Genomic DNA, 57671 nt, shown 5'->3' with positions numbered 1-57671 from the left:
GACAGCAAATACATCGCGCAGATCCGGCGTTTCATCCACCGCATCCTCAATAGACAGCGAACCTTCGATCGCATCCAGGTGCCGGTGCATGAAGGCCGCTGCGCCGTCACTGTCCCGCGCCTCCAGCAGATCCACCAGGTGATTGTGATCATTGCAGTCACAACCCAGGTCGCCCGAGTGCCCATACACCGCCAGAATCAATGACGAGCGCGAACAGAGCTGCGCAACAAACGGTGCCAGCGTCTGATTACCCGCCAATTCCGCCAGGCGCGCATGAAAGGCCGCAGACGCCCTGATCGCCGCACTCTGCTCATGCCCACGCAGCGCCTGTTGTTCACGCTGGGCAACTGCACGCACTTCTTCGATCTCGGCTGCGGTAATGCGCGTAGCCAAGCGAGCCATCAAGGCACACTCGATCATCCGCCTGGCATCAAAGATCTCCCGCGCCTCCTCCGCCGTCGGCCGCGCCACCGCCGCGCCCTTGCCGGGCGTCAGGGTTATCAACTGCTCCAGGGCCAGGCGCTGCAACACCTTGCGGATACCGGTGCGGCTGATGCCGAACACCTCAGCCAGCGCATCCTCGCGCAAGCGCGCGCCCGGCTTGAGCCGGTGCTCGATCACCGCATCGCTGATGGCGCGGTAGATTCGCTCGTGGTGGCTGGTGCCTCTGGTTTCGGCTTTTTGCTGGCCAGACGCAGCAGGATCAGGGTCAGCCAAAGTGGCGGCAGACAGTGACCGGGGTTCTTTCATGGGTGAGTGTCTCTCTGTACGGAGCAAGTTCAGTTTATGGCAACGGCCATTGTATACAAGCGCAGGCGCGACAACGATGTTGAATTGCACCGGTTTGGTGCTGAATGCTGCGCTGGCCAGTCACGGCTCTGCGTAAAGCGCATGAAGCTGCGGACAGGTGTAGAATCAACGCGACTCTCCTGACGGCAAAGCGCGGTCTCCACCACTAGACTGCAAGCCCCCTCTCGCGAGCCTTCCTTATACTGCGGTGATCTGAATGACGCGTGAAGATGTAAAGAACCGGCATGCCCGAGGGATCGTTTTCGATACCCACGTGATGGCAAACCCCGCCAATACCAAAGAATGGATCGTGTTTTTCAAAAAGGGCGCGGGCAAGAGCTTTTTTCTGGTCAACGACATGGAGTCAGTCGAGTCGTTCGTGCGCCTGGACGATGTAGTTGATGAGCTGAAGGAGCTGGGTATAAAACGAGTAGAGGTGCACTGCTAGATTCTCCCCTGCCTTCCATATCCCCATTGGCCCAGCCACCCCTCCCGCTAGCCCCATGTAATGAGTAAGTGCAGATGCCAATCAATCTTGCCAGAAGGCTAGCCGGCCGAAAGCGCAGCACTGACGCCAACCGGCATCTGGGTTTCGTGCTGGCCTTTGTCGCCGGCGCTACCAACGCCGGTGGCTTTATGGCGGTTCAGCAACACACCTCACATATGACCGGCATCGTCGCCTCCATGGCGGACAACATTGCGCTGGGCGGGTATGGGCTGGTTTTGAGCGGCATTGGCGGTTTGCTGTGTTTTCTTCTGGGCGCCGCCTGCACGGCGGTGATGGTCAACTACTCACGCCGGCAAAAAATGCATGGCGTGTTTGCATTGCCGCTGCTGCTTGAGGCGGCTCTGCTGCTGTGCTTTGGTTTGCTCGGGGCAAAGCTGTCGACAATTAGCGGGCTGTTCGTGCCGGTGACCGTCATGCTGCTATGTTTCATCATGGGCTTGCAGAATGCCCTGATCACCAAACTGTCGAATGCGGAAATCAGAACCACGCACGTTACCGGCATCGTCACGGACATCGGCATTGAGCTTGGCAAACTGGTCTATTGGAATGCGGATAAGTCACTAACGTTGCCCAAGGTCTCGGCCAACCGATCCAGGCTCACAGTCCTGAGCTTGCTGCTGATGTCCTTCTTCCTCGGAGGGGTCATCGGTGCACTGGGGTTCAAGCACATCGGCTATATCGCGACGGTTCCGCTGGCACTGGCCCTGGTGGTACTCGCCATTGTGCCGGCAGTGGACGATCTGTTGTTCCTGAGGCGACGATCCATGCGCAGGCGAAGGAGATAAGCTGAAGCGCGCCAGCCGCTGGCCACAGCCTTCGCTCGTCAGATCCGCCGCTATACTCCATTCCAGTTATAACCATAGGCCGATAAAGATTTTTACCGCATGAAGCCGTGCAGGTAGACTAGCCGGCTTTCGCGCCCGGGATGCCGGGCCGTGCTTTACAGATGGAAGGTAAATGCGTGATTGATTTCAAGCAGGTGCACAAAGCCTATCGCGTAGGAGGCCGGTCAGTGCCTGCGCTGCAGCCGACCGATCTGCAGATCGACCGGGGCGAGGTGTTTGGTATTGTCGGCCACTCCGGCGCCGGCAAGAGCACCCTGCTACGCCTGATAAACCGCCTGGAGGAACCCTCCGGCGGCAGTATCGTTATCGACGGTGAAGACGTCACCCAGCTGGACCCCAAGGGCCTGCGCGCCTTCCGCCGCCAGGTCGGCATGATCTTCCAGCACTTCAATCTGCTGTCGTCCAAGACCGTGGCTGACAACGTCGCCCTGCCCCTGAAGCTGGCTGGCGAACTGAGCCGCGCCGAAATCAATACCCGCGTAGCCGAACTGCTGGTGCGCGTCGGCCTGACCGAGCACGCCAACAAGTACCCGGCGCAATTGTCCGGCGGCCAGAAGCAGCGCGTCGGCATTGCCCGTGCGCTATCGACCAACCCCAAGGTGCTGCTCTGCGATGAAGCCACCAGCGCGCTGGACCCGCAAACCACCGCTTCGGTATTGCAGCTGCTGGCCCAGATCAACCGCGAGCTGAACCTGACCATCGTGCTGATCACCCATGAAATGGATGTGGTACGCCGCGTCTGTGATCGCGTTGCGGTGATGGATGCCGGGGTGATTGTCGAGCTGGGCGCGGTGACCGAGGTGTTCCTGCACCCCCAGCACCCGACCACCCGGCGCTTCGTGATGGAAGACGAGCAGATCGACGAGGGTATACAGCGTGACGATTACGCCCACGTGGAAGGCCGCATACTGCGGCTGACCTTCACCGGCGACGCCACCTACGCGCCGCTGCTCGGCAGTGTCGCGCGGGAAACCGGCGTGGATTACAGCATCCTCGCCGGCCGTATCGACCGCATCAAGGACACGCCCTACGGCCAGCTGACCTTGGCCCTGACCGGCGGCGACATAGACGCCGCGCTGGCCTGCTTTACCCGCGCCGACGTGCATATGGAGGTACTACGCTAATGGAGGCCCTGTTCCCCAACGTCATATGGCCGGAAATCTGGCAGGCCACGCTGGACACCCTGAGCATGCTCGGCGGCTCGATCTTCTTTACCATCGTGCTCGGCTTGCCGCTGGGCGTGCTGCTGTTTCTGACCGGCCCCCGGCAGATGTTCGAGCAGAAATGGTTCTACCAGGCGATGTCGCTGGTGGTAAATATTCTGCGCTCGGTGCCCTTCGTGATCCTGTTGATCGTGATGATTCCCTTCACGGTAGTGATTGCCGGTACCTCCCTGGGCGTCGCCGGCGCCATTCCACCGCTGGTGATTGGCGCCACCCCGTTCTTCGCAAGGCTGGTGGAAACCGCCCTGCGTGAAGTGGACCGCGGCATTATCGAGGCCACGCAGGCCGCCGGCGCCACGCCGCGGCAGATCGTTACCAGCGCCCTGCTGCCCGAAGCAATGCCGGGCATCATCGCCGCCGTGACCGTCACCGCGATTACCCTTGTGTCCTATACTGCCATGTCCGGCCTGATCGGCGGCGGCGGGCTCGGCGACCTGGCCGTACGCTATGGCTACCAGCGTTACCAGCCGGATGTCATGGTCGTTACCGTTGTGTTGTTGTTGATACTGGTCCAGGTGCTGCAAAGCATCGGCGACCGGTTGGTTGTGCATTTTTCACGCAAGTGAAGACATTTATCCCAAGAAAGAAGGCAGGCCACCGGCTATCCGCCGCAAGCCTGCGTGTTATCCCACAAGGAGCTTGAAATGAAGAAATTACTTACTGCCCTGGCCGCTGCTGCGGCGCTGACCACCCTGCCAGCCCTGGCTGCCGAGAAGATCTCCGTCGCGGCCACCGCCGTACCCCACGCCGAAATTCTCGAATTCGTCAAACCGGCCCTGGCCGAAGATGGCGTAGAGCTGGACATCCGCGTCTTCACCGATTACGTACAGCCCAACGTACAGGTCGCGGAAAAGCGCCTGGACGCCAACTTCTTCCAGCACCTGCCCTACCTGGAAGAGTTCAACAGCAGCCGTGGCACTGACCTGGTCAGCGTCGCCAGCGTGCATGTCGAGCCGTTCGGCGCCTACTCAAGCAAGATCGAGAGCCTGGATGATCTGCCCGAAGGCGCCAACGTGGTCATCCCCAACGATGCCACCAATGGCGGCCGTGCCCTGCTGCTGCTGCAGAAAGCTGGCGTGATCACCCTGAAGGATCAGGGCAACATCCTCTCCACCCCTCGTGATATCGCCGAAAACCCGAAAGACATCCGCATCCGCGAACTGGAAGCTGCCACCCTGCCGCGCGTACTCAACCAGGTAGACCTGGCACTGATCAACACCAACTACGCCCTGGAAGCCGGCCTGAACCCGACTGAAGATGCCCTGGTTATCGAAGGTGCCGAGTCGCCCTACGTCAACATTCTGGTCGCCCGTTCGGATAACGCTGAAAGCGACGCCATCCAGAAGCTGGCCAAGGCGCTGAACAGCCCGGAAGTGAAAGCCTTTATCGAAGAGAAGTATGAAGGTCAGGTACTGCCCACGTTCGAGTGATTCCCGCGCCACCACGTGCATCCATGCACCCACTGGCGGCAGCAACCCTGCTGCCGCCAGCCTTCCTCAAAAGTCGTAACGCGCGGCCATACCTAAAGTCATCGGCGCACCGACGTCTAGCAATTCGTCGCCCTGGTTGTTGGTGATATAGCGCTCATCAAACAGATTGCGCACGTACCCACTGAGCGTGACATCGCCCAAGGGGTATTCCGCATTCAGGTTTACCAACGCCACACTGTCGTTATAGCGGGTGCCGATGACAGTGGTAGCGCTGGTGTCGAAGTTGGAAATGCTCCGGCCCTGGTAAACCACATCGCCGCCCAGCATCAAACCATTGCCGAAGGTGTAGTTGGCACCGATGTTGGCCATCTCTTTCGGCGCATGTACAAACTCATAGCCACTTAGGTCAATACCGTCACGCACGAACGAGTTGTACTTGGTATCGTTATAGGCCAGCCCGGCATTCAGCAGCAGTTGCGCTGTGACCATGTACTCGGCCGACAGCTCAAGGCCAGCCATACGGCTGTCCGCCGCATTAGCCACCTTGACCGTGTCGTCACTCACATCCAGGAAAGACACCTGCTGATCTTTCCAGGTGGTGTGATATAGGTTGGCATTGGTGCGCAGGCGCTTGTTCAGCCAGTTACCACGCCAAGCCAGCTCGTAAGTGCTGGTGAACTCGGGGTCATATGACTCGTGCGTGGCGCGGGTTCTGACGTTGACGCCGCCACTGCGATAACCGCGCTGCCAGGTCAGGCCGAGCAACTGGTTTTCAGCCAGCGCATAGCTCAGGCCAAGCTTCGGCAGCAGCACGCTGGAGCTGATTTCTTCATCTGCGTCCGGGTCGGCGGCAATACCCAGCACGTCCGTGGGGTAGTTGATGCGGGTTCGGTTCTTTTCATGATCCCAGCGCAAGCCAGTAATCAGTTGCCAGCGGTCGACGAACTCCCAGTTCAACTCGCCGAACAGAGCCTGACTATCGATTCGGGTTTTGCCCTGCTGGTCCAGCAGCACGGTGCCGGCGTTGACCAGCTGATCGTCTATTTCGCCTTCGAACCGGCCCAGATATACGCCAACCAGCCCCTCAACGTGCTCCGCCGAATAGCCCAGACGCAGTTCCTGGCTACCCAACGTCTGTTCATGATGGCGAGGAGCAGTCTGGGTCACCGTTGGCAGACGGTCGAAATCGAGAACCGAGCGATGCTCGGACCAGGTACCGGAGGTCACACTGGTCAGGGTCCAGAGATCATCCAGCCGATAGTCCAGCTTGGCCGTAGCCGTGTTCTGCTCCAGAGTGTTATACGTCTCGGTGTTCTCATACAGATTGAAATAGTCCGGCTTGCCGTCATTCGCAGCTACCGCGTTGATACCGCTGCGCTGCTCTGTGCGGGCAAAGGTCAGCAGCAGATCCGCGTCATTTGAAGGAAGAATGAGCAACTTGCCACGGATGTTGGACGAGCGCAGCAGGTTGGCATCCTTGTTCAGCGACTGGTTCTCGATATAGCCGTCGGCTGTCTGATAATCGATCGCCAGCCTGCCGGCTACTACGCCATCCACCAGCGTGCCGTTGGCGACAGCCGAGGCGCCGCGCTCACCGTACTTGCCCACATTGCCCTGCACGGCAAATTCCGGGTTGAACGTGGGATTACGGGTTCTCATCACAATGGCGCCAGCCAGCGAGTTACGCCCCTGGGTAGTGGATTGGGCTCCGCGGTAAATCTCCACCTGCTCCATATCCCAGAGCGGTAGCGGGTTGAGCGTAAGCAGGCGGTTGACCTGCAGGGCATCATCAACATAGACCGATACCGCTCCGTTCATGGCCGCAGGGCCCTGATCATCAAAGCCGGAGACCGGAATGCCGCGAATACCCCAGTTCTCGTTACCCGACTGGGCGTACACCCCTGGCGTGCGGTGCAACACGGCCTGCAGATCCTGATCACCGTGGCTACGGATATCTTCACCGGTTATCACCGCTACGCTGGACAGAGTGCTGTCCTGGGTGCGCTGAAACTTCTCGCCTGTTACCACTACATCCTTCAACTGCAGTGCACCACCGGCTTTTTCCGCCTCATCCGCCCAGGCGAAATTCGTCGCCATCAGGCCAGCGGCCACTGCCAGTACCAGCGTTTTTCTTTTGAAGTGGTTCATTCGGATCTCACCCTACCCCTAGTTACCTCGCCTGAAGCGACCTGGATAAATCGCCCCTCCCCACGCAGCCCGGCGCAAAAGCCTGGCGCGCCCAAACGCGAAATATTATCGATCGCAGCAAAGTAATTCAATGCTTTTGATAACTATTATCATTTGAAACAGGCTAAGGATTCAGCCGGTACCGGCAAAGAGTGCGGCGAACTAGTGGTCGCCGAGATAAATCGAGCGCAGGTAGCTGGCCTGCTCTGCCTGCGGCAAGCGGAGTAATTTCGGACAGGACTCGCACAGCACCTGGGGCTTGCCCGGTACTGGTGCATGCAACTGGTAATGCAGGCAGCAATGTCGCCGTAGCGGAATACGCGCACAGACCTCAGGTGCGGGGGAATCCGCCATCCATTGCAGTGCCCGCGGTCTTATGCGGCCTGCCGCCACACTGGCCTGCTCAAGCCAGCGATGTGCCTCGGCAAAGCCTTCTAGGCTCAAGTCAGGATCCAGGCGAGCAAATGCGCCATCCCAGACGGCCGCCAAATTGCCCCACAACACCTTGGGTGCCAATCCACCCCAGGCGGCGATAGTGCCCATCAGCGGTTCAAGATGCTCTAGCAGCAGGCGCGTCCAGTACTCGGAACGCTGATCCGGCGTCAGCTCGTTCAATTGATCGGGAATCTTCAGGGCTGCGGGTTGGCCCACCTCATGCAGCAGCGCGACCTCGTCATCCCAGAACGCGATCTCCCGCTTGCCCGCCAGCACTGCTGCCAGGGTAGCGGGCAAGAGCACGCTGAGATAATTCATCGACCACTGGGAAGCCACCGGAGGGCGCTTCAACCCCGGGTATAACTCAGAGAACTGATCCAGTAGCGGCAATAGTACAGCCGGCTCAGCAAGGCGGCTCAATGGCACAGCCTGTCGACCATTGCTTTCGTGCTGAATAACACGCTGGATGGGCGGCCATGCCTGGCACAGCCAGTCGGGTAGTTTGATAGCCTGCTCCCCACTTCCGCTAAAAACCAATGAGAACGATTAGCGTTGATGGTATAGCCCTGTGCCTATAAACTCCAAGCGTTTTACGTAGGGTAACTTGGGGCGACATGCAGACATTACGTGATTTCTGGTTACTCGCCCGGCCCTTCTGGACCTCCACGGAAAAACGTGCAGCCTGGCTATTGTTGCTCGGAACCGTGCTCATGAACCTGTGCCTGGTGGGGGTCAACATCCTCACCAACTTCTGGAATCTGCATTTCTACAACGCCCTGCAGGCGCTGGACTACGACGCCTTTCTGATCGGCGGCGCCCAGTTCATCCTGCTGCAACTGGCGCTGGCCACCTTCACCGTTGCCGCGTTCCATTTTCAGCAGAAACTGACTCTGCGCTGGCGTCGCTGGTCCACCCGGAACACTCTGCAGCAGTGGCTGCAACGCCATCGTTACCTCAAGTTGCAGCTGAATGCCCCGGAAACCGACAACCCGGATCAACGGATAGCCGAAGATATCTATCTGTTTATCAGCATGTCGCTGAAGCTCAGCCTGGGGCTGATGACCTCACTGGTGTCGCTGTTCTCCTTCCTGCACATTCTCTGGCAGGCCTCGAGCCTGGTCATGCTGCCAATCGGCGGGGAGGAGATCATCATCCCCGGCCTGCTGGTCTGGGCCGCGATGTTATATTCGATTCTCGGCACGGGTGGGGCCTTCTGGCTAGGGCGCGCCCTCCCGCGGCTGAACTTCATTCAGCAGAAAAGAGAGGCGGACTTCCGGTTCTCGCTGATGCGCCTGCGTGAAAACGCCGAAGCCGTGGCGCAATACCGTGGGGAGGCAGAGGAAGATGCCCGCTTCAACCGGCGTCTGAGCGCCGCGCTGGAAAACTTCTGGGCCCTGGTGAAACAGCAGAAAGTGGTGCTCGGCTACTCGACCTTCTACATGCGCACCGCCACCGTGATTCCGATGTTTATCATGGCACCGCAATTCTTCGCTGGCGCCTTTCCCTTGGGCCGTCTCACGCAGATCAGCGCCGCCTTTGGCGAAGTCCACGAAGCCATGGCCTATCTGGTGCGTGCCTTTCTGGAGATTGCCGAATGGAAGGCCGTAGTCGACCGCCTTATGGGCTTTCAAAAACGTCTGGACAGCGTGAAGGGCGAGCCTGGCGTTCAGCTGGAACACCAGCCAGGGCGCCTCGAAATCGAAAATCTTTCGCTCTGGCTGCCCGATGGCAAACCCTTGCTAAACGGCCTGAATCTGGCCCTGCAGTCCGGCGACAGATTACTGGTGCAAGCCCCTTCCGGCTTTGGCAAATCCACCCTGATCCGCGCCCTGACCGGTATCTGGAGCGACGCCTCAGGCAAGGCTACCTATGATCTGGGCAGCGTACTGACGCTGGCGCAAAAGCCCTATCTGCCGCTCGGCAGCCTGCGCGACATGCTCTGGTACCCTGCCCCAACCCGCCCCGAGCAGGACGCCACCCTGAGTCACATACTGCAGCAATGTCAGCTTGAACATCTGACAGAGCATCTTGACAAGGAAATCGACTGGTCTCAGACCTTGAGCCTCGGCGAGCAGCAACGCTGCGCCTTTGTACGAACGCTGCTGATCCGCCCTAACGTACTGTTTCTGGATGAAAGCAGCTCGGCGCTGGACAGTGCCATGGAGGCTCACTGCTACGGATTGCTGACCCAGACCCTGCCCGACGCGATCATCATCAGCGTTGGACATCGCGCCTCACTTGAGCAGTTGCATACCGAAACGCTGTATCTGGAAGAGTACGCGCCGCAAACTGCACCCTGACCACCTGCCAGGCCGTTCCGCGCTGCGCTGTTGTGTCATGCGTTGAGGTGATGCTCATGATCCCCTGAGTTCTGGTATTCACCACCTGAATATGGCTCGCTACAGATCCCACGATTCTGTGCGGCGCCCTACCCACTATGTCACTATACTGGCCGAGCTTGGCTTGCCGCAAAGGACTCTCGACGGTTCTCAAGGCCAGCCAGGCACCGCCTGGAGCGAGTGATCACCACGTGTGATTACAGCCCGCGGATACCTATAACAACGTACTTTGAAGGGGTTATCCATGAGTGCCATCAATGCAGATGGGGGGACCCAAGGCCACTTGGTCGGCTATGGTTCCAAGGCGTACCGCAATTATGTGCTCTTCGCGCTGACACTTATTTACATCTTGAATTTCGTCGACCGCGCCCTGCTGGCGGTCGTCGGTCCCGATCTGGTGCCAGACCTCGGGATTACCGACACCCAGTTCGGGCTTCTCACCGGCTTCGGTTTCGCCCTGCTCTATACAGCTGTAGGTATCCCGCTCGCGCGCTTTGCCGATGTAGCCAATCGTGTATGGATCATGACCGTCTGCGTGGCGCTGTGGTCGCTGATGACCGCGCTCTGCGGCCTTGCGACAGAAATTACCATCGGCTCGGTGACCATCGGCGCGTTCTGGATTCTGCTGATGTGCCGCGTCGGTGTGGGTATCGGCGAAGCGGGCTGTACGCCGCCGGCCAACTCCCTGATCGCGGACTATTTCATCCCGCGTGAACGCTCTCAGGCGCTGGGCTTCTACGCCATGGGCGTCACACTCGGCACCATGTTCGCCAACCTGATCGGCGGCTGGGTTACCGACATGTTCGACTGGCGCACCGCCTTTTTCGTCGTCGGTTTGCCGGGCTTGCTGGTCGCCATCGTGTTCAAACTGACGGTCAAGGAGCCGCCGCGCGGCTACACCGATCCGCAGCAAGCTGAGAAAAAAGAGCGTGCCAGCCTGGGTGAGGCTATCCACGAGCTGATGGGCAAGCCTGCTTTCTGGTTGATGACCGCTGGCGCGACCATTGCCGCATTCTGCGGTTACGGTATCTCCTCGTTCCAGTCGCTCTTTCTGGTCCGCACCTACGAGATCACCGCCGGTCAGGCAGCGATCTGGATCAACACGCCGGTAGCCCTGTCTGCGGCCATCGGCACCTTCGCCACCGGCTGGCTAGCGACCAGGATTTACAAGAAGCACCCGGGCGCCATCGCCTGGATACCGGCGATGGGCCTGGCAATCTCGGTTCCGTTTTATATCTTCGCCTTCACCACCGACAATCTGCTCTACGCTGCCATCGGCCTGGTCATCGCCGGTTTCGTGAAGTACGGCTATCTGGCCGCTCAGTACACGATCGGCCAGGGTGTGGTCAGCATGCGTGTGCGCGCCATGGCCACGGCAGTGATGCTGCTTCTGGTCAACCTGATTGGCTACGGTTTCGGCCCGCTGTTCATTGGCGCAGTCTCCGATATCTTCTTCAGGTCCGGCGTTGCCGAGTTTGGGGTCGCGGCTGGCGAACTGGCGCGCAATCAGTGTCACCCCGCCGTACTCGGCCAGCTAAATCAGAACCTGCAGGAAGTCTGTGGCCAGGTCTACGCGCAAAGCCTGCAAACCGCCATGATCATTATGGCTTGCTTGTACCTCGGCAGCTCTCTGTGCTTCCTGTTGACCTGGGGCCGGATGGGCAAGGATATGGTAGACAGACAGGTTGTAAACCCGGTCAAGCCATAAACTTCATAAGTGGCTAATCAGAGGGCGCATTGCGCCCTCTTTTTTTGCCTGAAACAACACATCAGTAGGAGCCTCAGTCCTGCTTCACCGCACACACGCCATTGGCACGATGCTGACCGGTGTAGGACACATCAGGCGAACCATCCGGATTGATCATCAACGAAATTGTCACCGCGCTGCCCTTGGCCTCGTAGTAGGTATCGCTGAACTTGGTCAACGCCCCTTCCTTGCCATTGATATAAATCGGCCCGCCCTGATCGGCATGCACCTCGATCTCGCCCGGACAGGTCGCATTGAACAGCGGAATGCCTGCACTCGCCATACCGCAAAAGCTCATCGCCACGATCAGCACACAATATGTCTTCATCGCACTTCTCCGCACTCAACCAATGCCAAAGGCCAACCCGCCTGACCGCCAAACAGGGCGTTCCAGTAGATTAGATCATTGGTAGCGTGCTGCCACGCCATGCGCAGCCTTTCAGCAATCGTCAAGATCAATCAGGTCCATTGGTCCAATAAGCAGCAAACCGCTTGTGCCCATTAGCTGCGGGTGATATCAGAATGACTCCAGCCTCAATGTAATGGAGTACCTATGAGAGCTTTCGCCGTACTTACCATCCTCGCCCTCCTCTTCTCACTGCCTGTCAGCGCCAGCGTGTCTTCCCGGGTAGGCATGACCCAGAGCGCAGAAGCGATTATGCATGGAGGTGGATGCCGGAAGAGCTCACCGCCCGGGCAGTGTTGCCATATGGAAACCAGCACGGGGACGGTGCATTGTCATTGAGGTGGGGAACGCGCTGGCGGTGCCTTAATTACTCTGCTTGACTGATTGCCAACGCTCATGGAATCAACTGAGCCCGGTCCCAAGCCGACTCTCACAAAAACAAGGAAGCTCCCAAGGAGGGAGAAATGGAATTCGAAGAACGCCTGGCCAGCTTGGCCGCAAAGATCCGTCAGCAGAAAAGTGCCATTCAGACTGAGGAAGCGACCAAGAACGCTTTCGTGATGCCATTCATCCAATCTGTGCTTGGGTAATCCCCCCAAAAAACAGCGGTGATTAGAAGTAGAATTTTCCGTAAGCTATTTGGAGGGAGATTCTGCATGAAGACATCACGTTTTACCGACAGCCAGATCATGGCGATTCTGAAACAAGCCGAGAGCGGCATACCGGTGCCGGAGCTCTGCCGCGAACACGGTATGAGCAGTGCCAGTTTTTACAAGTGGCGAGCGAAATTCGGCGGCATGGATACGTCCATGATCAAGCGCATGAAAGAGCTAGAAGATGAGAACCGGCGGCTGAAAAAAATGTACGCCGAAGAGCGCCTCAAATCCGAGTTACGCAAGGAGGCTCTTGAGGGAAAGTGGTAAAGCCATCTCTTCGCCGCGAGATGGCGCAAAAAACTGTTGCAGCTGGTCGCTGTAGTATTCGCCTGGCCTGTGTAGCCTTCAGTGTCAGTGAGTCCTGCTATCGCTACCAGGCCAGGCTCAACAGTGAGAATTCCGAGATCGCGGACCTTCTGGTTCGGTTGACCCATAACCAGCGCAACTGGGGTTTTGGATTGTGTTTTCTGTATCTGCGCAACGTAAAGGGATACCTCTGGAACCATAAACGTGTTTATCGAATTTATCGGGAACTGGAACTGAACCTGCGCATCAAGCCCCGTAAACGCTTGGTACGCGAGAAACCCGAGCCACTCGCGGTGCCCACGGTAATCAATGCCAGCTGGTCTATGGACTTCATGCACGACCAGTTAGAAGATGGTCGCAGCTACCGGCTGTTCAATGTGATTGACGATTACAACCGGGAAGGTCTTGGCATTGAAGTAGACCTGTCGCTGCCTTCTGAGCGCGTCATACGGGCTCTGGATCAGATCATTGAATGGCGAGGAAAGCCCGTCCAGATCCGCTGTGACAATGGACCGGAATACATCAGTGCTACGCTGGCTGCCTGGGCTGAGAAGCAGGGCATTGCACTGGCCTTTATCCAGCCCGGCAACCCGCAGCAGAATGCGTACATCGAGCGCTACAATCGCACCGTGCGCTACGACTGGCTGGCCCAATACCTGTTCGACTCCATTGAGGAGGTTCAGGAATATGCAACTCGGTGGCTATGGACCTACAATAATGAACGGCCAAACATGGCCTTGGGTGGTATCACGCCCCGACAGAAGTTGGCCATGGTGGCCTGACTCTACTTCTGAGCTCCGCTAATAATGGGGGGATTACCGGGCGACCCAAGCATTCCGCCACTGTCATCGTGAATCTCTCTGATACGCGACAGCAGACGGTCGTTCGCTCTTGCCCTGCTGGACTGCGGACGAGATGCCCAAGCGTAATAGCCGCTGGCCGATACCTTCAGGCAACGACACATAAGACGTATCGGGAAAAGACTGCGACAGTGTTGAATCGTCTGATACCTCAGGACGACTCCTTTGCAAAGAACACTGCCGCTTCGCGCAAAAAATCACGTTCCTTTTTTACCCGTGCCAGTTCCCGCTTCAAGTGGGCAAGCTCTTCGTCACGCGGCGTTCCCGAGCCCTTGAAGGCCTTGCTTGGCAATTCTTCGGCTTCACGCGCCCACCGGGACAACAGGTTGGGATTAATTCCAATCTCTAAGGCCACCTGGCGGCAATTGGCACCTGGCTGGCGAGATAGCGCGATGGCTTCGCGCTTGAATTCGGGGCTGTATCTTCTGCGTTTGGACATGAACACTCCTTTGGCACATTGTGCCTTTTTTCAAAAGTGTCCGCAGTAACGGGGTAGAACCCCATCTTATGACGCAGCCTGTATTCAATATCTTCGACGCGCTGTCTGATTGGGGGAGAACACTTTCTCCCTGGCAGGGCTTTTTGTTAAGCCGGTTGGTGGCATCGGCGGAGCTCAGCGATGAATCACTGGATGCGGTATTTACCGAATACCTAATCGACCAAGGGCTTAGTGCACCAGGGGCACCTCGTGCCACCTGGGACATGACTCTACCCCAATTCGAGATCGAATCATCAGGAGCTGTTTGCACCTTAACCTCCATAGACTCGGTTGAAGGCGTCAATGCACTAGCTGCTGACGAAACACTAAGCTTCGGGCCAAAACTCACGGTTATCTATGGTCCCAATGGCGCCGGGAAGTCTGGTTATGCTCGCGTATTGAAGTCTGCATGCTTCACTCGATCCAAAGACATAGGGATCCTAGGCGATGTAAGGCTCGCGAAGGGCACACATCCGAAACCTACGGCCACTTTCCATTTTGATGATGGTTCAAACGTCAATTTCGTGCACAAAGAGGCATGTCCGCGATTGCGTGATGGTTTTTCCGTTTTCGACTCGTCCTGTGTCCGGGTCCATCTTGATGACCGTAACGTCTTTCAAGTCATGCCATACCTATTCGATGTTTTCCCCAGAATGGTGACGGCGTTTGGCAAATTACAAACGAAGCTTCGTGAGGAGATCACCAACCGGACCCCGGTGGTGGATAAGTTTGCGATCCCAAACAGTACGTCTGTTGTAGCGAATACCTTGGCGACGCTTAGCGCTCAAACGGATCTAGCTCAGCTCAAAGCATTAGCGATGTTTGGCGATGTCGAGTCCGCACGGTTACTGGCCATCGAGACACAATTAACCGAACTTAGGACAACGGACCCTAAGGAAATCGTCAAAAATAATGAGCAGCGTATTGTTGACCTGGACACTGTCAAAGCTAGCATTGCTGCGTTGCCTATCGGCGTAAAAACGAGCACGATGACCAAAATTGGCGAAACGGCTAAGCAGATTAGTGATCTCATCGAAACAGGCGTTGCATTGTCCGCGGCACAATTCGGCGAGGAGCCTGTACAGCCCATAGGAACTGCGGCATGGCGAGGCCTTTTATCCGCTGCGATCGTATACAACGCCGAAGCCTACCCAGACAAAGCTTTCCCTCCCGAATCGGACGAGCCGCGCTGCGTATTATGTCAGCAGGTGCTCGATGTGGAGAGCGCGGATCGTATGGGCCGGTTCTTTAAGATGGTCACAAGCGATGTAGAAATGAAGCTGACCAACGCCCGAGACCAAATGAGAGGCTATGGCTCGGACATAAGCGCAGTTAGTATCGCATTTTTTGCCAAGGACAGTGCTGCTCGGCGTGCGTTGCTGGAGCTAGACAGCGTGCTGGAAGCAGATATCGCGGCACACGTGGAAGGCTACAGACAAGTCATTGAAACTATGGACCTTGCCGTAACAAACACCTGCAACCCGATGTGTTCCCTATTGGCGTATGACGCTGTTTCAGAGCGCATCAGCGCTTTGGTCGAACGCTTGAAGCGGGACAATGAAAAATTACGCGAAAGTGATCCCAAAGCTTTGATTGATGCTCTTTTGTTGGAGCAACAACTTCTGAATGATCGTCATCGACTTTCTGGCCAATATAATGAGATTGCTTCAGCGGTTGAGAGTCTCCAATGGATGAGTCAGGCAACCCCATGCATTCGGGGCTTCTCAACTATTCAGCGTGATGTGACAAGTAAACAAAAAACCCTTGCTACGACGTTGGTGGCGCAAGGCTTTATCGCGCGCTTTGTGGAAAACTGCGATGCGCTAAAGCTGGAATTGCCCGTGCAGTTCCGTTTCGCTGGAGATGCAGGCACTACAGATCGAAAGATCGAGATCAGTAACGCAGGTACCACCGGTATTGACCCCTCCCGTGTGCTGAGTGAAGGAGAGCAGACCGCCGCGGCATTGGCTGACTTTCTGACGGAAATCGAACTCAATGGTACATGTGCCGGCGTCATCTTCGACGATCCGGTGACGTCCATGGACCATGTACGAAAGGAGGTCATCGCCCAACGCCTAGTGGATGAAGCCACACGCCGTCAGGTCATTGTGTTCACTCATGACATTCTATTTACGAATTACCTCGCAACTGCCGCAGAAGATAAAGGTGTGTCTTTTGCCGGACGCACAGTGTGGCGTGATGACAACGATGCACCAGGCGCGATAGATCGATTGGCTTTTCCACATGAATATTATGAAGGAGCCGCGTATGACCGCGCGAAAAAACACTACAATGTAGCGCGCTCACTGACTGGCGATCTTCAGCACGATGCTTTGGAGAAAGCATGTGGCAGTCTGAGAACCGGCTATGAGGATTTTATCCAGAAGAAGCTGTTTAATAACGTTGTACGTCGGTGGCGAGAGAATATTACGTTCACGCTGAACCAAGTTTTCTTTGATGAGGCGATTGCACTCCGTGTGCACGATCGAATGGTCGCACTGTCCCGATATATCGATGCACATTCACATTCTGAAGATTTCCATGAGGTGCCACTCACTGTTGAGGTTGTGGCCGGTGAATTTTCCCTGTTCGACAGCATTAAGTCGGACTACAGCAAGGCTCGCAAAGAGTGGGAAAAGATCAAGCCGAAGGCTGTGTTCATTTAAGCGATAAAAAATAAAAAGGAAGCCGCCATGTGGGTTTTTGGGTACGGATCGCTGATGACAGACGGATGGGAAAAAGGCTTTGACTGTACCCAGCGAGTTACAGCAGAACTAAAGGGTTATCGGCGCGCATTCAATAAAGCTTCTGTCACTAACTGGGGGACACGTGATTGTCCGTGTCCTACCCTCAATCTGGTGCCTGAAGCAAGTGCAAACTCTCTTGGGATTGCATTCGAATTTACCGAGGTGCGGAGAGGCGAAGTAGAAGCTTATCTTGCCAAACGTGAAGGAAAAAACTTCAAGCTCTCCAATCTGGAAGTTATTGCAGATGGCTCAGGAGCGGTACAAGCGTTGGTCCCGTTGTACGCGGGTAAAAATATAATCCAATCTCACGATATGCGAACGGCTATCGAGTTGGCCTGCCATGCCAAGGGCTCAAGCGGTAAGTGCTCAGATTATATATTGAATATTTCTGAACAGTTGAAGATGCTCGGTATCAACGATCCGGCTGTAACTGAGATGCGGGAGATATTATGTAAGGCCCCTTCGGGTTAAGAACGAAGCTCATGGAATAGACGTCACGGAAGGGAGCATGTAAAAAAAATTAAAAAGTGTTGGTGCTTCGGTGCCGCACTTTTTTGCGTCCACTCCAGCCTTCCGAATGACCGCTTCTGGCCCAGAGTGTGTAAAAACACTTAGCCAAAACTGAAGGGCACGCGTCTACGTGAAATCTGAAGTGGATCGCCAGGTCAGCAGATGTAGATTTTGCGTAGAAGCACGCTTTTCAGTCGAATCTGGGTATTAGCAGCACCGACAAACGTTTTTACACAGCGTCGGCCGAAGGCAGCCATCCCATCCAACCGCTCCATCCTAAACGCTCGACCTGAATTAATTCGATAAGCCGGACAACCCAACTTATCGATCCGGTTCAACCAACGGCGAATCACTCGATCCGTGTCAGCGTTACATCAATGTTCCCGCGGGTGGCATTGGAGTAAGGGCAGACAATGTGGGCACGTTCAATCAGGGTCTGGGCCTGTTCATCGTCCAGGTTTGGCAGGCTGATACGCAGTTCAACCTCGATGCCAAAGCCGGTGGGGATGGCGCCAATACCCACTACACCCTCAATCGATGCGTCTGCTGGCATGCTGAGCTTGTCGCGCCCGGCGACGAACTTCATTGCACCCAGGAAACAGGCCGAGTAGCCCGCAGCGAACAACTGCTCGGGGTTGGTGCCTTCACCACCTGCGCCACCCAATTCTCGCGGGGTAGTAAGCGCCACATCCAGCACGCCGTCGGAAGAAATGGCACGGCCATCACGGCCGCCGGTGGCTTCTGTATAGGCACGGTAAGCAACGTTTTGAATAGACATTGAGTAATCCTCTTTAAGTGTTGGGGTTGGCCGAAGGGCGTGAACCACATCGGCCATGGAGCTATTGCGTTACTGCTGAATAAAGTTCAGCAAATCCTGGTTCAGCTGTTCCTTGTTGGTATCCGCCAGACCATGGGGCGCACCTTCGTAGACAATCAGCTTGGCATCCTTGACCAGCGCGGCCGAGGCTTTGCCGGAGATGTCGAGGGGTACAATCTGGTCGTCACTGCCGTGAATCACCAGCGTGGGTATGTCGAACTTGGCCAGGTCACCACGGAAGTCCGTCGCAGAGAAGGCGGCGATGGAATCGTAGGTATTCTTGGCGCCAGCCAGCATGCCCTGCCTCCAGAACGACTGGATCATGCCTTGCGAGGGCTTGGCGCCTTCGCGGTTGAAACCGAAGAAGGGGCCACTGGCGATATCCAGATAAAGCTGCGACCGGTCAACGTTCGACGCTTCACGCAGACCATCGAATACCGAGAGCGGCAAGCCGTGGGGGTTGCTGTCGGTCTTCAGCATCATCGGCGGTACGGCGCTGATCAGGGCGGCCTTTTTCACCAACTCTGTGCCGTGGCGGCCAATATAGCGGGCTACTTCACCGCCACCGGTGGAGAAGCCGACCAGGGTAACGTCCTTGACCTGCAGCGCCTTGATCACGGTTGAAAGGTCATCGGCGTAGTGGTCCATATCGTTACCTTCCCAGGGTTGGCTGGAGCGGCCGTGGCCACGGCGGTCGTGGGCGATAACGCGGTAGCCCTTGTCCGCCAGGAACTGCATTTGCGCTTCCCAGCTATCCGAGTTGAGCGGCCAGCCGTGGCTGAACATGACGACTTCACCGTTCTTTGGACCCCAGTCCTTGTAGTACAGCTCGACGCCGTCCTGGGTGGTGATAGTGCTGGCAGTGCGAGCAAATTCTGCGGCGTGAGCGGCCATTGAGATGACTGGCAGTGCAGCGGCGGCGAATGCAGCGATGGCGGTACGGGTAAATGTATTCATGGCTTGATTCCTTTTCTGTGAAGTGAAAGTGGTATTGCCTGTTGACGAAAAGGATTCTCGGGCATTTAATCGTACGAATTAGCACAATTAGTCTTAATTTTTTGACGGATCGTATTTATGGTTGATCGACTCGCTGCTTTGCTGGGGCACTTTTCTGTCAGTGCGCGCACCTTCCAATCCGGCCCGCTGTGCGGCATCAACACGCTGGATGGCGCGGAGCCCTTTGGTCAGTTGCATTTGCTGCGCCGCGGCAAGGCTGAGGTTTGGCAGGACGCCAGCAAGGCATTCAGCCTGGACGGCCCGACCCTGCTGTTCTATCCGCGCCCCACGGCGCATCGCTTTGTGACCGACAGCGACAAGGGCGCAGACTTTGTGTGCGCGCACATTGCCTTTGAGGGCGGCCCGGCAAATCCGCTGGCCAGCGCCCTGCCCGCTTGCGTTTGCATACCGCTGGACCAGTTACCGGACAGCGTGCCGGTGCTGACGCTGCTGTTTGCCGAGGCCGAGGCCAACAACTGCGGCCGCCAGGTCATGCTTGATCGGCTGTTTGAGGTGCTGCTGGTGCAGTTGCTGCGCCAGTTGATGGAGAACGGCAGCACTCAGGTGGGCCTGCTGGCGGGGTTTGCGCACCAGCAACTACGCCGGGCGATTGTCGCCATGCACCAGGCGCCGGAGCGGGACTGGTCGGTTGAATCCCTGGCAGCCGTGGCGGGCATGTCGCGCAGTGTATTTGCCAATCAGTTCCGCGAAGCGGTGGGCGAAACGCCGGCGAGCTACCTGCAGCGCTGGCGAGTGGGGCTGGTGCAAAAGTGGCTGAAGAATGGCCAACCGCTCCGGCTGATCGCCGAAGAGGCTGGCTACAGCAGCGAGTCTGCGCTGTCGCGTGCATTCAAGTCGCAGTGCGGCCTATCGCCCATGGCGTGGTTGAAGCAGGAGCGGTTGGAGAGATAAACCTCACTCAAACCACGGCTGATTAGCCATGTAATTCACAAACGCCGCCACATCCATGGAGCCCAGTCCGGTCGAACCTTCCTCAACCTGTCACACAGCCTTGCCATCATTTGCCGCTTACAACTCAACCTGGGTTCAGCAAAAAGGAGCAAGCGCATGGCTTTCACTCGAAGGGAATTTTTGCGTGTATCGGCATTGGCACTCGGTAGCGTGGTCGTTTCCACTGGCTTGCAGGGCTGCTTCAGCAGCAGCTCGTCATCTTCAGACCCAGAAGTGGAGCGTAGCCTTGCTTTCGATCATGGCGTGGCCAGCGGCGATCCGTTAGCTGATCGCATCATGGTCTGGACTCGGGTAAGCCCGAAGGATGGCTCTACCGCCGATATCGAAGTCAGCTGGGAGGTCGCCAGCGACGCGGCTTTCACCGACCTTCTGCATAGCGGCAGTGCGAGTACCGGCGAGGCGCGCGACTTCACGTTGAAGGTGGATGTGCAAAACCTGACACCCGGCCAGAGCTATTACTACCGCTTCAAAGCCGGCAGTGCGGTATCGCCCGCTGGCAAGATGAAGACCCTGCCCTCCTCCGGCGTAGCGCAAGTGCGTTTTGCCGTGCTGTCGTGCTCCAACTTCCCGGCGGGTTATTTTCATGTCTATGCACAGGCAGCGCAGGAATCAGAACTGGACGCCGTGTTGCACCTGGGCGATTACATCTACGAATACGGCACGGGTGGCTATGCGACAGAGGATGCCGCGGCACTGGGTCGTAGCCTGCCTGCAGACAATGCCGGTGAGTTGTTAAGCCTCAACGATTATCGCAAGCGCTACGCCTTGTACCGCACTGACGCCGATCTGCAAGCGCTGCACGCAGCCGCGCCCTTCATCGCCGTGTGGGATGACCATGAGGTTACCAACGACACTTGGATGAACGGTGCAGAAAACCACAATGAGGGTGAAGGCGATTTCAACGAGCGCAAGCTTGCCGCCTTGCAAGCCTACTTTGAGTGGCTACCGGTACGCCCTGCCAGCGAAGACGACGAACTGACGATTTACCGCAGTTTTGATTTCGGCGATCTGGTTAGCCTGCATATGCTGGATACCCGGATCATCGGCCGTGATGAACAGCTCAATTATGCGGACTATTACACTGCCAACGGTTTTGACGCTGCGCGCTTCACTGCCGATGTCAGTGCCACTGACCGCAGCCTGCTCGGCCAAACCCAAATGGACTGGCTGCAGAGCCAGATCGCAGTATCCAGCGCCACCTGGCAGGTACTGGGTCAACAGGTGCTGATGGGCCGTATGCTGCTGCCCGCCGAGATGCTCACTGCACTATCTAACCCGGCCGGTGCAGATCTGGGTTCTACGCTTACCGAGTTGGTAACCCTCAAGCTACGCGTACAAGCGGGCGACCCCTCGTTAACCACGGAAGACATAGCCCGAATCCAGACGGTTATTCCCTACAACCTCGATGCTTGGGATGGTTACGCCTATGAGCGCGAAGTGATCTTTGGTCTCGCCCGCAGCCTGGACAAGAATCTGGTAGTGCTCGCTGGTGACACCCACAATGCCTGGGCCAATAACCTCAAGACCCTGGCAGGCGATTCGGTAGGTGTGGAATTCGCCACCGCTGGTGTTACCTCCCCTGGGCTGGAAAGCTATCTCGGTCTTCCCGCAGAAGCGATGACCCAGGCCGAGCAAGCCATCACGCTGCTGGTCGACGAGTTGCAATATCTCAACGCCAATCAACGGGGCTACATGCTGGTAACCTTTACACCTGACGAGGCGCGCGCCGACTGGCGCTATGTGAGCACGGTCAAGGCCAGGGACTATGTAATGGACAGTGCCCGCGGCAGGTCGATGACCACCCTGCCCGGCAGCACCAACCGTATGCTCGCCCCTGCTGCTTAACGCTGGACCAAGGGCTAGCTCTTCAAGAGCGAGCCCTTGGTGGGCACGGTCGACCGCAAGCGGCCGGTATCCTCGCGAAGTGAAACTAATACCAGCGCGAGCATCCACCTTAACGCCCGCGTGCTTTAGGGTACGGTGCTTTGCGGGCCTTTCGGAACTTCCTGATATTGTCTGAGCCGTCCTTGGTTATGCTGTGGTCTACCGCCTTATCTACATAAATGGCCGGTTGAGAAACCAAGTTCTTTCTATGGACACTTCTTTCGCCATGCAACGCCTTAAGACGTTCGGCCCCACCTTCAGCGTTGGCTGCCAGAGGAAAGCCTATTAACACAGCAGCAAAACTACCTATCACCAGACTTGAACTGAGATATTTGAATACTTTCATTTTTCACCTTCCTTAAAAATCAATATTTGAATTCAGGGTGCTTGCCGAAAAATCATGTTCTCCGGTAGTAAAAGCGGCCCCTTCAATGTGATAAACCGTCGGTTCTTCGGAAAAATATTCTTCTAAACCCAGCATGAAGATCCGATGGTCTTCACTCGCCTCGAAGCCCGGCGTGTGATCTTCGAGCGATCGCCACCGCACTATCAGATTGAATTGCTCAGGGGTTTCGATACCTTGCGCGAGCATATGGCCGCCGTAACCCTCTGCGCGGCGGAGCAAAGGTTCAACGTTGGCAAAAGCACTTTGGAACTGTTCAATCTGTTCTTTGTGCACGGGCAGCACAGCAATTTCATAAATCATGGAGGTACTCCTTTAGTGTGATTTCAACGATCAAGCATTCGCGCTGACGAGATGAGCCTGGGGCTCGACTGCAATCGCGACCTTTCCGCGCAGGCCATTGTTGGGGCTCTCCAACAGGGCGTGGGCGGCGCCTATATCAGCCAGCGAATAGACCGCGCCAACATGTGGCCGCAGCTGACCGCGCGCTATCAGCGTGCTCAGTTCATCCAGCTTGCCGCGGTTCTGCCTCGTGAAAACGAAGTGATAACTGGCGTTTTTGCCCCAGGCTTCAATGAGGTTTTGTGGTTGGGCAATGTCCACAATCGAGACCACGCGGCCCAGTTGTGCCAGCGCGTCGGCGCTGCGCGCCAATGTGTTGCCGCCGATGGTGTCGAACACCACATCGACGCCGTGGCCATTGGTTTCCCGCAGGATCGCCTCGACGTAATCCTCTTTCTCGTAGTCGATGACCACGTCAGCACCCAAGCTCCGTGCGAACTCGAAATTGGCTTCGCGCACGGTGGTGAACACCCTGGCGCCCATGGCTTTGGCCACCTGGATTGCCACATGGCCGACGCCGCCCGCACCGCCGTGCACCAGGATGCTCTCTCCCACCCTGAGTCCCACGCGGACAACCAATGCTTCCCACACCGTGCCACCAACCAGGGTCAAACTTGCAGCTTCCAGATGGCTAAGCTCCGGCGGCTTCTTGCCTATGATGCTTTCAGCTGCCACGTGGTATTCGGCGTAACTGCCTGGGCCGTCAAAAATTTGCGGGGTGTACCAGACTTCGTCACCTGGCACGAAGCTCGTCACACCTGGGCCAACAGCTTCGACAACACCGGATACGTCATGCCCGGTAATGGCAGGCAGTGGCACCAGGTCGGCATAATCGCCACGGCGCACCTGGTAATCCAACGGATTGATGGAGGTTGCGTGTACCCGCACCAACACCTGACCGGCTTGGGGTACTGGCTTGGGCACCTCGGCCAGCTCGAACGATTCCGGGCCGCCAAATGCGTTAAGTATCATTGCTTTCATGGTAAATCCTCGCTTCGGTAAAAAGGGATATCGGGAATTATCGATATCAATTGGTGGTAATTTAAACGGTTCCTCTCCCATCTCAGCTCAGAGTAAGCCTTCGCTTCGATAAAGAGGGATATCGCAATTTATCGATATAATCTGATAAATATTTACAGCTCTTTCTCTATGAGCTGGGCAAGAGCTCTGATGGTTTCTTCATTGCGCTTGTAATACGTCCACTGCCCGATACGTCTGACGCTGATCAAGCCCGCTCGTTGCAGAGTGGCAAGGTAGTCGGACACTGTTGACTGCGACAGTCCAACGCCCTCTTGAATGCTACTCACACAAACACCGACGGTATGCACGTCTCCCTCATCCTGAGGAGGAAAGTTATTCACCGGATCCTTCAGCCCCTTGAGAATGTCAAGGCGAGTACGGTTTGAGAGTGCTTTGAATACGTCGATCAGTTCCATGGGTCTTATAATATCGAGATTTACCGATATGTCAATGCTTGAATCGAAAGTTTTTTTCAAAGGCAGCCTGCGCCAGCGTTGACATGTCTGTGGCAGCGCATCAATCGTTGATCTTTCGCTGATCCTTCGTGAACGCCGGTAACGAGCATGCCATGGGACATTCTGACCGGCGGGCCTGAGCAAGCTCCTATTTTAATAACCTGTTGGCACCACCGCATCAGGTTGCGGTCAATCAGTTAGACCCGACTGATTGCTGCCAAGGAAATCGCCCCATGCCTGACTCCGCGTTGCCTGCCGACCTGCCTCGCGACCTGCATTACGTGGATGACACCCAGCCGGGCATCCGCCGTAAAAAATCGCGGGGCAAGTTCCAGTATGTTGATGCCAAGGGCGAGCGCATTACCGATGCCGATGAAATCAAGCGACTCAACTCGTTGGCAGTGCCACCCGCCTATACCGACGTGTGGATTTGCGCCGACCCGAGCGGGCATCTGCAGGCCACCGGGCGCGATGCGCGTGGACGCAAGCAGTACCGCTATCACCCGCGCTGGCGCGAAGTGCGCGACGCCGACAAATACTCGCGCCTGCAAGAGTTCGGCGCCGCTCTGCCCAAGCTGCGCAAGCAGCTGGAAGCGCAGATCGCCGAACCCGGCTTTACCCGCGAGAAGGTGTTGGCCACAGTAGTCATGTTGCTGGATGCCACGCTGATTCGGGTCGGCAACACTCAGTACGCGCGGGACAACAAGTCCTACGGGCTGACCACCCTGCGCGACCGCCATGTGGATATCAAGGGCAGCGAGATCCAGTTTCAGTTTCGCGGCAAGAGCGGCGTAGAACATCAGGTCAGCGTGAAGGACAAGCGCCTGGCCAAGGTGGTCAAGCGCTGCCAGGACCTGCCTGGGCAGAATCTGTTTCAGTATCTGGATGAAGACGGTAACCGCCATACGGTCAGCTCTGCTGACGTCAACGCCTACCTGCACGATCTGACCGGGGCTGACTTCACCGCCAAGGATTACCGCACCTGGGCCGGTACTGCGATGGCACTGGCGGTACTGCGGGAGCTGGAATGGCAGCCGGAATCGGACGCCAAACGCCACGTGGTAGCGATGGTCAAGGACGTTGCCAAGCAACTGGGCAACACCCCTGCGGTGTGCCGCAAATGCTATATCCACCCCGCCGTGCTCGATCACTTCAGCCTGGGGGAATTATCCAAGCTACCCAAGCCGCGGGTGCGCAAGGGCCTGAAAGCCGAGGAAGTGGCGTTGGCGATGTTTCTTGAACAGTTGGCGGAGGAGCTACCGGAGAAGGCCAAGGCAAGCTAGTTCCAGCCTATAAAGCTCCCATTGGGATGGCGTTGCCGTTGCGGAGGCAAGCTATTGGGTGGCCAAATGGCACTGATCATGCTTGTCTAATAACACCAGCCCGCAAACGAAAAAGTCGTCATGGACAGTTCCATAGCCTGCCAACCAACAGAACACCGCTTTATCAGCCTGCAAAGTACTTGCCTTATATCCCAGTGCTTCGCGGAGCAGGGTCTGGCCGTTGAGCCTTTGCTGGAGGGCACGGGATTATGCATTGATGACATGACTCACCCCGTGCGGCTGATTACCCCCCAACAGGAACAGAGAGTGTTTGCCAATGCCGCGCAGCTCTCCGACTCGCCTCTGACGGCGTTGCAGCTTGGCCAGCGCATGCGTATTTCGGCCTACGGTCAGTTGGGTTATGCCATGCTTTCCAGCTCGACGCTGGGGCAGGCAATCGAAGTTATGCTTAGCCATCCGAACATGCTGGGCAGCTACTTTCGGCTGGCCATCGAGCTTGATAACGATGCTTCAGCTGCACTCACAGCCAGCAGTTATCATGAAAACCCCGACCTGCATGCATTCAATCTGGAGCTGTGCTTCTCATCGATCAAGGCCATGCTCGATGATGTATTGGGCCAGCCTTTGCCGTTGGACGCTCTACACTTGAGCACAGCTTTACCGTCCCATTCCGGCCATTTCGCTGACTTCTTTGGCCTGTGCCCCATTGTTGCGGGCCAGCCGAACAGCAAGCTGATTTTTCCACATGCCTGGCTGAGTACTCCACTACCCCTTGCCGACCCGGTTACACATCAGGATGCCTTGGCACAATGCCGTTTGATTGAAGCGCGTTTTACCCCGCCAGGTTCGGCACTGGCCGCACAGATCATCTCCCGGCTTCACCAAAGCTTGGCATCGCCGCCATCGCTTGAGCAACTGGCTGAGCGATTCCACTGCACACCGAGAACCCTTCGAAGGCACCTTAATCAAGCAGGTCAGGGTTACCAGCAGATTCTGGATGAGCTGCGCAGCCAACGGGCCAGAGCCCTGCTGGCGGACAGCAGCCTGCCGGTGTCCCGCATCGCCGAACAACTCGGCTTCAGCGAAACGGCGAGTTTTCGGCATGCCTTTGTGCGTTGGACGGGGATGTCCCCACGCTCCTGGCGGCAAGCGCAACACCCAGCCAACACCGTTGCGGGATAGCGTGTCCGTTTCGATCCCCTTTTTGTCCCCTTGCATCATTTCGTAGTGCGTCTGCCAGGCAGAAGATAAATCCACGCAAATAATCATCTTCACCAGGCGAGCCATTCCATGCGCACTTTCTACAGCGAAGCCCACCGACTTCACCACTGCAATGCGGAGCTCAACGAGGGGCAGCTGATGCCCTGTTTCGAGATGCCCTCACGGGCCGATATGGTGCTGGATCGGGTCAAGCACACCAATCTGGGGCAGATATTGGAGCCTACGGATTTCGGTTTTGCACCGTTAACGCGGGTGCACTCCGAACGCTACGTAGAATTCCTCGCCCAAGCTTGGGAACGCTGGGCAGCCCTGGGACGCGAGCACGATATGCTGCCACTTGCCTGGCCGCCCAGGCGCACTCTGGCTCGCTGCCCGGAGGATATCGACGGGCAGTTGGGCTTTTACAGCTTTGACGCGGGCGCGCCAATGAATGCCGGCACCTGGGAGGCGGCCTATCAGGGTGCCCAGGTCGCACTTTCTGCGTTGGCCTGCATCAACAGGGAGGAGAGCGCCGCCTTTGCGCTGTGTCGCCCGCCGGGGCACCACGCCGGCATCGATTACATGGGCGGCTATTGCTACTTGAATAACGCCGCGATCGCCGCCCAGGCCGCCTTGGATTCCGGCGCCAGCCGCGTCGCGGTGCTGGATGTTGATTTCCATCACGGTAACGGCACGCAGGACATCTTCTACCAGCGCCCCGACGTGCTCTTCACATCACTGCATGGCGACCCGCGCCGTGAGTACCCTTGTTTTACTGGCTATGCCGATGAGCGCGGCGAAGGTGCGGGGCTGGGTTTCAACTTCAACTATCCCCTGGCCCCCGGCAGCGACTGGACGGCCTGGTCCCAGGCATTGAGCGATGCCATGCGCGTGATTGCTGGCTATCAGCCGGACGCGCTGATCGTTTCCCTGGGAGTGGACACCTTCAAGGATGATCCTATCTCAAGCTTCAAGCTCGACAGCGATGATTATCTGCGCCTCGGCGAGCAACTCGCCCTGCTGGGGCTCCCTACCCTGTTTGTGATGGAAGGCGGTTACGCCGTAGAAGAGATCGGCATCAACGCAGTCAACGTACTCACCGCCTTTGACGCGCTACGTTAACGATGAAAATGGAGATTCCAGCATGAAGCTCAAGCCACTCGTAATCGCCCTTGGATGGGTTGGTTCGTTGTCTCTGATGCACACCCACGCTCTGGCCGATGAGGTCAGAATATATAACTGGTTCGATTACACGCCCCAAGCCACACTTGATAGCTTCAAGGAAGCAACGGGCATCACGCCATCGCTGGATACCTTCGATTCAAACGAGGCGCTGGAAGCCCGCTTGATGTCGGGCCGCTCAGGCTACGACGTCGTCGTACCCAGCGACAGCTTCCTGGCCAAACAAACCCAGGCCGGGGCCTTTCAGAAACTGGACAAGAGCCAGTTGCCCAACCTCTCCAACCTGAACAGCGACCTGATGCGCGCCCTGGAAAGTGCCGACCCGGGTAATGAGTATGCAGTGCCCTACATGTGGGGTACCAATGGCATTGGATTCAACGTCGACAAGGTGCAAGAGGTGCTGGGGCCGGATGCGCCAGTCGACTCCTGGTCGCTCGTGTTTGAACCGGAGAACATGGAAAAACTCGCTCAGTGCGGCGTCGCCTTTCTGGATTCACCCAGCGAAGTACTGCCAGGCGCCCTGCACTACCTTGGACTGGACCCGAACAGTACCAACCCAGAGGATTACGCAGCTGCAGAGGAGCTGATGCTCAAGATCCAGCCCCATGTGCGCTACTTTCACTCCTCACGCTTCCTGAATGACCTGGCCAATGGCGAGATCTGCGTCGCAGTAGCCTGGTCCGGCAGCATCCTGCAAGCCGCCTCCCGCGCCGACGAAGCAGGCAACGGCGTGAATATCGAGTACCGCATTCCCAAGGAAGGTGCCCAGGTGTGGTTCGATCTGATGGCCATCCCTGCGGACGCACCCCATGTGGAGCAGGCGCACGCCTTCATCAATTACATCCTGGAGCCGGAAGTAGTGGCCGCGATCAGTAATGAAGTCGGCTACGCCAACCCCAACGAAGCTGCCACACCACTGGTGGACGAGAAACTGCGTAACAATCCTGGCGCCTATCCTTCAAAGGAAGTGCAGGCGCAGCTGTTCACGTTGGAGCCATTACCGATGGCAGCGGAGCGGGTCAGGACGCGCACCTGGACGCGAATCAAGACGGGTAGTTGAGGGCGCGAGCTCTGCGCTTTTGGATACGAAAGAATCAGCTCAGCACCCGTTCCCCCGGGGCTGGGCTGCAGAGTGAAGCTCGAGGATTTCCTTATAAGTACCGCTTTGGCAACATCATGTGCACGCCTTTGTTACCGTCAACCAACTGGCTGATACGCAGGTCGCCCGCGACGGAGCAGAGCATGTAGGCCTCTTCCCGGCTCAACGCGGTATGCCGCTGCACATGCATGATCATCTCGCGCACAGCCTGCCGCGCGGCCTCATCCAGATCCTCGTTCAGACCAATCGATATAAGATGTGTGGCCGACTCGGCAAAGGGCTGGGTCAGGGTCATGTTGCGCCTGATCGTGAGCCGGAAGCGACCGGTTATACCCATCTCAAGAGCAGTAAGACAAACCTCACCATCACCTTGAACGCCATGCCCGTCACCCGCAAAGAACTGCGCGCCCTCGTTGAACACCGGCAGAAACAAGGTAGTACTCGGCTTGAGCTCCTTGTTGTCCATGTTGCCGCCAAAGGCCATCGGCACCGAGGAGCTACAGCTCCCCCACTCTGCCGGGGGTGCCACGGCCATGATGCCGAAGAATGGATCCAGGTCGATCTCCATACCCCAGGGCAAGCGAGTAATACCCCGCTCGATATCAATATCAGGCTGCACCATCCGCTCTTCAACAAAATCATCCGGCAATGAGCCCAGAGGGGGCTGAATAGCCATGTAGCCCCAATCCATAGTTGGCCGCGCATCAAGAATGTCCACCTGCAGCACATCACCCGGCATCGCACCATCAACATAGACAGGCCCGGTGACAAAGTGCGGACCAGAGCCCTGCTCCAGCGCTTCTAAAGCTTCCAGATATTCCTTCGGCACCCGGCTGCGATCCGCAGGCAGACACTCGTAACCCCCAGCAGGGAACGAACTCAGCTCGACGGTATCGCCGGACTGGATGCGTAAAACCGACGGCACTCCCGCTTCCAGATAGCCCCAAAGCATGTTCTGGTAACGAGTGGGTATTACGTGATGGCGGCTCATGATTACCCCTTTACTGCGCCCATGGTCAGGCCTCGGACAATGTGCTTTTGCAACAGGAATACGGCGAGCATGACCGGCACCAGAGACAATGTGCCGACAATAGCCATCGGCCCCCAGCGCACGCCTTGGGTGGTGATCAGCTCGGGCACTGCTACCGGCAAGGTCTTGACCTGTTGGCCACCGAGCATGAAAGCGAACATGAACTCGTTCCAGGCGAAGATGAAGCACAGCATGCCGGTCGCGACGATAGCCGAGCGCAGCAGCGGCAGCACCACCCGCAGGAACACCGCAAAGCGATTGTGCCCTTCGAGAATCGCCACCTCTTCCAGCGCTACGGGCAGATCCTTGCAGAAGCTGCTCATGACCCAGATATAGAACGACAGATTGAAAGTCAGGTAGGCCAGTGTCAGCCCGAAATAAGTGTCGATCAGGCCGATATTGGAAAAGATCATGTAAAACGGAATCACCATGCAAATGGGCGGTGCCATCCGCGTGGCGAGCACGAACAGAAACAGGTCATCGCGAAAGCGCAGGTTGAAACGGGCAAAGGCATAGGCTGCCGGCGTGCCCAGCACGACCACTAGCAGCGTGCTGATGGACGCCAGGGCAAAGGAGGTGCCCAGGTAGCCAATGAAGCCGTTGTCGATCACATAGCGAAAGTGCACCAGTGTCGGTTCGAACAGCCACTCGGTCGGCCGCGCGAACATGGCCGAATCCGGACGAAACATGAAACTGCCAACCCAGAGCACCGGGAACAGCACGATAAACGCAATCACTATCAGCAGCAGCGTCCAGAATACCGACACCTTCTCCTGCCGGGATATGCGCTTGATCGGGCCTTTCTTTATCGACCCATTGGCGGTCACGGGCGCATGGCTTGCGGGTTGATTCATCTGGACTGCTCCTAGAAGGCGTTCAGTTTTTTCTTGGCGACGTGGTAGAACAGCGAGCACAAGACGAAGAAACCGATCCAGACCAGCACCGCAAAGGCCGCGGACTCGCCTATACGCCACTGCTCGAAGCTCATTCGATACGCCAGCAGGCTCGGTACCTCAGTCGATGTACCCGGGCCACCAGCCGTCAGCGTATAGATGGTGTCGAAGACCTTGAACGCATCGATAAAGCGCAGCATGCCTATCACCACCATCAAGGGCGCCATCAGCGGCAGGGTCAGGCGGAAAAACATCTGCATGGGTGTTGCGCCATCCACAGCAGCGGCCCGGTAGGGGCTGACCGGTAGAGCCTGCAATCCGGCAAAGAAAGCCAGCATCATGAACGGCGTCCACTGCCAAACATCCACCAGTGCGAGCGCCAGTAGGGCATAGTCCGGCGAGGAAAACACCGAGGTACCCTCCAGGAAGCCAAAGCGCTCGACAATGTTGTACGACAGCAGTCCCCAGGAACCTGCGAACATCACCTTCCATACCAGGCCAACGACAATCGGCGCCATCATGGTCGGAATGAACAACAGCGGCAGAATGACGCTGCGGCCCCAGACCCGCTTGTTCAGCAGCAAGGCGCCGCCGAGCCCGAGAATAAACTGCAGCGGGAAGGCAATCAGGATGAACTTCGTCGCCACCCACAGGCTGTTCCAGGTGCGCTCGTTATCCATCAGCCGGCTGTAGTTGCTCCAGCCGGCAAAATCACCCACGCGCCCGAAGTTAATCTGATGAAAACTCAGATACATGGCGAACAAAAACGGTACCAGGCTGACTACTACCAGCACCAGAAATGCCGGTGCCAGTAGTGCGTAGGGGTACCATCGGCTTTCCAATGGTCTCATGGTTGCCCCGTCACTCAGCCAGCAGGCAGTCGCTGCAGATGGATAGCACTTTGCGCTGACCGTCCTTGAGCGCTTCGGCGGCGGTCAGTTGGCCAATGCCAACCTGCTGCACCAGCGGCCCCATGGTGTTGTCGATTTCAAAGAAGCTAGGCGTTTTTGGCTTGGCCTTAACATATTGCAAAGAGGCGGCCATGGCCTTGTAAAGCGATTGCCGACCCGCTTCACGCATTACGTCCAGATCGAACGAGGAACGACGAATCGGCACCCCGCCACCGCCAGCCTCCATCAACTTGGCCTGGGTATCCTCGTCAACCATCCACTGCATGAACAGATAAGTGGCTTCCTGGTTCTCGCTGTGACTGCTGAGAGCCATGAGTGACGGCTCACCCCCGGCACTACGCGCGTCAGGGTTCTCGGCATTGACCGGAATACCGCCATAGACGAACTTGCCGGCGTAGGCGCCGCCACCAGGACGATCCACACCCAGCACAAAGTCGCTGAAGGCAATGGATTGCGCGGCTATGCCGTTACCCATGACGGTAGGCACGTCAATCAGCGAATACTCAGCCTGGCCAGGCGGTGCAAACTTCCACAGGTCGGCCCAGAACTGCAACGCTGCAATGTTTTCCGGGGTATCCAGGTTGGGTTTACCGTCGGCATCAAACACTCCGCCGCCCCAGTTGTTCATGAATACTTCCCACACCGTAGTGAAGGTAGTCCCGCCGGGGATGCCTTCCAGCACGATCCCGTAAAAATCATTGCTCAGCGTCTCACCGGCTAAAGTTTCACCTGATTTGCGGGTAAAGAATTCGGCAATATCGCGCATCTGCTGCATGGTTTCAGCCGGCGCCAGCGGGTAACCGTAGCGCGTTTCGAAGGCGGCCTGTTCATCGGGATGATTCAACAGATCGGCACGCGCCCAGTAGATCTGGTTGTAGTTCCAGGTCAGAAAACCGTACTGAGCACCGGAATGATTGACCAGTGACTCATTGGCCGGCTCAATCAGGTCATCCAGCCCCAGATCCGGGTTGGTCAGCGCCTGGTCCTTCTTCAGCTCGTCGATTGGCTGCAATACCTTGGCCGCCAGCAGCGGCCCCAGTTGCAGACCATGCAACATGATCGCATCGTAATTGCCGCGCCCGGAGAACAGATCGGCCTGGCCCCGGTTGATCACGTCGCCGTGACTGAGCAACTCATACTCGACCTTGATGCCGGTTTCTTCAGTGAATTCAGGCACCAGCTTGCGCATGGTTTCCTGCAACGGCGTAATCTCGTCCAGCACGCGAATGGTGGTACCGGCATAGGGCTTGGCAGCCTCAGCATAGCTCCAGTCCTGGGCGTGCAAAGGGGCTCCGTAACAAATGGCAGCCGCGCTGGCAATCAGCCCGGCCAATATCGATTTGCTCTTGGCTTTGTGCATAGTCATTTTTTTCTCATGCCTCGCTGTGAAGGGGATTGGGCGCGGTTGTTTTCTTGTTATGTAATGCGGCTGCAGCTTCATCAATCAGCACGCCGCTTTCATGGTCGAACAGCAGCACATGCTCGGTCGGAATCCCGACCAGTACACTGCTACCTACCGTGATCTGGAACCCCGCTGGCAGCTTGGCTTTCACGTACGCGCCATTGACCTCAACGGTCACCAGCGTGTACTTGCCAAAGGGTTCTACCGTATAAATATCGCCGCGCAGGCCGGCCAAAGCGGTGGGATCGTCCAGACGGCTATGCAGCGGCGGAAAGCCCAGAGTCAGGCGTAACTGACCTGTGGCCTTGAGCCGGGCAAGAAAAGATTCGGCAACCTGCAGACGTACGCCATTGCAGAGGACTTTCAGGCCGTCCGCTTCCTGCTTGAGCCAGATATCGATCAGGTTCATCGCCGGGTCGCCCAGCAAGCGAGCGATACTGGTGCTGGCAGGTGCGGCATAGACTTCACGCGGGCTACCAATTTGCTGCACCTTGCCGTCAATCAGCATGACAACCCTATCCGCCACCGCCATACCTTCCAGGGTATCGGGGGTCAGCCACAGGGTGACCTGATCCAGCGCCCGCTGGCGGCGATTGATTTCCCCACGCAGGCGGTGGCGCAGCTTGGCGTCCAGATGGCCAATCGGCTCGTCGAGAATAAACAGGCTGGGGCTCTGGACCAGCGTGCGACATAGCGCAACACGCTGGCGCTGCCCGCCGGATAGCTCCGAGGGGCGCCGCTTGCTCAGCTGCGCAATATCCATCATGACCAGTATGGCTTCCACCTGGGCAGCGATCTCGGCGGCATTGAAAAGGCCCCGGTGAGAAGGTGCACGCAAAGGTGAGGCAACATTGCTGAATACATCCAGCGTGGGATAGAGCGCCAGGGATTCAAACATGTGCGCCACCCGGCGCTGCTGCGCAGCCATATCCGAGAGCACCAGGCCGCCCAGATGAACGCTGCCGCTATCGGGCATATCCAGGCCGCTGATCATTCGGCCCAGGGTCGACTTGCCGGCCCCCGAGGGTCCGCACAGGGCGATGACTTCCCCCGGTTCCGCACTGAATGAAACCTCCGACAGCGCCTGAACCTCGCCGAACCGCTTGCTGACGGATTCCAGATGCAGAGGCTCGCCACGCGGCGCGGACAGCATGGATAGAGCATTGGCTTTCATATTGCCTCCAGCAGCAGGTTGCGACCCGTCTCTTTGCAGAAGTAATGAAAATGGCTGGGTTCAAGGCCCAGCTGAACGCTGTCACCGGCGGCCAACATCAAAGGCGCTGGGGCCTCGGCGACGAGGCGCCCTATACCGGTGTCCACGGTCACCACGTCAGAGTCCCCGCCGGGCTCATGGGCATAAACGCGCCCATCGAGCAGCAGCATGCCCGTGTTCACTCCCGCCTGTGATGGGTTGACCAGCACGTGCTCAGGGCGAATACCGATGACTAGCGCAGCGCCCTCAGTGCGCTGAGCGAGCAGGGGCATAACCTGCTCGCCCGCAGCAAACTCGCACTGCACGGCCAAGCGGATGCGCAGCGGATTCTGGCAACTGGTCAGGGTGCCATCGAGCAAGTTCATCGGCGGCTCGCCAATAAAACTGGCGACAAAGATATTGGCTGGCTGGTTGTAAATGGCGCTGGGCGTATCCACCTGTTGCAATACGCCCTTGTCCATTACCGCAATACGGTCAGCCATGGAGATCGCTTCGTTCTGATCATGGGTCACCAGCACCGAGGTCAGCTTCGAGGTCTGCTGCAGGCGCTTGATCTCGGTGCGCAGTTGCACCTTCTGATCACTGTCCAGATGGCTCAAGGGTTCGTCGAACATGATCAGATCCGGCTCGCGCACCAGGGCCCGGCCAATGGACACACGTTGCTGAGCACCACCACTAAGCTGCTGTACCTTTTCGCCGCTGATGTCGCGCAGCCCCAGCAGCTTCATGACCCGCTCAACGCTCTCGGTAATCTCCGCCTTGGGTTTGCCGCGGATGGACAATGGAAAGGCGATATTGTCGAACACCGACAGGTGCGGATACAGCGCGTAATCCTCGAACACCATAGCCACATTGCGGCTGGCGGTATCCAGATCTGACACGTCGGTATCATCAAAGAAAATGGCTCCATCACTGATCGATTCGATACCCGCAATCATCTTCAGCGTGGTGGATTTGCCGCAGCCGGATGGGCCAAGCAGAGCCAGCATCTCGCCCCGCGCGCACACCAGGCTGATACCGGGGATGGCCAGAGTCACACCATCATAGGACTTGGTTACGTTCTCCAGCCTGACTTCTTTCATCGCTCAGCCTCTAGCACAATCACGGAAAAAACGGGCCCTTTTAAAAGCAGCGATAAACACACAGCAAGAAAAGTACCAGTTATTTTTTATTGAACTTTTTCAGTACCTTATAAAATTACCGCTAAAAATCCGAATCAATATAAGAGGCTTACCCCTTATATTCGCGCCACAACAAAATGCGGTATACCACCTAATGCACCGAAGCAGTGCTATACGCTGGCAGGGTGTAGCAGGATAGAAGAATCAGTTCAGACGATGATCGGCAATGAGCATATCGGCGGCACGCTGGCCAATCAGGACGCAGGGGGCCATGGTATTACCGGTACTGATTTCCGGCATGATCGAGCCATCCGCAACACGCAGCCCTTCAATGCCGTAGACCCTTAACCGGCCATCGACCACTGAGAGCTCATCGGTGCCCATTTTCGCCGTGCAGGTCTGGTGAAAATAGGTACCTGCGGCGTTGCGCAGAAAATCCAGCATCGCCGCTGACGGCAGCGGCCCCGGCATCAGTTCGCGCTTTACAAAAGGTTTGAGTGGCGCCGAGTTACCAATCTCCCGGCAAAGCTCTATCCCCTTGAGCAGGGCCGCCACATCTCGCTCATCACTGAGAAAGTTGGCCTCGATCCGCAGCGGATCGCTGAAGCGATTGCCGGTCAGCAGTACCTGTCCACGACTGTGCGGCCGCACCAGACCCGGCGCCAGCGTCCAGGCCAGACTCGGGTCAACCGGCAAGCCGTATTGCGGCCGGGTGATCTCGCTACCAAAAGCACACTCCTCCAGCACTGGCTGCAGATCAGGCGTCAGCAGGGCAGCATCACTCTTGGCAAAGAAGGTGAATTCGGCCGAGTTGTTTCGCGGTGCCTGTGGCTGCGGATACTCCCAGCAGCACCCGGCCACCAGAATGTGATCCTGAAAGTTGCGCCCTACCCCAGGCAAATGTTGAACCAGTTCGATACCCTGCTGAGCTAACTGCGCGGCATCGCCGATACCCGAGAGCATCAGCACCTTGGGGGTATTGATCGCGCCGAGGGACAACACAACCTCATACCGCGCACTCACGTCCAACATCTGACCCTGGCGCCGCAGACGCACCCCGGTTGCCCGACGCCCTTGCAGCAGCACCTGCTCGACGCAGGTATCGAACATCACCGTCAGGTTGGATTGGCTCATGCGCGGCCGAAGGTAGGCCGTGGCTATCGATACCCGTTCACTGTCACCCAGTACAGGCACATTCGGAATACCGCAGGCCCCCGGCCCTTCCATGGCTTCAGCATTGATATCCTCGACGGCGCTGATGCCCAGTGCATCAGTCGCCTCGCGCAGTGCCAAGGCCACAGGGTTGGGGTCTTTTGGCAGGGTGACATGAAAAGGGCCCTGGGTGCCGCGCCGCGCCTCGTCGGCAGGGCCGTCCCACGCCTCGATACGCTTATAGACCTGCAGTACGGAGGCATAGCTCCAGTCTGGATCATCCGCTGCCCTGGCCCAGCCATCAAAATCGTTGCGATGCCCGCGCGCCCAGATAAGCCCGTTGACACTACTGCCACCGCCCAGCACCTTACCCATCGGCAGCGGTGGAGTGCGCTGGTTGAGCCCCGCACATGGCTCGGAGCGAAACTGCCAGTCACGCTCGCTGCCAATATTCTGCATCCACAGACGTGAATCGGTCACCTCGGGCACGCGCTCATCGCCGCCCGCCTCGACCAGCAACACACTGACCTGTGGATTGGCTGCCAACTGGCTGGCCAGCACACCGCCCGACGCGCCACTGCCGCAGACTATAAAGTCGTACACCTGCCCGTTCTGTACAGCCATGCTATCTCCCTCTGGGAAAACGCGCCGGCGCGCACAACACGCCCGACGTTGTTTCCGTATGGGAGCAAATCACATGCCAGAAGAGTTGCAAACACCCCAGGGCAGCACCACTGCTCGACACGAACGAGCAGCACCGCGTTCGGCTCCTTTAGCGCCGGATGCAGAGCGCCCAGTAAACGCGCAGAAATATGGGGCATGCCCCATATATGCACAATAAAACATGACCAAATGCATATAAATAGCGGGGTTCGGGCATGGTACGTTTCATGCTTCCCATAAATTCGAGGAGCATCAATCCACCGACCAAGAGATCCAATGCCATGCAAAACGTCGCAGAAGCACCCCATACCGAAACGGTTATTCGGCCGTTCTACATCAACGGTGAGTGGCGGGAAGGCAGCACCGGGGAAGTCGACAATAATTTCAACCCGGCTACCGGCAAGATCTGCGCGGTAGTGGCTCAGGCCAGTGCCAATGACGTAGATGACGCTATTGCTGCGGCTTTTGCCGCACGCACCAGTTGGCGCAAAGTGGTCGTCAGTGAACGCGAGGCGATTCTGCTAAAGGCCGCCGACATCATCGCAGCCCGCGCGGAAGAAATTCGCGACATCATTATTGAAGAAACAGGCTCTACCTTGCTGAAGGCGCCGTGGGAAGTCGGCTATGCGGTGGAATGCCTGCGCGCAGCGGCCGCCTGGACCCGCCAGGCCCACGGCGAAACCTTCCCGACCTGCTCGCCTGGGCAGATCGGCATGACCATTCGCCAGCCGCTGGGCGTGATTGCCGGTATCGCGCCATTCAACTCGCCCCTGCTGCTATCAATGAAAAAGGTCGCCTTTGCCCTGGCATCCGGCAACACCTTCATTCTCAAACCCTCCGAGTTCGCCCCACTGACCGGGCTGATTCTGGCGGACATATTTGAAGCAGCCGGGCTGCCCAAGGGCGTGTTTAATGTCGTACCAGGCTCTGCAGACAATGTAGGAAAGCGTCTGGTCGCCGACCCACGAGTACGCATGATTACCTTCACCGGCTCAGAACGTGTCGGCAAGCTGCTGGCCGCCGAGTGTGGCAAACAGATGAAAAAGGTCACCTTGGAGCTGGGCGGCAAAAGCCCGCTGGTGGTACTCGATGATGCCAATCTGGAATACGCCGTGGACGCCGCCGCCTTCGGCATCTTTTACCACCAGGGTCAGGTGTGTATGGCCAACTCGCGGATAATTGTCGAGCAGGGGCTGTACCAGCAATTCTGCGAGGCCTTTGTGGCCAAGGCCCGAACCGTTGTGGTGGGCGACCCACGCCAACCTGATACCGTAGTCGGCCCACTCATCCGCCCGGAGCAGTGCCTGTTTATTGCCGAGCAGATCCGCGAGGCGGCTGATCAGGGCGCCAGGCTGTTGTGTGGCGGCACCTATGAAGGCAGCTACTTTCAGCCAACCGTGTTGGCTGACGTCACCCCACAGATGCGCATATACGCCGAGGAGTCTTTCGGCCCTGTGACCTCGATCTATCCCGCGCGCGATTTTGACCACGCCGTTGAGCTGGCCAATGACACTCACTACGGTCTGTCATCCGCCATCGTCACCAACGATCTGCAAAAGGCCATGGCCTTCTCCGAGTTATCGACCGCCGGGATGATTCACATCAACGATACGACCATCTCCGACGAGCCACATATCACCTTTGGCGGAACTGGTGACAGCGGGTTTGGCCGCGAGGGCGGTCGGGCTTCTATGGATGAAATGACGGAAGTGAAATGGGTGACCATTCAGACTGGCAAGCGCGAATTCCCGTTCTGATAAACCAGAACACCGGCCTTGGGCCGGTGTTCTTTTCAATCATCGTTGCAATTGTGCATGGGTTGGCTTTTACCAACCCGCCACCGCCCCATCACTGCGTGGATCATGCCCGCCTTCGAGCAACCCGGAGGGATGCCGCACAATCGCGCCAGCATGCCCCATGCTTTCGTCATAACTATCCAGAATTTCAACATCATGACCCATGGCTTTTAGGGCCGCGACGGTGTCCGCCGGGAAGCGTGATTCCAGCTTGAGCGTTTCACTGGTGTTGCCCCAGGTACGGCCCAGCAGCCAGCGTGGCGCGTCAATCGCGGCCAGCGGATTCATGCCGAAGGTGGCGATGCGGCTGAAGACAGCGCTCTGCGATTGCGGCTGACCGTCGCCACCCATATTGCCGTAGACCATGGTGCGGCCATCGGCAAAATGCGCCATCGCCGGATTCAGGGTATGGAAGGGTTTGCGGCCGGGGGTAAAGGGATTGCGCGCGTTGGGGTCGAGGGAGAAGCTGCAACCGCGGTTCTGCCAGTTCACGCCGCTGCCGGGCAACACGATGCCGCTGCCGAACTCATGGTAGATGCTCTGGATAAAGCTGACCGCAACACCCTGCTCGTCGATCACACCCATCCAGATGGTATCGGCCGGCCCCATGCCTTTGCCCCAGGGCGCGGCCTGTTGCGGGTCAATCTTGCCTGCCATCCCTGCCAGCAGCTCGGAATCCAGCAGACTCTGCGGATCAACCGACATGTAGGCGGGATCGGTTATCTCCCTATCACGCACGGCAAACGCCTGCTTGGTGGCTTCCACACAGGCATGTACAAAGGGTGCGCCCAACGGGTCCATATCGCTTTTCAGCAGATGATCCAGCTGACCCAGAATCATCAGCGACACCAGCCCCTGGGTCGGTGGTGGGAAGTTGTAAACCTGCCCCAGCGAATGCTTCAGCACCAGCGGCTTGCGCAGCTGCGCCTGATGGCGCTCCAGGTCAACCAGCCGCAAAGGACTGCCAGCCGCCGTCAGCTCGGTAGCCAAAGTACGCGCAAGGTCACCACGGTAGAAATCGTCAATGCCGGCGCGCGTGAGCTGTTCAAGGGTATCGGCCAGCCGTGGCTGGGTGAAACGCGCGCCGGGCTCGGGCACCGCGCCGCCTGGTAAAAAGGTATCGGCGAAACCGGCAAAGCTCTGCAGTTCTTCCCGTTTGGCCTCTGTGCACAGGCTCTGGCTACGGGTGACCGAAATGCCGCCGCGCGCATACTCTATGGCATCGCCCAACAGACGGGAGAGCGGCAAGCGCCCACCCAACTCTTCCTGCGACCACTGCTGCGCCAACTGCCAGCCAGACAGTGTGCCGGCAACCGTGTTGGCAGCCAGACCGCCGCGAAACGGGATACTGCTCAAGCCCTGCTCCCGGTATTGCTCCAGCGTGATACCCAGCGCAGAAGCGCCGCAACCATCGATAGCCACCGGCGCATGGCCAGGGCGGGATATCAGCCAGAAGCCGTCGCCGCCGATGCTGTTCATGTGCGGATATACCGCAGCAATGCTGGCTGCAGCGGCGATCATTGCCTCCACGGCGTTACCACCTTCCCGCATGACGGCCATGGCACTTTGCGCGGCAAGTGAGTGAGGTGCTACAGCCATGGCTTTGGAGCCGCGGCTAGGATTGGGAACGAATGCCATAGTCTTGATTTTCCGTCTTAACTGAATGGTGATGATAAATGTAAATGCCTGGCCAGACTCATGACCTGTTCGTCTGCAAAGCGCGGCCCGAGTAGCGACAATCCAACTGGCGCTCCCTCGATACGGGTCCAGGGAAAGACCACCTGCGGCAACCCGGCCAACCCCGCCATGCACAGCAGGCGCTGGGAACGCGCGCGGGTGTCCTGCACCTGCTCTGCCGGGGCATCAAGGCGGGGCGCAGGCCCCGGCACGGGCGGCATGAGTAGATAACCATCAACGCCGAGCAATGCGCCAAGATGCTGCTGAGCCTGAGAGCGTAGCCTGGTGGCCCAGGCTACCTGCTGCGGCGTGATCGCGGAGGCCAGCTCGAATCGGCCAGCAACATCGGCGCCGAAAGCAGGGCGGGCATCGAGCACCCAGTGCCCATGCTGCTGCCATATTTCCGCCGCCTGCAGCACGCGGAAGGCATCGGCCCACTCTTCCAGCGCCAGCGTGCCAGCGGGCATGCGCTCTACTCTTGTACCACTGGTTGCTAGCCAGCTTTCAAATGACTCACGTACTGGTTTATCCAGCATGCGCAGAACATCATCGCAGACGATCAGCCGCGCATGCTCGGGCACAGCTTGTGACACCTGAGTATGAACCAGTTGTTCCAGAGCCAGGCTGAGTACATCCGCTTGCGCGGCAACCCAGCCGACGGTATCGAAGCTGTGTGCCAGCGTGAAGCAACCCTGTGAGGACACCCGCCCATGGCTGGGGCGCACACCCCACACGCCGCAATAACTGGCGGGCAATCTGATGGAGCCGCCACAGTCGGTGCCCAGTGCAAGATCGGCATAGCCCGCGGCAACCGCCACTACCGAGCCGGATGACGAGCCACCCGGCAAGCGCTGTTCTGCCGTAGGATTACGCGGCGTACCGTAATGCGCGTTGATGCCGGCCAGGCTGTAGGTAAGCTCGTCGGTGACCGTCTTGCCGATCCATTGAGCGCCAGCCTGCAGTAGCCATTGCACCGCGGGGGCGGTCTGCGTAGCTACGTGTTGTTCCGCCAGCCAGCGAGGGTTGCCAGCGCCGCAGCGCATGCCGCGGACCTGAAATACATCCTTGACCGCCAGGCGCACAGAGCGCAGTGCAGATCCCGGTTGGGTATTTATCCTGGGGGCCTGACCAAACCCTTCAGCGACAAAAGCGCCGTGATGGCCAAAATGCAGCAATTCTGACTGTGTGGTCGAAGTCATGTTGTAGCCCAGCTTACATGTGCGGCAACGATACGCCATTCCCGCTCGACACATACCCAGCTTTGCGTCTGGCGGCCAAGCCTGGTGCTCCCGGGGCGCTGAAAGACGATATTGGCCACCGCGAAATCGTCACCAAAGGTGGTGACCGAGCGCTCGATGATATGCCTGGCCAACTGACCACTGTCGGCGCGTGCGCGCCGGAAGGCGGCAATCGCGGCATAGCCATACAGGTGTTCTCCGGCGCCATAACGCAGGGTGTGCGGGCTATCCCAGAACAGCCGGTCGAGCTCTGCGAGATCGTTACCGGTCAGCGCCTGCTCGTACTGATCTACCGCACGGTTGACCTCTGCCAGTACGTTTGCGCGGTTGACCGCTGGCACGCCCTGCCCTGGCTGGGTGTACAGAGCCGGGTCAATCAGGCAGACCCCGCGGCCGAGCAGCCCGTGCTCGGCCTGGCTATCCAGCATCGCCAGCGCAACCAGCGGCGCAGACGCCTGCAGCTGCGCCAGTTCGGCATCCAACCCAATGCGCAGTGAGAACTCGTTGAAGGCAGGGTGCTCGCCAAGCATGGCATCTGATGCGGTCGCCCAACCCTCCGGCAACCAGGGCGACATCAGGTCCCGCAGGCCCTGTGCATGCCCCCAGGCCTGCGCACCAAAGCCTGCGGCATCTATCACGCCGCTGTCGCCCAACATGGGCGCCGCCAAGGCTTCAACCTCTTTCAATCTGGGACCGTTGGGCCTTCTCGCCGCACGGGTCAGCCACTGCTCAGGCGCGCCGGACAAGCGCACGCCGACCTCCTGGCCGTTCCCGGCCAGGCCGATCACCAGGGAAGTGGCACCTGTGCCCACCGTGGCCTTCAGCATCAGATGGCAGGCTGCCATCCACAGCGTCAGGAAAAACAGCGGCGCAGTCTCGATGACCTCCGTTACGACTTGCGGCGCATGCTCAGCAAGCAATTGCTGCAGCAAGGCGTTGGTAGCGCCAGCGGTCTGGGCATGCAGGTCATCACCCGCGCGCAAGCCGGCCTGCGCCAGCGGAATCAACTCGATGCTGCGCCCTTGCAGCCAGGGCATTAACACACCAGCCAGGGCCTGATCGCGAAATTGCAGGCGCTCAAGAATAGCCAGATCCGCAGTACCAAAACGGATCTGCGGGCCCGCACCGCTGGGTAGCAGCGACCAGCAACAGGCACCGCTATCCAGGTCAGAGACTTCGACCAGGAAGGTGCCGGGCGAGACTACCGCCGCCAGCGGGGTGACCACGTCATACTCCTGAGCCGGACGCAGCGTGACCCGACCGTCCAGAATCATGGCCCGCGCGCTGCCGACGTCCTCGGCCCAGCCCTCATGCATGCAGCAGAGTGCGGCGGACGCCAGAATAGGTGCGCTGGGTTGAGAGGGGTCGGCAAACGGCGGGCCGGCATGCAGCAGGCACTGCGACTCGAGACCTACAGCCTCTGCAGCGGTGACCACGCGGGTCCAGGCTGGCCGCACTGCGTACAATCGCTCCAGTGCGAGCTGGTTGCTGTTATCAGTTTGCCGGCCAGTATCGGTCACAGCGTGCTCCTCATCAGAACGGTAAGCGCTTCAGAGCGCGTGCGGCACGGGCAGAATCTCGGCCGTAGCATCGAAGCGCTTCCCGGCGCGCAGGCAAAAAAGCGGCTGCAACATGCGTGGCGCGATAACTTCAGTGCCCTCATTGTCACGCAGCAGCCACTTGCCGCTTTGGTCAGAGAGCACGGTAATGTCTGCTTCCCGGCCCACGCCCAGCGAACCCAGAGTGTCAGACATGCCCAACAGCTTGGCGGCGTTGCTGGTGGCCATCGGGATGATCTGCTCCAGCTTCAAGCCCAGCGCCATCAGGCTGACCATCGCCGACACCAGGCTGAAGCGCGACGAGCCCTTGAACAGATGTTCTTCATCCGGGTGCTCATCCTCTTCCGGCACACCGGCGGGCGCTTTTACCGAGGTGTTGTAGCCGTGCATGTCCGCACCCAGAGTGTCTGGCAGCACGCCGGCTTCAAGCACCTTGGCAGCCATCTTGTAGCTGAAATGCGAGCCGTGTCCCACATCGACTTTCAGACCGCGGGCCAGGGCTTCGCCAACCAACGGATGGATCTCGCCATCCAGGGAAACGAAGCCGCCCGGGTGCCGACTGAAAGGATGCGCAAGCACATCACCGGGTTTGAGCAGATCCAGTACGGCCGGGAAAATGCTGTCCGGGTCAACATGGCGGCCACCCGACTCTGGCTCCGGCCAGAGCTGGCCGAAGTGAATGTACAGCGGCAGCCCGGTCTGCTCACCGACGCGGGCGGCTTTTTTCATCACATCCAGCCCCCAGCGGGCGAAACCGCCAAGCTCGGCGTGCGCCTTGATGCCCTTGACCACATCGTTGTTGGCCAATGCCGACTTCACCGTGGCGTCCACGTCTGAGCATTCAGGCCGATACAGCTCGGGATAGAAATGCCCTTCCAGGCCGCCAACCAGGTAGGCGGAAATAAACGAGATGACCCGGCTGTGCGAAGTGTTGATCACATAGTTGCGAAAGCCCGGCAGCGTGATGCAGCTGGCGCCACCCTGGTCCACCAGCGTGGTAACGCCGGAATAAACCCCACACATATCGGCGTTCAGACCGAACCGCCCGGTGACGTACTGATAGATATGCCCGTGGGTGTCGATCAGCCCGGGTAATACCAGGCGACCTGTGCAATCAATCAGTTCCGCGCCTGCCGCCTCGGGCGTACCCAGCAGTTGCCCTACTGCGGCAATGCGGTCGTCTCGCACCAGCACATCCTGAATCGCGTCGACCGAATTGGCGGGGTCAATGACCCGGCCACCGTGCAGAAGAGTCGTTTTCATCAGCGTTTCCTACCTTGTTCAGCGTTAATCAGTTCAAGTCGAAGGCCGCCAGAGCCAGGCATACTAGGTGGTATACCTCTTATATCGCTCAAGCAAATCTTTCCGCTCTCCGTAGACTCGGTGAGCCAGCGAAGGGAGTCGACTCGGTTAAATATCCAGTAGCAGGCGCGGCGACGCACTGCTGGAGCAACAGATCATCATGCTGCGGCGGCGGGTATGTTCGTCTGCTGAGTACACGGTATCGCCATGAACCGGCTCACCCTCCAGCACCGTGACTTCGCAGGCACCGCACACGCCCTGCTCGCAGGAATAGAGCACATCCTCGCCCGCCTCCAGCAACACGTTCAGAATGGTTTCGCCCGGCGGAATAACATATTCATGCCCGGAGCGTGCCAGCACCACGCTGAACGCCCCTTCAGCCATTACCGGCCCGGCAGAGACGAAGCGCTCCACATGCAGGCGCTCGCCCAGCCCGCTCGATTCAAGCTGATCGAGCATCGTGCTAGGGCCGCAGGCGTAGACTTCCGTTTCGCCCGGCAGACCAGCTAGTACTGCCTGCAGATCCGATTGCGGACCGCTGGCGCTGGCAAAGTGCAGTGTCACATCCGGGGCATTTTCCAGCTCGCGATGAAACAAGGCGTGCTCTGCTGACCGGCTCCAGTAATGCAGGTGTACCGCACGCCCGCTTTGCTGCAGCGCCTTGAACATTGAATAGATCGGCGTAATGCCGATACCGCCAGCAATCAGGCATACCGGAGTCTGCGCTGAAGACAGCGGAAAGTGATTACGCGGCAGGCTGACCTCGAGCATCTGCCCAACACGGGCCTGATCGTGCAGCCAGCGCGAACCACCGCGGCCCTCGGCATCGCGCTTGACCCCGACCACATAACGCTGGGCATCACAGAGCGAACTGATCAGCGAATATTGCCGAATCAGACCGTCTGGCAGATGCAGATCCAGGTGCGCTCCGGCAGTGACCGGCGGCAGCACGCTGCCGTCCAGCGGCTCGAGTTCATACAGCAGTATGTCCCTGGCGCCATAGCGCATGGCTGTCAGGCGCAGGTTCATGCGCTGGGAATCAGACAGTTCCATAGCTCACACCCATGTTGCGTAACCACATGCGGTATTTCTGCCCCAGCAGATCGGTGCGATGGTGCAGTTCCATACGCAGGTCCACCGGAATTCGCTCAGGGCGCTGCGTGTTGACGATGGCGCTGTCCTGGGCATAGACCAGATCCTGCCGGCGGCGCACATCGGCATCGGTTGGCTGCGGCGAGAAGTTCATGGCACAGCAGATGCGCACGATGCTGCGGGTTTCATCCACCTGCTGAGCGGTGAAAAAGGTGCAGAAGCGATCATCCGGGCTGCCTTCGGAGGCACGCTCGGGGTCGGTAATCACCACCCTTTTCTTGAAATACGCGACCAGCGGGCGAAGGCACTGATAGGCGTAGTAAGCCATGACCGGCACTTCACGCGGGTCACCATAGGGCTGGGTAACCTGCACTTCAGAGGTGGCCAGGCCGCCGTTCTTCTCGAACACGTCGTAGGCCCCGATAGGATCGGGCTGATCCATGATGCCGTTGACCCCGGCGTGCACAAACGGGAAATGCGTGGGATCGATAAAGTTCTCCAGCGCGCGGTAACCGGACTTGAACTCGTAAGGCCCACAAACCACTTTCTTGTAGCTCGGATCATCCCACTCGGGGAACGCCGGAATGTCATTGGCCGGCTCGCCCATGCAGGCCCAGATAAAGCCGTAGGCTTCCTTGACGTGATGCGGGATGGCCTTGGCTTTCTTCATCGGCGTCTCGTTGGGCGACGCCGGCATCAGCACGCACTGCGCGCTGCCGTCGTAATTCCAGCCGTGATAGGGGCATACCACGCGATCACTCTGGATAAAGCCCTTGGAAAGCCGAGCACCACGGTGAATACACAGGTCTTCCCATACATACGCTTGCCCAGCCGAATCGCGCCAGGCTACCAGTTCGCGCCCGAACAGCATGGTCGGTACCAGCTTGCCCGGCACGACTTCCTCGGATGTGGCAACCACATGCCAATCGTTGAGCAACGCCTCCTCAAGGGGACGGTCCGCTTGGTTGATACTTTCTCTGCAATTCATCAGAGACACCTTTTCTGAGGTTGAAAATGGCCAGTGTGGCGGAATCATGTCTAGTGCCTTGGCATGATGGCTTGCAAGATTCAGCGTACTGGAGCTGTATTTATGGAAAAGCAATTAGCATGCCACCTCCAGAGCAATAAAGGTGGTAGACCACCTTTATTTTCAACTGCCCGTCGATTGGGCTCTGCAGCAGCGAAACCTCGAGACAGGCCAACAGGTGCAGCTCGTTCAGAAGCGCAGGTAGTGCAACACAATGAGGCAGCTTAAGTGGCATGCCTCTTATTTGGGCACAAACAGATGCTGAGGGAACAGGCTAGAGCCGTTGGCGGCAGGCGGCATCAATCTTGCTTCATCTCGCCTGATCGCCAACCTTGAGTAATCCAGCGAGCCGATGGCAGATCACCCATGCTTTATCGTCAGCAAAGAAACAGGTATACCTCTTTCTTTGCCAGACCTTGCTACGATAAAGGATACTCAGGCGCCTTAGTCCACTCGACAAGAAATGACGAATTGAACCTATGAAAAAGCTTGCCCAAGAACAAGTACAAACCGAATTTGACTCTGCCCTGCAGCGCTCTCCCCTACTGGGCCGCCCTGGCTTTCTGATACGCCGCTTGCATCAGATTCACTGCGGCCTGTTTCTGGACGAAACCCAGGGCCACGATGTGACGCCGGTGCAATACAGCCTGTTGACCACCCTGTCGATGATCGGCGAGACCGATCAGATCACCCTGGCCAACGAGATTGGTCTGGAGCGCACCAGCGTTGCGGAGGTAATCGCCAGGCTGGAGAAGAAGGGCCTGCTGTTACGCAAGCAGAGTACCGCTGACCGGCGTGTCAAACTGGTCAAGCTCAGCCGCAAGGGGCAATACCTGCTGAAAAAGCTGGAAGCCAAAGTCCAGAAGGCTCACGAGCGCACTGTCGAGGCTTTGCCCGAAGACGAGCGGGCGCTGTTCATCCTGCAGCTGATACGCCTGGTAGAAGCCAACAACGATATCGGCAGCGCGCCCTTCAAGCTGGATCAGAGCAACTGAATCCAGCCTGCAGCCTGGGTAGGTGAAAGGCGTGCGCTAACTCAGCCGCGCTGGTGAAAGCGGGTCAGAAACTGCTGCGCCTTGAGCGTCTGCGGCGCGTTGAAGAAGTGCGCAGGCTGGCCGGTTTCGACCACTTCACCACTGTCCATAAAGATGATCCGGCTTGCCACTTGCCGTGCAAACTCCATTTCATGGGTGACGACCACCATGGTCGCGCCCTCGTCCGCCAGATCACGCATGACCTCAAGCACTTCCCCTACCAGCATGGGGTCGAGCGCGCTGGTAGGCTCGTCGAACAGCAGAATATCCGGCTTCATCGCCAAGGCTCTGGCTATGCCCACACGCTGTTTCTGACCACCTGACAAACTCGCCGGGTACATGTCGGCCTTGTCCTGCAGACCAACCTTCGCCAGCAATGCCAAGGCTTCCTCACGCACCTCCTGTTTATTGCGCTTCTGCACGTGGATGGGGCTCTCGATGATATTGCCGATCACACTCAGGTGCGGCCACAGGGCGAAATGCTGGAATACCATGCCGATTCTGGCCCGCATGCGCGCCAGATCCGCATCGCCCATCTTAGCGCCACCCTTGTGAATGCCGAAGCGTTTGGAGTTGAGCCGTATGGAGCCAGCGTCGGGCGTTTCCAGCCAGTTGATGCACCGTAGCAACGTCGACTTGCCGCAACCCGACGGCCCCAGCAGGCAAAGCACTTCTCCCTTGCTCAGGTCCAGGGACACATCCCTGAGCACCTGGTTGCTGCCGAAGGACTTGGATACGCCCTGCACCTGAAGAACCTTGGCGGCGGTATTGTCTGCAACATCAATAGTGTCTTTCATGCTCTGCGCACCTCGGCATAACGGGTAAAGATCAGGGTGAAGAATTCGATTACAAGACAGATCAGCCAATACAAAAGTACCGCCGACAGGAAGCTGGCAAACGGAATGAAGTGTGTCGCCTGAATGGCGTTCATCACGGCCGTCAGCTCCGACACCGCGATAATGCCGAGGAAAGCGCTGTCCTTGAGGATCTGCGTCATCTGATTGCCGATCATCGGCGTAGCGCGCATCAGAATCAGCGGCATGATGATGCGTCTGAGCAGCCGGTTACCGTGCAGACCGAAGGCCTTGCCCGCCTCTATCGTCTCGTGCGGTATGTCCTGCCAGGATGCCCTGAGGATGATTGCCATATAGGCTGAGTTATAAATAATCAGCGCGATAAAGCCGGTTACCCAGTTGGACAGCTGAATGCCGAAGGACGGCAGACCGAAGTAGATCAGGTAAACCAGCAGCAGAAAGGGCACGCAGCGCATGCACTCGCAATAAAAACCTATGCTGCGGTAAATCACCGGCTTCTTCGACATCAGCATGGGCGTGAGCACAATGCCGAGTAGTAGCGAAATACCGCCTGCCAATAACAGCAGAGTCACGGTGTTGACGAAGCCAGCCCAGATAGCTGGATACTGCTGCCAGACAATAATGAAATCACTGAGATTCATACCTGCACCTCACGCCCGGGTGTCTTGTGCTCAAGGCGACGCTGCGCCCTGACCAGTACGAAGATGATCACCAGGTACAGGCACAAGCCGAACATCAGTGGTGGCATGGGATCATAGGTGCGAGCGCCTACCCGCTGGGCGGCCCGTGTAATTTCCACCATGCCGATAACCGCAACGGCCGGGCTGGACTTGATCAACATGGTCATTTCATTCACCAGACCGGGCAAGCTGGACTGCCACGCCTGCGGCAATACAATGCGCCAGACTCTGGTCCAGGCCGGCATGCCGAAGGCCAGTGCAGCGTCGTACTGCTGCCGGTCAAAGGCGATAAGCGAGGAGCGCCAGATTTCACAGCTGAATGCCGCTGCCGTCATCGACAGGGCGATCAATGCTGCCGCCAGCGGATTGAGCGACAAGCCAAATTGCGGCAAGCCAAAATAGATGAGCAGGACCAGGGTGACCGCAGGGCAGGACCGGATGATGCTGACATACAGGTAGCACACCTGTCTGACGACCGGGATCCGCGCCCAGCGCAACAGCGCCAGGCCCAGACCGAGCGGTACCCCGAGGAGAATCCCGGTGAGGGAAACTCCTACGGTGGCAAACGAGCCTTGAACAATGCTCCAGTAATCGTAAGCAGTCATCTGAATCCCATCAGTTTACGTCGAGGGGCATATCTTCAAAGCTGGCACCCAGCCATTTTTCCTGGAGCCGATACATCTCGCCGCTCTCACGAATCTTCAGCAGAGCGTCGTTGACCATTTCCAATACGGCGGAATTGCCTTTCTTCACGGCCCAGGCCTTGTATCCAGGCTCGCCGATGGCCTTGCCCAGCACAAACATGTCGCCACGCTCTTCGACCAGCGCGCGCAGAGTCAGATCGGTATTGACCACCGCATCAATTCGGCCAAAAGCCAGATCCTGATAGGCTTCGGGATAGCCGTGATACTCGACGATCTTGCCCACACCCTCGCCATGCTCTGCCTTGAGTTTTTCATCAAAAGCCTTGAGTTCTGCCAGGAAAGCACTGCCGGTCTCAGCACCTACCGTCTTGCCGATAAGGTCTTTCGGCTCCTTGATATCAGAACCTTTTTTCATGCCGTAATAGGTTGTAGAAGCTGCCATGGGCGTGGCGTAGTCGAAGCTCTTCTTGCGCTCTTCCGTGACCATCACCGCAGACAAGGCCATATCGAACTTGCCACTGGTGACACCCGGGAGAATGCCGGCCCAGGGCAGAATTTCCTGTCGCAGCTCCAGGCCGGTTTCCTTCTCGACCAGATCCTTCAGCTCGTTGTCATAGCCAGTGGATTTGCCGTTCTCCATGAATTCGAAGGGGCGGTAGTCATCCTCTGTGGCAACACTTATATAACCCCTCGACTCGATCTCTTCCTGAGTCAGGGCGTGGGCGTAGGACGTGCAGCCCATTGTGGCGATCAGCGCGAGCGCAAATCCTTTGAGAGGCCGCATAAGGCCAGCTTTTTTCACCACGGTAGCGTTTGAGATAGTGCAGGTAGTCGGCATGTGGATTCCTTTACAGTAAGGGGAAAATACCCAGTACTCACCGGGCCCTGTAAAGTACAAAGCAAGTGGTATGCCATCATTTTTTTTATCAACAAATACAACAAGATAACTTATTCAACCGTCACGCTCCGGCACTCTTGCGATGCAGCGGCGCTCCAGCAACGAACAATAAAGAGTGGTATGCCTCTTAATGACGCAGTTTGCAGCACTATCCTGCTGCTTGAACCGGGGTTGTGTTGCCAGCAAAAGGCGGCCGATCAGGCCTGTAACTTGGGCCTGTAAGTGCGGAAAAAGAGAGCGATGCAGTGCGGAGGGAAAGTGCGTGGTGCCGGGGGAAAATCACGGTAGCGTCCGGTGCTAACGGCGCTACCGCTTAATCAGGAAGATGCTTGAATAAAACGCTCAGGGGACTACCGGAATCGTCTCCTCTGCCCGGTCCGCATAGCGTTGGGCCAGAACGGCGCACACCATCAACTGGATCTGGTGAAACAGCATCAGCGGCAATATCAGCATGCCGATGGTCCCGCCGGTAAACAGCACCTGCGCCATGGGCACGCCGGTTGCCAGGCTCTTCTTGGAGCCCGCAAACAGAATGGTGATCCGGTCTGCGGTGTTGAAGCCCAGCCGCCTGCCGGCAAAATCGGTTATCACCAAGGCCAGCGCCAGCAGCACGCAACAGGCCACCACCAGACCAGCGAGCTGCGGCAGCGGGACCTGCTGCCAGATGCCTTCCACCACGGCGTTGCTGAAGGCGCTGTAGACCACCAGCAGAATCGATCCCTGGTCCACGTACTTGAGCCAGGCCTTGTTCCGAGTGACCCATCCACCAATCCAATGCCGAGCGATCTGGCCAGCGATGAACGGCAGCAACAGCTGCACCACAATCTTGCTGATCGCATCCATGGTGCTCGATTCCTGCACCTGCGCGCCCATCAGCAACATGACCAGCAGCGGCGTCAGGAAAATCCCCAGCAGGCTTGAGGTCGCCGCGCTGCAGACCGCGGCAGGAATATTGCCGCGTGCCAGCGAGGTAAATGCAATGGCCGACTGAACCGTGGCCGGTAGCGCACACAAAAACAGAATGCCCAGGTACAGCTCGGTGCCCACCAGCGGCGAGAGAATCGGCTTGAGCGCCAGCCCTAGCAGCGGGAACATGATGAAGGTGCAGGAGAACACCAGCAGGTGCAGACGCCAGTGCGTCATTCCCGAGATTATCGCGCTGCTTGAGAGTTTTGCGCCGTGAAGAAAGAACAACAGGCCAATAGCCAGATTGGTTATCCAGCCAAAGGCGACGGCCGTCTGCCCTTGCGCGGGCAGGAAGCTGGCGAGAATCACGACGGCGAGCAGGCTGAGCGTGAAATTGTCAGGCAGTAAACGGGGTCTGGCCATGGTGCGTGTCCGATAGTAGCTTGCGGGTTGAGTTGCCCAAGTCTACTATCTGATTAATTTACGGACTAACGCGATAAGCCACCAAAATGTCGAGAAACGGACAAAACCCGCTTGAAGTGCGGAGCATCCCTGCCCTTACCGCGCTACCAAGACCCTTGTTCGCCCGCACGGAATCCCTCAAGGTCAGCACCACAACCGAATGGCATAGCCATCCCTGGGCGCAGTTGTCCTATGCCATACGGGGCGTACTCTCGGTGCATACCGACACTGGCCGATTTCTCGCCCCGCCCCAGCGCGCCATTCTTATTCCGCCGGAACTACCCCACGCGGTGATCAGCTCACCGGGAACAGAAATGCGCAGCCTGTACATCGACGCTGCCGCCCTCGCCTGGACCCGGCCCGAGTGTCAGGTGCTGGAGATCACACCGCTGACCCGCGAGCTGATCAGCCGCTTCAGTGATCTTCCCGCCGAATATGATGAGGCCAGCGCCCACGGCCGCATTGCCGGCGTGCTCCTGGACCAACTGCAAACCGCTCCCGAAGTGCGCCTGCACCTGCCATGGCCAAAAGACCCTCGGCTACAGACCATGTGCGAAGCCCTGTATGCCGCGCCCTATCTGGATCAGACGCTGGGCGACTGGAGCGCCAGCCTGGGGTTGTCGGAAAAGACCCTGACTCGGGTTTTCTCAAGGGAAACCGGCTTCACCTTTCGCGCCTGGCGGCAAAGGCTTCGCCTGCTCAGCGCCCTGCCGCTGCTGGAACAGCGCCAGCGGGTGACCGACGTGGCCCTGGCCTGCGGCTATGATTCAACATCCGCCTTCATTGCGGCTTTTCGCAAGCAGACGGGGCTGACGCCGGGGGATTTTCTGGGGTGATCGGGAAGCTTAATCAGCGCTACGCGTGGCTGCCTGTTTAACAATCCCATCCACCAGTATCTCCACCGCCTCCATCGCCCGCGCCTTCCAGCAACGCATGTCCACCAGTTCGCCGACCGCATGATTCTTCAGTCCAACAAAGCCGTGGATCAGCGCCCACACCTGCAGCGCAATATCGCGTTTGGCACTGGCGGGGGCATCCGTCGCCAGCAAGCCGCCAACCACCTCAGTCAGGCGTTCAAACCCGGCGGCAGCCAGCGCGCGTGCGTCAGCAGAGGGCTGGTAGCTGTCATCCAGCTTGCCGAAGATCAACCCGTAGTGAGGCTCGAATGCTTCGGCGGTATCCAGGTAACGCCGTGATGCCAGCAGCACTCGCTCACGCGGATCGGCGGTCAGGTCGTCCACCGCCAGGGCTTCGATTACCGCAGTAAAACCTTCGATATACAGCGCATCGAGAATGCCCTGCTTGCCTTGGAAGTGGCTGTAGATGCCAATGGTGGACACGCCTGCCCGGGCTGCAATCGCCCGTACGCTGAGCGCTGCAGTGCCGCCTTGCAGAAAAAGCTCGGACGCCGCCTTGAGGATATTGCTCTGGGATTCATTCATGGCGCGATTGTACTTGACTTTACATAACAGCGTTATACTATCAAGCAACATAACGCTGTTATGGCGAATTATTGATCAACACACCATTGATCTACACAACAATGACAATCGGCAGGGGCAAAGACATGAACGAACAGCAACTCGAAGCGGATTACCTGATCGTCGGCAGCGGTGCAGTGGGCATGGCCTTTGCCGATACCCTGCTGACCGAATCGGACGCCACCGTGATCATGGTCGATCAACACCAGCAGCCCGGTGGGCACTGGAACGTCGCCTACCCCTTTGTCACCCTGCATCAGCCGTCAGCCTTTTATGGCGTGAGTTCGCGGGAGCTGAGCAAGGGGCACAAGGACGAAGTGGGCCTGAACAAGGGCCTGGGCGATTTGGCCTCGGGTGCCGAAGTACTGGCTTACTTTGATCAGGTCATGCGCCAGCAATTCCTGCCCACCGGCCGCGTGCAGTACTTCCCCATGTGCAACTACCTGGGCGACGGTCTGTTCGAACACGCCCTGACCGGCCAGCGCTACCGCACCAATACCGGCAAAACCGTGGATGCCACCTACCTGAAAACCAGCGTACCGGCTACGCATACACCGAGTTTCAAGATTGATGCCGGCGTGCAGTTCATGCCGCTGAATAACCTGCCCAAGGTCAAACAGCCGGCCGACAACTATGTGGTGATCGGCGGTGGCAAGACCGGTATCGACGCCTGTCTGTGGTTGCTGGCAAACCAGGTGGACCCGGAGCGCATCTGCTGGATAGTCTCGCGCGACGCCTGGCTGCTGGACCGCCGCAACACCCAGCCCACGGACGAGTTTTTCAGCAGCACCATCGGTTCGATGGCGGCTCAGTTTGAAGCCATCGCCAAGGCCGAGTCGGTGCCGGAGCTATTCGACAACCTTGAGCGCGCTGGGGTATTGCTGCGCATCGATCAGAACGTCAAACCGACCATGTTCCATGGCGCTACGGTCAGTCAGCTGGAGCTTGAGCAGCTGCGACGTATCAAGAATGTGGTGCGCAAGGGTCGCGTGCTGCACCTGCAGGCAGATCAGATTGTGCTGGAACAGGGCAGCATCCCGACCTCCGCCAACAACCTGCACATCGACTGTTCGGCCAGCGCCATCACCAATCTGGCAATCAAGAAAGTGTTCCAGGGTGATCTGATCACGCCGCAAACGGTTCGGTCCTATCAACCGGTATTCAGTGCGGCGTTTATCGCCCACGTGGAAGCCAACTACAGCAATGAGGCAGAGAAGAACCGCATCTGCTCGGTAGTGCCGTTGCCCAATCACGATACCGATTGGATTCGCATGATGGCGGCGTTGATGATGAATCAGTACCAATGGTCGAAAGTGGAAGATCTACGCAACTGGCTGCTGGCCAACCGCCTCGACGGCATGGGCAAGCTGGTCAAGAACGCCGCCAAGGACGATGAAGAAAAGCAGGTGATTCTCAAGCGGATGCGGGCTCACGCCGGCCCGGCCATGGTGAAGATCCAGCGCTTTCTTGCGGACATCAACTAACAACAGGAGTGACAGCATGCAGCAGTTTCAGATACGCAAAGATGATTTTATGACCCAGCGCCTGGTCACACTGAGCGCCCAGGAGCAACGCCCGAACCTGGTTGAGGGCGAGATCCGACTGGCGGTCGACAGCTTTTCCTTCACTGCCAATAACATCACCTATGCTGCAGCCGGTGACAAACTAGGTTACTGGCAGTTCTTTCCGCCAGCAGGCGAGGACACCCAAGGCTGGGGCGTTATCCCGGTATGGGGTTTTGCCGATGTGATCGAATCACGCTGTGAGGAAGTGCCGGTGGGTGAGCGTCTGTTTGGCTATTTCCCGCCTGCCACACAATTGATCATGCAACCTGCGAAGATCTCAGCCCAGCGGCTGATGGATGGCAATGCGCACCGGGCAAAGCTACCGGCGGGCTACAACGCCTACAGCCGCGTGCTGCACGAGCCAAACTACGACCCAGCCAAAGAGCCTGAACGCATGCTGCTCTGGCCGCTGCACATCACCTCGTTCTGTCTGTGGGATGCGCTCAAGGATAAAGACTGGCGCGGCGCCCAGCAGATCATCATCCTCAGCGCCTCAAGTAAAACCAGCGCTGGCCTCGGTTATGCCCTGTTCAAAGATCCCGACGCCCCGGCGACCATTGCCGTGACCTCGGCGCGCAACACAGCCCTGGTCAAGAGTCTCGACATTTATCACGATGTTGTGGATTACCAGCAGCTGAGCAGCATCAACCAGGACATTCCCAGCGTCATTGTCGACATGTCAGGCAACAGCAGCGTGTTGAAAGAACTGAGCAAGCACCTGGGCGAGAATCTGACTTATTGCATCAACGTCGGCCTGACCCATTGGGATGAAGCCCAGACCGCTTCAGGTATCAGCGCGGAGCGCAGCGAGTTCTTTTTTGCCCCCGGGCACATTCAGCAGCGCATGCAGGACTGGGGCCCCCAGGGCTTTGCCGAGCGCAGCCAGCGTTTCATGCATGAAGCCGCCCATTGGAGCCGCCAATGGCTGAAGGTTAAAACGCTGGAGGGCCTGTCGGGTTTGGCTGAGATTTATCCCGAAGTATGTCAGGGCCGCATTGCGGCGGATGAAGGGGTGATCATCAAACTCGCAGTCAATGACTGAACCGGTAACGCGATCCGGGCGGGTGCAGTCATCTGAATGTCATCTAACTGCCTCACTCTGGCGGGTCAAAAACCTACCTGCCAGATTGTAATGAGGTTACCGATGCCATCAGTTTTCCGTCGACTGCTGTTCCGCCTGGGGTTTGCTCTGGTTTTTCTGCCCGGTGTGGCAGCCGCCCACGACCTGGAAATCCACGGGTCCAACACTATTGGCGCCACACTGGCACCCATGTTGATGACCGGGTTCCTGGAACAGCTTACCGGAGAACGGGTCAGCGCTAGCGCCACGGGGAATGAAAATGAAGCTGTGCTGAAAGTCGTGCGCGACGGCAAGCCGCTGACCGTGCTGGTGGCCGCTCACGGCACCAGTACTGGCTTTACCTCGATGATGGCCAACCAGGCCGATACCTGGGCGGCCTCACGACGTATCACCGCCAGGGAAGTTGCCGCCATGGCGTCACGCGCAGACATGACCAGCGCCGATAGCGAGCACGTGATTGCCATTGATGGCCTGGCGATTCTGGTCCACCCATCCAATCCGGTTAACCAGCTCAATATAGAAACGCTGGCCAGGATTTTTGCCGGCGAGATCACCAACTGGTCGGCGCTTGGCGGCCCTGACCTGCCAATTCAGGTATACGCTCGCGACGATCGCTCAGGGACCTGGGACACCTTCAAGGAGCTGGTACTGGCTGGCAAATATACGCTGACTGGCGAAGCCCGACGCTACGAGTCCAATGACCAGTTATCCGACGACGTCAGCCTGAATCCCGCAGGCATCGGCTTTGCCGGTTTCGCCTCGGTGCGCAGCAGTAAATTGCTGGCTATCGCCGACGGTAATGCGCCGGCGCTAAAACCCAGTAAACTCTCGGTTGCCACTGAGGATTATCCGCTGTCCCGCCGGCTCTACCTGTACACCCCAGGAACCACCGGCAAGCCTTTGGCCCAGG

Annotated in this window: 51 protein-coding genes and 2 pseudogenes (2 of these 53 cut by a window edge); 23 read left to right on the top strand and 30 right to left on the bottom strand. The window is 58.1% G+C overall.

Features of this window, described 5'->3' with window-relative positions:
- Window positions 1-750, bottom strand: the 5' portion of a protein-coding gene (locus EAO82_RS07305) for a GntR family transcriptional regulator (protein WP_096346276.1). It extends 24 nt beyond the left edge of the window; 750 of the gene's 774 nt are visible here — the first part of the coding sequence; it begins with the start codon at window positions 748-750; the stop codon falls past the left edge of the window.
- A 256-nt stretch (window positions 751-1006) separates the two neighbouring features.
- Between EAO82_RS07305 and EAO82_RS07300 the strand changes: the two genes are divergently transcribed.
- The 5 genes from EAO82_RS07300 (at window position 1007) to EAO82_RS07280 (ending at window position 4795) form a co-directional block, all read left to right on the top strand.
- Window positions 1007-1237, top strand: a complete 231-nt coding sequence (locus EAO82_RS07300; protein ID WP_096346277.1) for a hypothetical protein — start codon at window positions 1007-1009, stop codon at window positions 1235-1237.
- A 74-nt stretch (window positions 1238-1311) separates the two neighbouring features.
- Window positions 1312-2082, top strand: a complete 771-nt coding sequence (locus tag EAO82_RS07295) for a YoaK family protein (RefSeq protein ID WP_096346278.1) — start codon at window positions 1312-1314, stop codon at window positions 2080-2082.
- A gap of 176 nt (window positions 2083-2258) precedes the next feature.
- Entirely contained in the window at window positions 2259-3266 is a 1008-nt protein-coding gene (locus EAO82_RS07290; protein ID WP_096346303.1) for a methionine ABC transporter ATP-binding protein, read from the top strand.
- Window positions 3266-3931 (top strand): methionine ABC transporter permease, encoded by a 666-nt coding sequence (locus EAO82_RS07285; protein WP_096346279.1) that lies wholly within the window; start codon window positions 3266-3268, stop codon window positions 3929-3931. The genes EAO82_RS07290 and EAO82_RS07285 overlap by 1 nt, the downstream gene beginning before the upstream one ends.
- A 78-nt stretch (window positions 3932-4009) precedes the next feature.
- Window positions 4010-4795, top strand: coding sequence for a MetQ/NlpA family ABC transporter substrate-binding protein (locus EAO82_RS07280; protein ID WP_096346280.1), 786 nt, complete (start codon window positions 4010-4012; stop codon window positions 4793-4795).
- Between the two features lie 66 nt (window positions 4796-4861).
- Here the strand turns inward: EAO82_RS07280 and EAO82_RS07275 are convergent, their stop codons facing one another.
- Both EAO82_RS07275 and fhuF read right to left on the bottom strand, forming a co-directional pair.
- Window positions 4862-6943 (bottom strand): TonB-dependent receptor, encoded by a 2082-nt coding sequence (locus EAO82_RS07275; protein WP_096346281.1) that lies wholly within the window; start codon window positions 6941-6943, stop codon window positions 4862-4864.
- A gap of 201 nt (window positions 6944-7144) precedes the next feature.
- On the bottom strand, window positions 7145-7837 hold the full coding sequence (gene fhuF / locus EAO82_RS07270; RefSeq protein WP_096346282.1) for a siderophore-iron reductase FhuF: 693 nt from the start codon (window positions 7835-7837) through the stop codon (window positions 7145-7147).
- A 194-nt stretch (window positions 7838-8031) separates the two neighbouring features.
- On the opposite strand from fhuF, the gene EAO82_RS07265 reads away from it, so the two are divergent.
- Together EAO82_RS07265 and EAO82_RS07260 are read left to right on the top strand one after the other, a co-directional pair.
- Window positions 8032-9717, top strand: coding sequence for an ABC transporter ATP-binding protein/permease (locus tag EAO82_RS07265; RefSeq protein WP_096346283.1), 1686 nt, complete (start codon window positions 8032-8034; stop codon window positions 9715-9717).
- Between the two features lie 283 nt (window positions 9718-10000).
- The gene (locus EAO82_RS07260) at window positions 10001-11464 is read left to right on the top strand and encodes a spinster family MFS transporter (RefSeq protein ID WP_096346284.1); all 1464 of its coding nucleotides are present in this window, start codon (window positions 10001-10003) and stop codon (window positions 11462-11464) included.
- A 73-nt stretch (window positions 11465-11537) separates the two neighbouring features.
- On the opposite strand, the gene EAO82_RS07255 is transcribed toward EAO82_RS07260, so the two are convergent.
- A complete protein-coding gene (locus EAO82_RS07255) occupies window positions 11538-11831 on the bottom strand; it encodes a hypothetical protein (RefSeq protein ID WP_096346285.1) in 294 nt (97 codons plus the stop codon).
- 542 nt (window positions 11832-12373) lie between these two features.
- On the opposite strand from EAO82_RS07255, the pseudogene EAO82_RS07250 reads away from it, so the two are divergent.
- Both EAO82_RS07250 and EAO82_RS07245 read left to right on the top strand, forming a co-directional pair.
- A pseudogene (locus tag EAO82_RS07250) lies at window positions 12374-12496 on the top strand (restriction endonuclease); the annotation flags it as partial.
- A 69-nt stretch (window positions 12497-12565) separates the two neighbouring features.
- Window positions 12566-13653 (top strand): IS3 family transposase gene (locus EAO82_RS07245; RefSeq protein ID WP_096348146.1). Its coding sequence is split into 2 segments (ribosomal slippage): window positions 12566-12821 and window positions 12821-13653, totalling 1089 coding nucleotides; the frame shifts between segments, so codons are not numbered across the junction.
- A 41-nt stretch (window positions 13654-13694) separates the two neighbouring features.
- On the opposite strand, the pseudogene EAO82_RS07240 reads toward EAO82_RS07245, so the two are convergent.
- Window positions 13695-14170, bottom strand: a pseudogene (locus EAO82_RS07240) (transposase); the annotation flags it as partial.
- A 68-nt stretch (window positions 14171-14238) separates the two neighbouring features.
- On the opposite strand from EAO82_RS07240, the gene EAO82_RS07235 reads away from it, so the two are divergent.
- The gene (locus EAO82_RS07235; RefSeq protein ID WP_096348032.1) at window positions 14239-16875 is read left to right on the top strand and encodes an AAA family ATPase; all 2637 of its coding nucleotides are present in this window, start codon (window positions 14239-14241) and stop codon (window positions 16873-16875) included.
- 27 nt (window positions 16876-16902) lie between these two features.
- Window positions 16903-17427 (top strand): gamma-glutamylcyclotransferase, encoded by a 525-nt coding sequence (locus tag EAO82_RS07230; RefSeq protein WP_096348031.1) that lies wholly within the window; start codon window positions 16903-16905, stop codon window positions 17425-17427.
- A gap of 388 nt (window positions 17428-17815) precedes the next feature.
- On the opposite strand, the gene EAO82_RS07225 is transcribed toward EAO82_RS07230, so the two are convergent.
- Window positions 17816-18244 carry an organic hydroperoxide resistance protein gene (locus EAO82_RS07225; RefSeq protein ID WP_096348030.1) on the bottom strand — a complete coding sequence of 143 codons (429 nt, stop codon included), beginning with the start codon at window positions 18242-18244 and terminating at the stop codon, window positions 17816-17818.
- Between the two features lie 69 nt (window positions 18245-18313).
- Window positions 18314-19240, bottom strand: a complete 927-nt coding sequence (locus EAO82_RS07220; RefSeq protein ID WP_096348029.1) for an alpha/beta fold hydrolase — start codon at window positions 19238-19240, stop codon at window positions 18314-18316.
- Between the two features lie 117 nt (window positions 19241-19357).
- Between EAO82_RS07220 and EAO82_RS07215 the strand changes: the two genes are divergently transcribed.
- Window positions 19358-20191 (top strand): AraC family transcriptional regulator, encoded by an 834-nt coding sequence (locus EAO82_RS07215; protein ID WP_096348028.1) that lies wholly within the window; start codon window positions 19358-19360, stop codon window positions 20189-20191.
- A gap of 156 nt (window positions 20192-20347) precedes the next feature.
- A complete protein-coding gene (locus EAO82_RS07210) occupies window positions 20348-22096 on the top strand; it encodes an alkaline phosphatase D family protein (protein WP_096348027.1) in 1749 nt (582 codons plus the stop codon).
- 109 nt (window positions 22097-22205) lie between these two features.
- Here the strand turns inward: EAO82_RS07210 and EAO82_RS07205 are convergent, their stop codons facing one another.
- The 4 genes from EAO82_RS07205 to EAO82_RS07190 all read right to left on the bottom strand — a co-directional run bounded on the left by EAO82_RS07205 (window position 22206) and on the right by EAO82_RS07190 (window position 24316).
- Window positions 22206-22481: a hypothetical protein gene (locus EAO82_RS07205; RefSeq protein WP_096348026.1), complete on the bottom strand. Its 276-nt coding sequence runs from the start codon at window positions 22479-22481 to the stop codon at window positions 22206-22208.
- Between the two features lie 12 nt (window positions 22482-22493).
- Window positions 22494-22841: an antibiotic biosynthesis monooxygenase family protein gene (locus tag EAO82_RS07200; RefSeq protein WP_096348025.1), complete on the bottom strand. Its 348-nt coding sequence runs from the start codon at window positions 22839-22841 to the stop codon at window positions 22494-22496.
- Window positions 22842-22871: 30 nt separating this feature from the next.
- Complete coding sequence (locus EAO82_RS07195; RefSeq protein WP_096348024.1) at window positions 22872-23861, bottom strand: zinc-dependent alcohol dehydrogenase family protein; 990 nt, start codon at window positions 23859-23861, stop codon at window positions 22872-22874.
- Between the two features lie 152 nt (window positions 23862-24013).
- The gene (locus EAO82_RS07190; RefSeq protein ID WP_096348023.1) at window positions 24014-24316 is read right to left on the bottom strand and encodes an ArsR/SmtB family transcription factor; all 303 of its coding nucleotides are present in this window, start codon (window positions 24314-24316) and stop codon (window positions 24014-24016) included.
- A gap of 272 nt (window positions 24317-24588) precedes the next feature.
- Between EAO82_RS07190 and EAO82_RS07185 the strand changes: the two genes are divergently transcribed.
- From EAO82_RS07185 to EAO82_RS07170, 4 genes are all read left to right on the top strand, one after another.
- Entirely contained in the window at window positions 24589-25638 is a 1050-nt protein-coding gene (locus tag EAO82_RS07185) for a DNA topoisomerase IB (RefSeq protein WP_096348022.1), read from the top strand.
- A 120-nt stretch (window positions 25639-25758) separates the two neighbouring features.
- Complete coding sequence (locus EAO82_RS07180; RefSeq protein ID WP_096348021.1) at window positions 25759-26820, top strand: AraC family transcriptional regulator; 1062 nt, start codon at window positions 25759-25761, stop codon at window positions 26818-26820.
- Window positions 26821-26928: 108 nt separating this feature from the next.
- Window positions 26929-27960, top strand: coding sequence for a histone deacetylase family protein (locus tag EAO82_RS07175; protein ID WP_096348020.1), 1032 nt, complete (start codon window positions 26929-26931; stop codon window positions 27958-27960).
- 76 nt (window positions 27961-28036) lie between these two features.
- On the top strand, window positions 28037-29080 hold the full coding sequence (locus tag EAO82_RS07170) for a polyamine ABC transporter substrate-binding protein (RefSeq protein ID WP_231703339.1): 1044 nt from the start codon (window positions 28037-28039) through the stop codon (window positions 29078-29080).
- A 91-nt stretch (window positions 29081-29171) separates the two neighbouring features.
- Here the strand turns inward: EAO82_RS07170 and EAO82_RS07165 are convergent, their stop codons facing one another.
- The 7 genes from EAO82_RS07165 to EAO82_RS07135 all read right to left on the bottom strand — a co-directional run bounded on the left by EAO82_RS07165 (window position 29172) and on the right by EAO82_RS07135 (window position 37465).
- Window positions 29172-30110: an acetamidase/formamidase family protein gene (locus EAO82_RS07165; protein ID WP_096348018.1), complete on the bottom strand. Its 939-nt coding sequence runs from the start codon at window positions 30108-30110 to the stop codon at window positions 29172-29174.
- Window positions 30111-30112: 2 nt separating this feature from the next.
- A complete protein-coding gene (locus EAO82_RS07160; RefSeq protein WP_096348017.1) occupies window positions 30113-31003 on the bottom strand; it encodes a carbohydrate ABC transporter permease in 891 nt (296 codons plus the stop codon).
- Window positions 31004-31014: 11 nt separating this feature from the next.
- Window positions 31015-31893: a carbohydrate ABC transporter permease gene (locus EAO82_RS07155; protein WP_096348016.1), complete on the bottom strand. Its 879-nt coding sequence runs from the start codon at window positions 31891-31893 to the stop codon at window positions 31015-31017.
- 10 nt (window positions 31894-31903) lie between these two features.
- Window positions 31904-33319: an extracellular solute-binding protein gene (locus EAO82_RS07150; RefSeq protein WP_218838675.1), complete on the bottom strand. Its 1416-nt coding sequence runs from the start codon at window positions 33317-33319 to the stop codon at window positions 31904-31906.
- Between the two features lie 7 nt (window positions 33320-33326).
- Complete coding sequence (locus EAO82_RS07145) at window positions 33327-34529, bottom strand: ABC transporter ATP-binding protein (protein WP_096348015.1); 1203 nt, start codon at window positions 34527-34529, stop codon at window positions 33327-33329.
- A complete protein-coding gene (locus EAO82_RS07140; RefSeq protein ID WP_096348014.1) occupies window positions 34526-35650 on the bottom strand; it encodes an ABC transporter ATP-binding protein in 1125 nt (374 codons plus the stop codon). The genes EAO82_RS07145 and EAO82_RS07140 overlap by 4 nt, the downstream gene beginning before the upstream one ends.
- A 243-nt stretch (window positions 35651-35893) precedes the next feature.
- Entirely contained in the window at window positions 35894-37465 is a 1572-nt protein-coding gene (locus tag EAO82_RS07135; RefSeq protein WP_096348013.1) for a GMC family oxidoreductase, read from the bottom strand.
- Between the two features lie 320 nt (window positions 37466-37785).
- Between EAO82_RS07135 and EAO82_RS07130 the strand changes: the two genes are divergently transcribed.
- The gene (locus tag EAO82_RS07130) at window positions 37786-39261 is read left to right on the top strand and encodes an aldehyde dehydrogenase family protein (protein WP_174958771.1); all 1476 of its coding nucleotides are present in this window, start codon (window positions 37786-37788) and stop codon (window positions 39259-39261) included.
- A 69-nt stretch (window positions 39262-39330) separates the two neighbouring features.
- Here EAO82_RS07130 and EAO82_RS07125 read toward each other — a convergent pair whose 3' ends face one another.
- The 6 genes from EAO82_RS07125 to EAO82_RS07095 form a co-directional block, all read right to left on the bottom strand.
- On the bottom strand, window positions 39331-40938 hold the full coding sequence (locus EAO82_RS07125) for a gamma-glutamyltransferase family protein (protein WP_231703304.1): 1608 nt from the start codon (window positions 40936-40938) through the stop codon (window positions 39331-39333).
- Window positions 40939-40955: 17 nt separating this feature from the next.
- A complete protein-coding gene (locus EAO82_RS07120; RefSeq protein WP_096348012.1) occupies window positions 40956-42176 on the bottom strand; it encodes an amidase in 1221 nt (406 codons plus the stop codon).
- Window positions 42173-43735 (bottom strand): oxalurate catabolism protein HpxZ, encoded by a 1563-nt coding sequence (hpxZ, locus tag EAO82_RS07110; protein WP_218838674.1) that lies wholly within the window; start codon window positions 43733-43735, stop codon window positions 42173-42175. Before hpxZ ends, EAO82_RS07120 begins: the two co-directional genes overlap by 4 nt.
- A gap of 30 nt (window positions 43736-43765) precedes the next feature.
- Window positions 43766-45037, bottom strand: a complete 1272-nt coding sequence (locus EAO82_RS07105; RefSeq protein WP_096348011.1) for an amidohydrolase/deacetylase family metallohydrolase — start codon at window positions 45035-45037, stop codon at window positions 43766-43768.
- A 147-nt stretch (window positions 45038-45184) separates the two neighbouring features.
- A complete protein-coding gene (locus EAO82_RS07100; protein WP_096348010.1) occupies window positions 45185-46129 on the bottom strand; it encodes a PDR/VanB family oxidoreductase in 945 nt (314 codons plus the stop codon).
- Entirely contained in the window at window positions 46116-47156 is a 1041-nt protein-coding gene (locus EAO82_RS07095; protein ID WP_096348009.1) for an aromatic ring-hydroxylating oxygenase subunit alpha, read from the bottom strand. Before EAO82_RS07095 ends, EAO82_RS07100 begins: the two co-directional genes overlap by 14 nt.
- Before the next feature lie 518 nt (window positions 47157-47674).
- Here EAO82_RS07095 and EAO82_RS07090 point away from each other — a divergent pair.
- Window positions 47675-48190 (top strand): MarR family winged helix-turn-helix transcriptional regulator, encoded by a 516-nt coding sequence (locus tag EAO82_RS07090; RefSeq protein WP_096348008.1) that lies wholly within the window; start codon window positions 47675-47677, stop codon window positions 48188-48190.
- 41 nt (window positions 48191-48231) lie between these two features.
- Here EAO82_RS07090 and EAO82_RS07085 read toward each other — a convergent pair whose 3' ends face one another.
- From EAO82_RS07085 to EAO82_RS07065, 5 genes are all read right to left on the bottom strand, one after another.
- Window positions 48232-49026, bottom strand: coding sequence for an amino acid ABC transporter ATP-binding protein (locus EAO82_RS07085; RefSeq protein WP_096348007.1), 795 nt, complete (start codon window positions 49024-49026; stop codon window positions 48232-48234).
- Complete coding sequence (locus EAO82_RS07080) at window positions 49023-49685, bottom strand: amino acid ABC transporter permease (protein ID WP_096348006.1); 663 nt, start codon at window positions 49683-49685, stop codon at window positions 49023-49025. The genes EAO82_RS07085 and EAO82_RS07080 overlap by 4 nt, the downstream gene beginning before the upstream one ends.
- Window positions 49682-50329: an amino acid ABC transporter permease gene (locus EAO82_RS07075; protein ID WP_096348005.1), complete on the bottom strand. Its 648-nt coding sequence runs from the start codon at window positions 50327-50329 to the stop codon at window positions 49682-49684. The genes EAO82_RS07080 and EAO82_RS07075 overlap by 4 nt, the downstream gene beginning before the upstream one ends.
- Before the next feature lie 10 nt (window positions 50330-50339).
- Complete coding sequence (locus EAO82_RS07070) at window positions 50340-51206, bottom strand: transporter substrate-binding domain-containing protein (RefSeq protein WP_096348004.1); 867 nt, start codon at window positions 51204-51206, stop codon at window positions 50340-50342.
- Between the two features lie 402 nt (window positions 51207-51608).
- Complete coding sequence (locus EAO82_RS07065) at window positions 51609-52595, bottom strand: bile acid:sodium symporter family protein (RefSeq protein WP_096348003.1); 987 nt, start codon at window positions 52593-52595, stop codon at window positions 51609-51611.
- A gap of 86 nt (window positions 52596-52681) precedes the next feature.
- Between EAO82_RS07065 and EAO82_RS07060 the strand changes: the two genes are divergently transcribed.
- Complete coding sequence (locus tag EAO82_RS07060; RefSeq protein ID WP_096348002.1) at window positions 52682-53470, top strand: AraC family transcriptional regulator; 789 nt, start codon at window positions 52682-52684, stop codon at window positions 53468-53470.
- A 9-nt stretch (window positions 53471-53479) separates the two neighbouring features.
- On the opposite strand, the gene EAO82_RS07055 is transcribed toward EAO82_RS07060, so the two are convergent.
- Window positions 53480-54076, bottom strand: a complete 597-nt coding sequence (locus tag EAO82_RS07055; protein WP_174958768.1) for a TetR/AcrR family transcriptional regulator — start codon at window positions 54074-54076, stop codon at window positions 53480-53482.
- A 125-nt stretch (window positions 54077-54201) separates the two neighbouring features.
- Here EAO82_RS07055 and EAO82_RS07050 point away from each other — a divergent pair, with 125 nt between their 5' ends.
- The 3 genes from EAO82_RS07050 to EAO82_RS07040 all read left to right on the top strand — a co-directional run.
- Window positions 54202-55599, top strand: a complete 1398-nt coding sequence (locus tag EAO82_RS07050) for an NAD(P)-binding protein (RefSeq protein WP_096348000.1) — start codon at window positions 54202-54204, stop codon at window positions 55597-55599.
- A 16-nt stretch (window positions 55600-55615) separates the two neighbouring features.
- On the top strand, window positions 55616-56722 hold the full coding sequence (locus tag EAO82_RS07045) for a DUF2855 family protein (RefSeq protein ID WP_096347999.1): 1107 nt from the start codon (window positions 55616-55618) through the stop codon (window positions 56720-56722).
- 102 nt (window positions 56723-56824) lie between these two features.
- Window positions 56825-57671: the 5' portion of a substrate-binding domain-containing protein gene (locus EAO82_RS07040; RefSeq protein WP_174958765.1), read on the top strand. The gene runs 476 nt beyond the window's last position; only the first 847 of its 1323 coding nucleotides appear in the window; it begins with the start codon at window positions 56825-56827; its stop codon lies beyond the right edge, outside the window.

It is taken from the genome of Halopseudomonas pelagia, from assembly GCF_009497895.1.
Taxonomy (GTDB): domain Bacteria; phylum Pseudomonadota; class Gammaproteobacteria; order Pseudomonadales; family Pseudomonadaceae; genus Halopseudomonas; species Halopseudomonas pelagia_A.
This window is presented reverse-complemented; position numbering and strand designations above follow the sequence as displayed.

Coding starts and splice junctions, on each gene's coding strand:
- EAO82_RS07300 (WP_096346277.1), top strand. CDS start 1,007: ATGACGCGTGAAGATGTAAAGAACCGGCATGCCCGAGGGATCGTTTTC.
- EAO82_RS07295 (WP_096346278.1), top strand. CDS start 1,312: ATGCCAATCAATCTTGCCAGAAGGCTAGCCGGCCGAAAGCGCAGCACT.
- EAO82_RS07285 (WP_096346279.1), top strand. CDS start 3,266: ATGGAGGCCCTGTTCCCCAACGTCATATGGCCGGAAATCTGGCAGGCC.
- EAO82_RS07280 (WP_096346280.1), top strand. CDS start 4,010: ATGAAGAAATTACTTACTGCCCTGGCCGCTGCTGCGGCGCTGACCACC.
- EAO82_RS07275 (WP_096346281.1), bottom strand. CDS start 6,943: ATGAACCACTTCAAAAGAAAAACGCTGGTACTGGCAGTGGCCGCTGGC.
- EAO82_RS07265 (WP_096346283.1), top strand. CDS start 8,032: ATGCAGACATTACGTGATTTCTGGTTACTCGCCCGGCCCTTCTGGACC.
- EAO82_RS07260 (WP_096346284.1), top strand. CDS start 10,001: ATGAGTGCCATCAATGCAGATGGGGGGACCCAAGGCCACTTGGTCGGC.
- EAO82_RS07255 (WP_096346285.1), bottom strand. CDS start 11,831: ATGAAGACATATTGTGTGCTGATCGTGGCGATGAGCTTTTGCGGTATG.
- EAO82_RS07235 (WP_096348032.1), top strand. CDS start 14,239: ATGACGCAGCCTGTATTCAATATCTTCGACGCGCTGTCTGATTGGGGG.
- EAO82_RS07230 (WP_096348031.1), top strand. CDS start 16,903: ATGTGGGTTTTTGGGTACGGATCGCTGATGACAGACGGATGGGAAAAA.
- EAO82_RS07225 (WP_096348030.1), bottom strand. CDS start 18,244: ATGTCTATTCAAAACGTTGCTTACCGTGCCTATACAGAAGCCACCGGC.
- EAO82_RS07220 (WP_096348029.1), bottom strand. CDS start 19,240: ATGAATACATTTACCCGTACCGCCATCGCTGCATTCGCCGCCGCTGCA.
- EAO82_RS07215 (WP_096348028.1), top strand. CDS start 19,358: ATGGTTGATCGACTCGCTGCTTTGCTGGGGCACTTTTCTGTCAGTGCG.
- EAO82_RS07210 (WP_096348027.1), top strand. CDS start 20,348: ATGGCTTTCACTCGAAGGGAATTTTTGCGTGTATCGGCATTGGCACTC.
- EAO82_RS07205 (WP_096348026.1), bottom strand. CDS start 22,481: ATGAAAGTATTCAAATATCTCAGTTCAAGTCTGGTGATAGGTAGTTTT.
- EAO82_RS07200 (WP_096348025.1), bottom strand. CDS start 22,841: ATGATTTATGAAATTGCTGTGCTGCCCGTGCACAAAGAACAGATTGAA.
- EAO82_RS07195 (WP_096348024.1), bottom strand. CDS start 23,861: ATGAAAGCAATGATACTTAACGCATTTGGCGGCCCGGAATCGTTCGAG.
- EAO82_RS07190 (WP_096348023.1), bottom strand. CDS start 24,316: ATGGAACTGATCGACGTATTCAAAGCACTCTCAAACCGTACTCGCCTT.
- EAO82_RS07185 (WP_096348022.1), top strand. CDS start 24,589: ATGCCTGACTCCGCGTTGCCTGCCGACCTGCCTCGCGACCTGCATTAC.
- EAO82_RS07180 (WP_096348021.1), top strand. CDS start 25,759: ATGGACAGTTCCATAGCCTGCCAACCAACAGAACACCGCTTTATCAGC.
- EAO82_RS07175 (WP_096348020.1), top strand. CDS start 26,929: ATGCGCACTTTCTACAGCGAAGCCCACCGACTTCACCACTGCAATGCG.
- EAO82_RS07170 (WP_231703339.1), top strand. CDS start 28,037: ATGCACACCCACGCTCTGGCCGATGAGGTCAGAATATATAACTGGTTC.
- EAO82_RS07165 (WP_096348018.1), bottom strand. CDS start 30,110: ATGAGCCGCCATCACGTAATACCCACTCGTTACCAGAACATGCTTTGG.
- EAO82_RS07160 (WP_096348017.1), bottom strand. CDS start 31,003: ATGAATCAACCCGCAAGCCATGCGCCCGTGACCGCCAATGGGTCGATA.
- EAO82_RS07155 (WP_096348016.1), bottom strand. CDS start 31,893: ATGAGACCATTGGAAAGCCGATGGTACCCCTACGCACTACTGGCACCG.
- EAO82_RS07150 (WP_218838675.1), bottom strand. CDS start 33,319: ATGACTATGCACAAAGCCAAGAGCAAATCGATATTGGCCGGGCTGATT.
- EAO82_RS07145 (WP_096348015.1), bottom strand. CDS start 34,529: ATGAAAGCCAATGCTCTATCCATGCTGTCCGCGCCGCGTGGCGAGCCT.
- EAO82_RS07140 (WP_096348014.1), bottom strand. CDS start 35,650: ATGAAAGAAGTCAGGCTGGAGAACGTAACCAAGTCCTATGATGGTGTG.
- EAO82_RS07135 (WP_096348013.1), bottom strand. CDS start 37,465: ATGGCTGTACAGAACGGGCAGGTGTACGACTTTATAGTCTGCGGCAGT.
- EAO82_RS07130 (WP_174958771.1), top strand. CDS start 37,786: ATGCAAAACGTCGCAGAAGCACCCCATACCGAAACGGTTATTCGGCCG.
- EAO82_RS07125 (WP_231703304.1), bottom strand. CDS start 40,938: ATGGCATTCGTTCCCAATCCTAGCCGCGGCTCCAAAGCCATGGCTGTA.
- EAO82_RS07120 (WP_096348012.1), bottom strand. CDS start 42,176: ATGACTTCGACCACACAGTCAGAATTGCTGCATTTTGGCCATCACGGC.
- EAO82_RS07105 (WP_096348011.1), bottom strand. CDS start 45,037: ATGAAAACGACTCTTCTGCACGGTGGCCGGGTCATTGACCCCGCCAAT.
- EAO82_RS07100 (WP_096348010.1), bottom strand. CDS start 46,129: ATGGAACTGTCTGATTCCCAGCGCATGAACCTGCGCCTGACAGCCATG.
- EAO82_RS07095 (WP_096348009.1), bottom strand. CDS start 47,156: ATGAATTGCAGAGAAAGTATCAACCAAGCGGACCGTCCCCTTGAGGAG.
- EAO82_RS07090 (WP_096348008.1), top strand. CDS start 47,675: ATGAAAAAGCTTGCCCAAGAACAAGTACAAACCGAATTTGACTCTGCC.
- EAO82_RS07085 (WP_096348007.1), bottom strand. CDS start 49,026: ATGAAAGACACTATTGATGTTGCAGACAATACCGCCGCCAAGGTTCTT.
- EAO82_RS07080 (WP_096348006.1), bottom strand. CDS start 49,685: ATGAATCTCAGTGATTTCATTATTGTCTGGCAGCAGTATCCAGCTATC.
- EAO82_RS07075 (WP_096348005.1), bottom strand. CDS start 50,329: ATGACTGCTTACGATTACTGGAGCATTGTTCAAGGCTCGTTTGCCACC.
- EAO82_RS07070 (WP_096348004.1), bottom strand. CDS start 51,206: ATGCCGACTACCTGCACTATCTCAAACGCTACCGTGGTGAAAAAAGCT.
- EAO82_RS07065 (WP_096348003.1), bottom strand. CDS start 52,595: ATGGCCAGACCCCGTTTACTGCCTGACAATTTCACGCTCAGCCTGCTC.
- EAO82_RS07060 (WP_096348002.1), top strand. CDS start 52,682: ATGTCGAGAAACGGACAAAACCCGCTTGAAGTGCGGAGCATCCCTGCC.
- EAO82_RS07055 (WP_174958768.1), bottom strand. CDS start 54,076: ATGAATGAATCCCAGAGCAATATCCTCAAGGCGGCGTCCGAGCTTTTT.
- EAO82_RS07050 (WP_096348000.1), top strand. CDS start 54,202: ATGAACGAACAGCAACTCGAAGCGGATTACCTGATCGTCGGCAGCGGT.
- EAO82_RS07045 (WP_096347999.1), top strand. CDS start 55,616: ATGCAGCAGTTTCAGATACGCAAAGATGATTTTATGACCCAGCGCCTG.